The 57671-nt window shown below is 65.0% G+C and carries 49 protein-coding genes and 1 pseudogene (2 of these 50 cut by a window edge); 21 read left to right on the top strand and 29 right to left on the bottom strand.

Going from position 1 to position 57671, the window contains the following annotated elements; all coding sequences use genetic code 11:
* The 3 genes from ACVIIV_RS31750 to ACVIIV_RS31740 form a co-directional block, all read right to left on the bottom strand.
* Window positions 1–185: the 5' end (the start) of a GAF domain-containing protein gene (locus ACVIIV_RS31750; protein WP_456747700.1), read on the bottom strand. The gene continues 2314 nt to the left of window position 1, outside the view; only the first 185 of its 2499 coding nucleotides appear in the window; it begins with the start codon at window positions 183–185; its stop codon lies beyond the left edge, outside the window.
* A gap of 310 nt (window positions 186–495) precedes the next feature.
* On the bottom strand, window positions 496–2190 hold the full coding sequence (locus tag ACVIIV_RS31745) for a thiamine pyrophosphate-requiring protein (protein WP_456748875.1): 1695 nt from the start codon (window positions 2188–2190) through the stop codon (window positions 496–498).
* 45 nt (window positions 2191–2235) lie between these two features.
* Window positions 2236–4086 (bottom strand): ATP-binding protein, encoded by a 1851-nt coding sequence (locus tag ACVIIV_RS31740; RefSeq protein ID WP_456748938.1) that lies wholly within the window; start codon window positions 4084–4086, stop codon window positions 2236–2238.
* Between the two features lie 72 nt (window positions 4087–4158).
* On the opposite strand from ACVIIV_RS31740, the gene ACVIIV_RS31735 reads away from it, so the two are divergent.
* On the top strand, window positions 4159–4299 hold the full coding sequence (locus ACVIIV_RS31735) for a hypothetical protein (RefSeq protein WP_456748937.1): 141 nt from the start codon (window positions 4159–4161) through the stop codon (window positions 4297–4299).
* Window positions 4300–4890: 591 nt separating this feature from the next.
* Here ACVIIV_RS31735 and ACVIIV_RS31730 read toward each other — a convergent pair.
* The 5 genes and pseudogenes from ACVIIV_RS31730 to ACVIIV_RS31710 form a co-directional block, all read right to left on the bottom strand.
* Window positions 4891–5166 (bottom strand): annotated as a pseudogene (locus tag ACVIIV_RS31730) (winged helix-turn-helix domain-containing protein); the annotation flags it as partial.
* Between the two features lie 146 nt (window positions 5167–5312).
* Window positions 5313–5750, bottom strand: a complete 438-nt coding sequence (locus ACVIIV_RS31725; RefSeq protein WP_456747699.1) for a putative quinol monooxygenase — start codon at window positions 5748–5750, stop codon at window positions 5313–5315.
* A gap of 61 nt (window positions 5751–5811) precedes the next feature.
* Complete coding sequence (locus tag ACVIIV_RS31720) at window positions 5812–6660, bottom strand: VOC family protein (protein ID WP_456747698.1); 849 nt, start codon at window positions 6658–6660, stop codon at window positions 5812–5814.
* Between the two features lie 93 nt (window positions 6661–6753).
* Complete coding sequence (locus tag ACVIIV_RS31715; RefSeq protein ID WP_456747697.1) at window positions 6754–7767, bottom strand: aldo/keto reductase; 1014 nt, start codon at window positions 7765–7767, stop codon at window positions 6754–6756.
* A 52-nt stretch (window positions 7768–7819) separates the two neighbouring features.
* A complete protein-coding gene (locus ACVIIV_RS31710) occupies window positions 7820–8575 on the bottom strand; it encodes an alpha/beta fold hydrolase (RefSeq protein ID WP_456747696.1) in 756 nt (251 codons plus the stop codon).
* 338 nt (window positions 8576–8913) lie between these two features.
* Here ACVIIV_RS31710 and ACVIIV_RS31705 point away from each other — a divergent pair, with 338 nt between their 5' ends.
* The 4 genes from ACVIIV_RS31705 to ACVIIV_RS31690 all read left to right on the top strand — a co-directional run bounded on the left by ACVIIV_RS31705 (window position 8914) and on the right by ACVIIV_RS31690 (window position 13306).
* Window positions 8914–9849: a helix-turn-helix domain-containing protein gene (locus ACVIIV_RS31705; protein ID WP_456747695.1), complete on the top strand. Its 936-nt coding sequence runs from the start codon at window positions 8914–8916 to the stop codon at window positions 9847–9849.
* 82 nt (window positions 9850–9931) lie between these two features.
* Window positions 9932–10396 (top strand): (2Fe-2S)-binding protein, encoded by a 465-nt coding sequence (locus ACVIIV_RS31700; protein WP_456747694.1) that lies wholly within the window; start codon window positions 9932–9934, stop codon window positions 10394–10396.
* A 1-nt stretch (window position 10397) separates the two neighbouring features.
* Entirely contained in the window at window positions 10398–12653 is a 2256-nt protein-coding gene (locus ACVIIV_RS31695) for a molybdopterin cofactor-binding domain-containing protein (protein WP_456747693.1), read from the top strand.
* Between the two features lie 8 nt (window positions 12654–12661).
* Window positions 12662–13306, top strand: coding sequence for a hypothetical protein (locus ACVIIV_RS31690; RefSeq protein ID WP_456747692.1), 645 nt, complete (start codon window positions 12662–12664; stop codon window positions 13304–13306).
* 35 nt (window positions 13307–13341) lie between these two features.
* Here ACVIIV_RS31690 and ACVIIV_RS31685 read toward each other — a convergent pair whose 3' ends face one another.
* The 4 genes from ACVIIV_RS31685 to ku form a co-directional block, all read right to left on the bottom strand.
* On the bottom strand, window positions 13342–13713 hold the full coding sequence (locus ACVIIV_RS31685) for a hypothetical protein (RefSeq protein ID WP_456747691.1): 372 nt from the start codon (window positions 13711–13713) through the stop codon (window positions 13342–13344).
* 965 nt (window positions 13714–14678) lie between these two features.
* A complete protein-coding gene (locus tag ACVIIV_RS31680) occupies window positions 14679–14843 on the bottom strand; it encodes a Flp family type IVb pilin (RefSeq protein WP_456747690.1) in 165 nt (54 codons plus the stop codon).
* 291 nt (window positions 14844–15134) lie between these two features.
* A complete protein-coding gene (locus ACVIIV_RS31675) occupies window positions 15135–15371 on the bottom strand; it encodes a hypothetical protein (protein WP_456748874.1) in 237 nt (78 codons plus the stop codon).
* Window positions 15372–15430: 59 nt separating this feature from the next.
* Complete coding sequence (gene ku / locus ACVIIV_RS31670) at window positions 15431–16414, bottom strand: non-homologous end joining protein Ku (RefSeq protein ID WP_456747689.1); 984 nt, start codon at window positions 16412–16414, stop codon at window positions 15431–15433.
* Between the two features lie 231 nt (window positions 16415–16645).
* On the opposite strand from ku, the gene ACVIIV_RS31665 reads away from it, so the two are divergent.
* From ACVIIV_RS31665 to ACVIIV_RS31595, 15 genes are all read left to right on the top strand, one after another.
* Window positions 16646–16801, top strand: coding sequence for a hypothetical protein (locus ACVIIV_RS31665; RefSeq protein ID WP_162832009.1), 156 nt, complete (start codon window positions 16646–16648; stop codon window positions 16799–16801).
* Window positions 16802–17014: 213 nt separating this feature from the next.
* Entirely contained in the window at window positions 17015–17689 is a 675-nt protein-coding gene (locus ACVIIV_RS31660; RefSeq protein ID WP_456747688.1) for a response regulator transcription factor, read from the top strand.
* A 94-nt stretch (window positions 17690–17783) separates the two neighbouring features.
* Complete coding sequence (locus tag ACVIIV_RS31655) at window positions 17784–19160, top strand: ATP-binding protein (protein WP_456747687.1); 1377 nt, start codon at window positions 17784–17786, stop codon at window positions 19158–19160.
* 156 nt (window positions 19161–19316) lie between these two features.
* Window positions 19317–20717: a hypothetical protein gene (locus ACVIIV_RS31650; RefSeq protein ID WP_456747686.1), complete on the top strand. Its 1401-nt coding sequence runs from the start codon at window positions 19317–19319 to the stop codon at window positions 20715–20717.
* Window positions 20718–20816: 99 nt separating this feature from the next.
* Complete coding sequence (locus ACVIIV_RS31645; RefSeq protein ID WP_456747685.1) at window positions 20817–21086, top strand: hypothetical protein; 270 nt, start codon at window positions 20817–20819, stop codon at window positions 21084–21086.
* A gap of 131 nt (window positions 21087–21217) precedes the next feature.
* Window positions 21218–22324, top strand: coding sequence for a c-type cytochrome biogenesis protein CcmI (ccmI, locus tag ACVIIV_RS31640; protein ID WP_456747684.1), 1107 nt, complete (start codon window positions 21218–21220; stop codon window positions 22322–22324).
* A gap of 37 nt (window positions 22325–22361) precedes the next feature.
* A complete protein-coding gene (gene ccmE / locus ACVIIV_RS31635) occupies window positions 22362–22868 on the top strand; it encodes a cytochrome c maturation protein CcmE (RefSeq protein ID WP_456747683.1) in 507 nt (168 codons plus the stop codon).
* Window positions 22865–24847 (top strand): heme lyase CcmF/NrfE family subunit, encoded by a 1983-nt coding sequence (locus ACVIIV_RS31630; protein ID WP_456747682.1) that lies wholly within the window; start codon window positions 22865–22867, stop codon window positions 24845–24847. The genes ccmE and ACVIIV_RS31630 overlap by 4 nt, the downstream gene beginning before the upstream one ends.
* A 4-nt stretch (window positions 24848–24851) precedes the next feature.
* A complete protein-coding gene (locus ACVIIV_RS31625) occupies window positions 24852–25334 on the top strand; it encodes a cytochrome c-type biogenesis protein (RefSeq protein ID WP_456747681.1) in 483 nt (160 codons plus the stop codon).
* Window positions 25335–25467: 133 nt separating this feature from the next.
* Window positions 25468–26811 carry a methyl-accepting chemotaxis protein gene (locus ACVIIV_RS31620; protein ID WP_456747680.1) on the top strand — a complete coding sequence of 448 codons (1344 nt, stop codon included), beginning with the start codon at window positions 25468–25470 and terminating at the stop codon, window positions 26809–26811.
* A gap of 219 nt (window positions 26812–27030) precedes the next feature.
* A complete protein-coding gene (locus tag ACVIIV_RS31615) occupies window positions 27031–28614 on the top strand; it encodes a Do family serine endopeptidase (RefSeq protein ID WP_456747679.1) in 1584 nt (527 codons plus the stop codon).
* A gap of 273 nt (window positions 28615–28887) precedes the next feature.
* Window positions 28888–29568: a response regulator transcription factor gene (locus ACVIIV_RS31610; protein WP_061020281.1), complete on the top strand. Its 681-nt coding sequence runs from the start codon at window positions 28888–28890 to the stop codon at window positions 29566–29568.
* Window positions 29552–31012, top strand: a complete 1461-nt coding sequence (locus ACVIIV_RS31605) for an ATP-binding protein (protein ID WP_456747678.1) — start codon at window positions 29552–29554, stop codon at window positions 31010–31012. Before ACVIIV_RS31610 ends, ACVIIV_RS31605 begins: the two co-directional genes overlap by 17 nt.
* Entirely contained in the window at window positions 31009–33987 is a 2979-nt protein-coding gene (locus ACVIIV_RS31600) for a bifunctional [glutamine synthetase] adenylyltransferase/[glutamine synthetase]-adenylyl-L-tyrosine phosphorylase (protein ID WP_456747677.1), read from the top strand. Before ACVIIV_RS31605 ends, ACVIIV_RS31600 begins: the two co-directional genes overlap by 4 nt.
* 249 nt (window positions 33988–34236) lie before the next feature.
* Complete coding sequence (locus tag ACVIIV_RS31595) at window positions 34237–35358, top strand: Fic family protein (RefSeq protein ID WP_456747676.1); 1122 nt, start codon at window positions 34237–34239, stop codon at window positions 35356–35358.
* Window positions 35359–35449: 91 nt separating this feature from the next.
* On the opposite strand, the gene ACVIIV_RS31590 is transcribed toward ACVIIV_RS31595, so the two are convergent.
* The 5 genes from ACVIIV_RS31590 to ACVIIV_RS31570 are packed head-to-tail and all read right to left on the bottom strand — an operon-like array spanning window position 35450 to window position 41403.
* On the bottom strand, window positions 35450–35671 hold the full coding sequence (locus tag ACVIIV_RS31590) for a formate dehydrogenase subunit delta (protein ID WP_456747675.1): 222 nt from the start codon (window positions 35669–35671) through the stop codon (window positions 35450–35452).
* Window positions 35661–36488, bottom strand: coding sequence for a formate dehydrogenase accessory sulfurtransferase FdhD (gene fdhD, locus ACVIIV_RS31585; RefSeq protein ID WP_456747674.1), 828 nt, complete (start codon window positions 36486–36488; stop codon window positions 35661–35663). The genes ACVIIV_RS31590 and fdhD overlap by 11 nt, the downstream gene beginning before the upstream one ends.
* A 4-nt stretch (window positions 36489–36492) precedes the next feature.
* Entirely contained in the window at window positions 36493–39366 is a 2874-nt protein-coding gene (gene fdhF, locus ACVIIV_RS31580) for a formate dehydrogenase subunit alpha (RefSeq protein WP_456747673.1), read from the bottom strand.
* Window positions 39367–39376: 10 nt separating this feature from the next.
* Window positions 39377–40933 carry a formate dehydrogenase beta subunit gene (locus tag ACVIIV_RS31575; RefSeq protein ID WP_456747672.1) on the bottom strand — a complete coding sequence of 519 codons (1557 nt, stop codon included), beginning with the start codon at window positions 40931–40933 and terminating at the stop codon, window positions 39377–39379.
* Window positions 40930–41403, bottom strand: a complete 474-nt coding sequence (locus ACVIIV_RS31570) for a formate dehydrogenase subunit gamma (RefSeq protein WP_456747671.1) — start codon at window positions 41401–41403, stop codon at window positions 40930–40932. The genes ACVIIV_RS31575 and ACVIIV_RS31570 overlap by 4 nt, the downstream gene beginning before the upstream one ends.
* A gap of 224 nt (window positions 41404–41627) precedes the next feature.
* Here ACVIIV_RS31570 and ACVIIV_RS31565 point away from each other — a divergent pair, with 224 nt between their 5' ends.
* Entirely contained in the window at window positions 41628–42521 is an 894-nt protein-coding gene (locus ACVIIV_RS31565) for a LysR family transcriptional regulator (protein ID WP_456747670.1), read from the top strand.
* 172 nt (window positions 42522–42693) lie between these two features.
* On the opposite strand, the gene ACVIIV_RS31560 is transcribed toward ACVIIV_RS31565, so the two are convergent.
* From ACVIIV_RS31560 to ACVIIV_RS31505, 12 genes are all read right to left on the bottom strand, one after another.
* Window positions 42694–45024 (bottom strand): PAS domain-containing sensor histidine kinase, encoded by a 2331-nt coding sequence (locus ACVIIV_RS31560; RefSeq protein WP_456747669.1) that lies wholly within the window; start codon window positions 45022–45024, stop codon window positions 42694–42696.
* Between the two features lie 225 nt (window positions 45025–45249).
* Window positions 45250–46623, bottom strand: coding sequence for a cation diffusion facilitator family transporter (locus ACVIIV_RS31555; protein WP_456747668.1), 1374 nt, complete (start codon window positions 46621–46623; stop codon window positions 45250–45252).
* Between the two features lie 277 nt (window positions 46624–46900).
* Window positions 46901–47869 (bottom strand): zinc-binding dehydrogenase, encoded by a 969-nt coding sequence (locus ACVIIV_RS31550; protein WP_456747667.1) that lies wholly within the window; start codon window positions 47867–47869, stop codon window positions 46901–46903.
* Window positions 47870–47950: 81 nt separating this feature from the next.
* Window positions 47951–48946 (bottom strand): NAD(P)H-dependent flavin oxidoreductase, encoded by a 996-nt coding sequence (locus tag ACVIIV_RS31545; protein WP_456747666.1) that lies wholly within the window; start codon window positions 48944–48946, stop codon window positions 47951–47953.
* A gap of 362 nt (window positions 48947–49308) precedes the next feature.
* The gene (locus tag ACVIIV_RS31540) at window positions 49309–49959 is read right to left on the bottom strand and encodes a hypothetical protein (RefSeq protein ID WP_456747665.1); all 651 of its coding nucleotides are present in this window, start codon (window positions 49957–49959) and stop codon (window positions 49309–49311) included.
* Window positions 49960–50005: 46 nt separating this feature from the next.
* Window positions 50006–50209, bottom strand: a complete 204-nt coding sequence (locus tag ACVIIV_RS31535) for a hypothetical protein (RefSeq protein WP_036017107.1) — start codon at window positions 50207–50209, stop codon at window positions 50006–50008.
* Window positions 50210–50757: 548 nt separating this feature from the next.
* Entirely contained in the window at window positions 50758–51531 is a 774-nt protein-coding gene (locus ACVIIV_RS31530; protein ID WP_456747664.1) for a fumarylacetoacetate hydrolase family protein, read from the bottom strand.
* An 11-nt stretch (window positions 51532–51542) separates the two neighbouring features.
* A complete protein-coding gene (locus ACVIIV_RS31525) occupies window positions 51543–52562 on the bottom strand; it encodes a 2-dehydropantoate 2-reductase (RefSeq protein ID WP_456747663.1) in 1020 nt (339 codons plus the stop codon).
* A gap of 97 nt (window positions 52563–52659) precedes the next feature.
* Entirely contained in the window at window positions 52660–53088 is a 429-nt protein-coding gene (locus tag ACVIIV_RS31520; protein WP_456747662.1) for a CBS domain-containing protein, read from the bottom strand.
* Between the two features lie 174 nt (window positions 53089–53262).
* Window positions 53263–54597, bottom strand: coding sequence for an oxalate/formate MFS antiporter (gene oxlT / locus ACVIIV_RS31515; RefSeq protein ID WP_456747661.1), 1335 nt, complete (start codon window positions 54595–54597; stop codon window positions 53263–53265).
* A gap of 265 nt (window positions 54598–54862) precedes the next feature.
* Window positions 54863–56152 (bottom strand): oxalate/formate MFS antiporter, encoded by a 1290-nt coding sequence (gene oxlT, locus ACVIIV_RS31510; RefSeq protein ID WP_456747660.1) that lies wholly within the window; start codon window positions 56150–56152, stop codon window positions 54863–54865.
* Between the two features lie 412 nt (window positions 56153–56564).
* Window positions 56565–57671, bottom strand: the 3' portion of a protein-coding gene (locus ACVIIV_RS31505) for a tripartite tricarboxylate transporter permease (RefSeq protein WP_456747659.1). It continues 393 nt past the right edge of the window; the window shows 1107 of its 1500 coding nt (coding positions 394–1500); its start codon lies beyond the right edge, outside the window; it ends in the stop codon at window positions 56565–56567.

The raw sequence follows: 57671 nt of genomic DNA, 5'->3' as shown, positions 1-57671 counted from the left end.
GACGCGATCGCCGCAAAGACCGGCCGCGCGTCGGAGGGCGAGGCCGCGATGGTGCGCAGGATCTCCGCGCTGGCACTCTGGCGATCCCGCGCAATCGCAAGCTCACTGCGCAGCTGCGCATTCTCGGCCGCGGCCGACTGCAATCGGCGCTCGAGTTCCTCGATTTCGTTTGAAGGGGTAGTCATTCCTGATCCGGCTTGATGCCGCGACATGCGCGGCACCGGGCCGGATTATCACATCTTATGCGGCCGGAGCCAGCGCCGACGACAGCGGGACCGGCACCGAACCGGATGAACTTGAATTGAAGCGATGAAGCCCGCGGCGGGGATCACCTCTCCCAAAGGGAGAGGTCGGATCGCATCGAAGATGCGGTCCAGGTGAGGGGTTACGCTCCCACTATCCGCTGCGGCCCCTCACCGGATTGCTCAGGCACGCAATTGTGCGCCAAGACAATCCGACCTTCTCCGCTGGCGAGAGGTGCAACTCCGGCCGGGCTCACGTGCCCGGCCGCGACACCTCGGTCTCCTTGCTGGTGATGAACTCCAGCAGCACCGGCACGCCTTCCCTTGTCTTCTGGATACCGCGCTTGATCGCGGGGACGATGTCCTCAGGCCGCTCCACCCGCTCGCCATGGCCGCCAAAGGCGCGTGCCATCGCGGCGTAGTCGCCGGAGATGTCGGTCGAGCGATATTTTTCAGTCGAAACCGGCATCACCTTCAACTCGATCGCCATCGAGAAATTGTTGAGCAGGATCGACATGATCGGGATGCGCTCGCGCACCGCAGTCTCGAAATCCATGCCGGTGAAACCAATGGCCGCATCGCCCCAGACATTGATGCAGAGCTTGTCGGGTCTTGCGAGCTTGGCGCCCATCGCAAGACCAAGCCCGTAGCCGAGCTGCGTCGTCTTGCCCCAGCCGAGATAGGTGAGGGGTTTTACTGCTTTCCAGAACGGTGAGAGCTGGTCGCGCGGGCTGCCGGCATCATGCGTGATGATGGTGTTCTCGATGTCGACGGTGTGCTGAAGGTCCCACAGCACGCGGTAGGGGCTCAAGGGGGCGTCATTGCTGGTGAGCTTCGGCATCCACTTCGCAAGCCATTCCCTATGCGAGGCCGCGATCTCGACCGCGACCGCCGAAGCATCGCGATCCGCGGTGACGGTCTTGCCGATCTCCTCCAGCAGTGCGTCGAGCACGAGGCCGGCATCGCCGACCAGGCCGATCTTGGCTTCCACATCCTTGTTGAGATGGTTGGGATCGAGCGTGGAATGAATGATGGTCTTGCCTTTCGGCATCGCGATGCCGAAATTGGTCTCGGTGAAGGAGCAGCCGATGCCGAAGATGACGTCGGCCTCGGCGAGAAACTTCGGCACCGCGCGCGGTACCGCGAGCCCGCCCGAGCCGAGCGAGAGCGGATGCGTTTCCGGAAATGACGATTTGCCCCCCAAGCTGGTGGTGACGGGGATCGCCAGCCGCTCCGCGAGCCGTTTTAGCTGCGGCCAGGCCTGCGCGTAATGCACGCCCTGGCCGGCATAGATCACCGGCCGCTTTGCATTCACCAGCAGGCTGGCTGCTTCCTTCACGTGAACAGGATCGGCGCCATAGCGGGTGCGCAGCACCGGCGTGTAGTGCAGCGGCTCCGGCACCTCCTCGTTCCACATGTCCGAGGGGATTTCGACGATCACCGGCCCGCCGCGCCCGTTCTTCAGCTTGGTGAAGGCGCGGCGGAAGATGTTGGCGACCTCAGTCGCGAGGACGATCGGCTCGGACGACTTCGCGAACGGCCTCATCGCCTCGCTGGAATTGAAGTTCGGCTCGATATGCGCCAGCCTGCGCTGATAGCCCATCGGCAGCACCAGCACGGGGACAGATTCGCCGAAGCACTGCGCGACCCCGCCCATCGCGTTCTCGGCGCCCGGCCCATGCTGCATGCAGAACGCGCCGATGCTGCGCCCCGACGTCACCCGCGAGATCGCATCCGCCATGTGGATGCCGACGCGCTCCTGCCGCACCATCACGGGGCGGATCTCGGCCTTGGCCGCGTGCTCGATCAGATGGTTGACCGGATAGCCGCAGAGGATCTCGATCCCCTCGCGCCTCATGATTTCCGCGATGGCGGTGCCGAGCTTCATGGCGTCTCTCTCCTCAGGCGGGGCCGGTTGATCCGGCTTGTTGGCGAGAGGATCAGGAATTTCGGGAAGCGTAAAGCGCGCGCGGCGTGCGCGGCGGTAGGCCAGCTATGCATCGCGAGCGTGCACCGGCTCCAACCGGTGATAGTCGCCGCAGTCGCTCGCGGTCGGCCGAACCCGCTGCAGCAGGCGCTTGGCCGCAAGGAGATCCGGCGTTTCGAAGCCCTCGGTGAACTCGCTATAGATCGGGGAGAGCAGCCGGACAGCCTTGGCCCTGCGGCCGGTCGCGATCCAGTGCGCCGCGAGATCGGTGGCGATCCGCAACTGGAATGTCATCGCGCCTATGGCGCGCGCTTCGGCGAGCGCTTGTTGTAGCCGCTTTTCGGCGCGCAGCGGCTCGCCGGCGTGGAGGAGGATCGCGGCGTCGACGCGCTGAAGTTCCGACCGGCACCAGCGCTCGCCCTGGCGCTCCTGATGGCCGATCGCCCGCGTGATGGCCTCGTGCGCCTCGGCGATCCGCCCTTGCCGTAGATAGGCGCGGGCGAGGACCGCGAGATAGCTGCCGATCCGCATCAGGAAGCGACATTCGATCAATTCCTCGATCGCGGCGCGAATATCCTCCACCGCGCGCGGATCGCCGCGCAAGTCGCGAAGGCAGGCGGAGAAATAGCGCTCGACCGGAACCCAGCGCGAGATGCGCTCGCGTTCCAGGTTGCGACGCAGTCGCATCGTGAAGCCAGCGAGCGCGTCCAGATTGCCAGTTTCGAGCGCCACAGGAAGTGCGGCGAGCCCCAGTGCATTCGACTGCGACACCCAATGGCCGCTGCGATCCGCGGCGTCGACGGCGTCGCGAGCCAGCCTCGCCGCGTAGTCGGCCTGCCCCTGCATCCACGCCACGAATGGCAGGTTGAAGCGGACGGTGATGAACCGGTAGACTTCGTTCGCATCCTTGCGCGAACGGCCCTCGGCCAGCGAATAGGTTGCGGCGAGACGGTCGAGAACCGGGCGGCTCTTGCTCAATTCGCCGGCAAAGGCGCGGGCCCAGGCCAGCGCGCGGTCGGCTTCGGACGTTGCGGTCAAATCGCGGTCACGGTCGGCCAGCTCCGTGGCCTCCTCAAGATAGGCTGTGGCGCGCGGGACCTCGCCGATCTGCAACAGGTAAAAGGCAAAGCCCACCAGCGCGCGCTGCTGATACTCGATGTTGCCGGCCCGTCTTGCAAAGGCGATCGCATCCAGCCAGGCAACCTCATTCTCATTCGACATCTTGCGGGCGTAGAACAGGCTCCATCCAAGAGCACAGGCCAGCTTTGCCTTCGACAGATCGTCGCACGCGACGGTCTTGGCCAAGGCGAGCGTGTCCTGCAACCGCGCTTGCGCTTCCGACAGGATGGAGGTTTCCGACCACAAGGTGATCGCCGCAACCGTGAGCCTGATTCCGAGGACAGGATCGCCCTCCTCGCCCAATGCCCATGAAAGAGCCGCGCGCAAGTCGGCTATGCGACCAAGGTAGCGCTGTGTCCAATCGGCCGGCTCGCGCCAGTTCCACTCCTCCTCGGACTGTTCGAACACCGCAAGCACGCGCTCCGCATGGCGGCGCAGCACCTGGCCGCAGGCAGGATCGGCCAGGCGCCGTTCGGCGGCATAGCGCCGCGTGCTGTCGAGCAATCGATAGCGCAGGGTGGCGCCCCGAGCCTGCGCGCTCAAAAGCGATTTGGCAACGAGCCTGCCGAGGCCGGTGACGACGTCGACCGGCGTGAGTCCTCCCGCCTCGGCGACGAAGACCGCGTCCTCAACATCGAACGCGTCACTGAACACCGACAGCAGGCCGAACAGTCTGGCCTCCCTCTGCGACAGCAGCTTGAAGCTCCAGTCGATCGTCGCCATGAGGGTTTCGTGGCGGGGCGGGGCGCCGTCGGCGGCGGGGGCGCGAAATCCCAGAGCCTGGTCGAGCAGCTCCACCAATTCGCGAGGATTGAACCTGCCGATCTGGGCTGCCGCCAATTCGATCGCCAGCGGAAGGCCGTCGAGTGCGTGGCAGATCGCGGCGACGGCCTCGCAATCATCGTCGACGAACTGGTAGTCGGACCATTCGGCGGCGCGGCCGACGAACAACTGCACCGCCGGAAACCTGACGGCCTGATCGATCGTCAGGGCGTGGTCGGGTTTCGGTGAGACCAGCGAGCCAAGCCGGACGACATGCTCGGTGGCGGTGCCGAGCGGTTCGCGGCTCGTCGCAAGCAGCCTGGATGGCGATGTGTCCGCCATGAACCTGCCGGCGAAGATCGTCGCGGCGGGTAGCACATGCTCGCAATTGTCCAAGACAAGCAACATCTGCCGCGGTCTCAGATAGTCGAGGGCCGCAGCCAGAGCGTTGTCGGTATTGCCCCTGATTCCAAGTGCCGTCACCAGCGCCGCGCCGAACAGCGTCGGATCGGAGATCGTCGCAAGATCGACGAGGCAGAAGCCGTCGCGGCACGCCGGCGCAAATGCCTGGGCTACGGCCACGGCAACTGTCGTCTTGCCGATTCCTCCTGCGCCAGCCAGGGTCACGTGCCTGTTGTCGGCCAACAGACCGGCGATTTCGCCGATTTCCGCTTCGCGACCAATGATGCCGCGCAGCAATGGCGGATTGGACAAGGGGAGCGGTTCGGCGAGCACCAGATCATCCTCGATCTCGCCGATGCTGATTTGCACCTCGGCGATGAACTTGTACCCGCGGCGCGCCACGGTCGCGATGTAGACGGGCTCGATCTGGGTATCCCCCAGCGAGCGCCGCAAGCTCCACATGTTGACCTTGAGATTGCTGTCGTGAAGGAAGGTGCCCGGCCAGGCGGCCGCCATCAGCTCATTCTTGCTGACGAGCTCGCCGCAACGCTGCACCAGCACCTGCAACAGCTCGAATGCGCGTCCGCCCAGTTTGACGGGGCGCCCATCGAGAAGGAGCAGTTGACGGCGGGGAATCAGTCGAAATGGGCCGAAGCAGTAAGTGAGCTCCTGCCGGCGTGCGCCCCGTTGTCGTGTCTCCGTGGCAGCCCGCATTGATCATTGCCAATCGATCGAACAGATCGCCTGGAATTATCATGCACTGCAAACTTATTGAAGAGAGCCCTTCCGAATTCGCACGATTGCCGCGGGCGTCTGCCGCAGGATGGCTGCGACAAAACGCTCGCGCGGGACGGTTTCGGCTATTTTTTGGGCTTGCCAAGAACGGCCATGCGCATGACTTCGACGCCGCCGTCGGCAAGTTCCGGAAGCTTGGCGAACCAATCCTTTACATAAGGCATCGCGTTGTGCGCGTCGAAATCGGCCTGGCTGGCGAACACTTCGTAGAAGATGAAATGGCCGGGCTTGGCGCGGTCTTCCTGAAGGAAATAGACCAGGTTCTTGGGATCGCCGCGGACCAGGTCAATCAGCGGCAAAGTGGCGGCGCGCAGCATGTCTTCTTTTCCAGGCTTGGCGCGCACCTGCGCCACCACGGAATATGCACCTTCCGGGATCTCCTGATAGTGCACGCGCGGCGCTTCCTGAGCCATGGCCGGAAGCGTCGCCGGCGCCGTCGAGGCGGCGAACAGCAGGGCGGCAAGCGAGTTGCGGACGAGAGTTTGCATGGTGAAGTCCTTCACATGTGATCGTATGCGCCGGGCGACCAGTCAAGGCACTGACAGCCGCCCGCCGATCGAGGGTCTAGCGCACGATTTTCTGTTGCCGTTTTGCCAGGGCCTCGCTGAAGCGCTTCTTCACGGGACCGAGCGCCTTGACGAACTCGAGCTGCTCGCCCTCGGGTCCCTTGCAATAGATCAGCTCCCAACCGTTCGAGGGTTCAGTGGTCACCCGGTTCGTGTTGGTGCTGCGGGGCGCGGCCTTGCGATCCGCTTCCGTCATGACGCGGATGGTGCGGTTCGCTCTCACCTGCATCATGCCGCGGCGCGCCGAATCCGCTTCGAGATCGGCAATGAACTTGTTGAAGTCGACATCGTCGCGAACATAGAAGCAGATGTGCATCATGCGCGGAAAGGCAGGGCTCATGTGCTCCACCGGCTCGGCGAAACTCTTCGCGCTGCCCATGGGCTGATCAGCCTCGCGATATTGCAGCAGTTCCAGCACCATGTTGTCGAACTGGATGAAGCGGACATCGAGCCGCTGCGCTCCGCTTCGCAAGTCGGGCACGCCAATGGTTCGCGGATTGACCCCGCGTGCGTTCGCCTCGATCTCCTGGTCGGCCAGCAGCGTGTTCTGCACCCCGTCGCCCTGGAAGTCGCCGTGCCGGAACGCCTCGGTGCCGCCAAGCACCTCCGTGTAGAACTGATAGGCACGCTCCATGTTCTGGACTGTCAGCCCGAAATGTTGGACGCCCTGGAGCCGCGCGCCGAGCGGCGCCTCGTCGCGCTCCGCTGACGACACGCCGTCGGCATCCTGTGCCGCGGCCCGTGCTTCGGTCGCCGCGCCGGCGAGGCCGGTGACGACGGCTGCGCCGGCTGTCTGGAGCAGGGCGCGGCGGCCCATATCGGTGGCGTTGTCGGCTTCGTCTGTCATGTCACTCTCCTTGGTCGTTCGGTGGATTGGTCTGCGTTGTCCTGCCGGCCGGAGCAGTGCTTGGCCGCGGTGAACCTGCTGCGCCCTCGGGTCTCAATCGGCAGCGGGAAGCGGAGCTGCGGGGCTGACGAGCCCCTCGGAGCGGAGCTCGCGCCAGAAATCCGCGGGGATGGCTTCCTCGAGCGCAGCGCGATCCTCGGCAATGCGGCCCGGGCGGCTCGCACCGGGAATGACGGCCGCTACCACCGGATTGGCGAGCGCGAACTGCAGGCCAGCTGCTTTCATGCTGATGCCATAGCGGTCTGCGATCGCTTTGATCCGCGCCACCTTGTTGACGATTTCCGGAGGCGCCGGCGCATATTCGAAGTTCGGACCGCCGACGAGCGCGCCCGAACTGTAGGGGCCGCCGACGACGATCGCGAGCTCATGCTCCGCAACCATCGGCATCACCCGCTGCAGCGCCCTTGCATGGTCGAGCAGCGTGTAGCGGCCCGCGAGCAGGAAGCCGTCGGGGCGCGGCTCTTCGAGCGCGAGCAGCAGCTCGATCGGCTCCACCCGGTTGACGCCGAGTCCCCACGCCTTGATCACGCCCTCGTCGCGCAGCCGGTCGAGCGTCTTGAACGCGCCCTTGCGCGCGCTTTCGAACACGGCCAGCCACTCGTCGCCGTAGAAATCCTGCGCAACGTCGTGCACGAAAGCGACGTCGATGTGGGAGGTAGCGAGCCGCTTCAGGCTGTCCTCGATCGAGCGCAACGTTCCGTCCCGGGAATAGTCGTTCACGATCCTGTTCGGGCGGCCGTATTTGAAGACGCCACCTTTCTCGCCGAGATCGCGGGCACCGACATCCTCGACCTCGTCCAGGATCACGCGCCCGACCTTGGTGCTGACGACATAGTCGCTCCGCTTCCGGCCGGCGAGCGCTGCGCCCATGCGGATCTCGGCAAGACCCGCGCCATAGAAGGGAGCCGTGTCGAAATAACGGATGCCGTCGTCCCAGGCCGCAGTTACCGTCGCGAGGGCTTCCTGCTCCGGGATGTCGCGGAACATGTTGCCAAGCGGCGCCGCACCGAAGCCCAGCGTTCCGGGCAGTATATCCTTGAGGGCCATGTTGCGAGTCCTTGTGTGACGGCCAGAACCATCCGTGCGCGGCACGGCGGATCTAGTCGGCTGCGGATATGTCTGCGCTTCTGATGAACGCAGCGACCTCGCGCGGATGCGATAGCATCACCGCGTGGCTGCTTTTCAGCTCCGCCACCTTCGCCCCCGAGCGTTTGGCCATGGTGCGCTGTGCCGTCGGCGGGATCATGCGATCCTCGCTGGTCACCATGTAGTAGGTCGGCTTCGCCTTCCAGGCCACGCGATCGACCTTGGTCTGCACCGCCTGCAGTCCCCAGGGCAGTTGCGCAGCGCCCATGAAGCGGGTCGTGGCCGCGTCGACATCGGCCGCGAAAGAGGTGGGGAATTTTTCGCGGTCAACGAGGAGATAATTGCCCTCAGTGACCAGCGGAGCCTTGTGCTCGCCGGCCGGCACTGGGGCTTCCGCCAGCGTGCTGACAGACTCTCCGGCGTCGGGAGCAAATGCCGCGAGATAGACGAGGCTGCGAACCTTCGGATTGTCGCCGGCTTCGGTGATGATCATTCCACCGTAGGAATGCCCGACGAGAATGACCGGATGCCGCGCCTTGGCGATCACGCGCTCGGTCTCCGCGACATCGTCGCGAAGCGTGATCGTCGGCTGCTGGATGACGAGCACTTCATAGCCCGCGTCCGCGAGGATGTTGTAGGTGTCCTTCCAGCCTGAGCCATCGACGAAGGCGCCGTGGACAAGAACAATCGAAACGGTCCTCTCGGCCGCGACCGCGGGGACGGCCGTTGCGATCGACAATGCAGCAAGCGCGGAGATGAGCGGCTTCATACCAGGCCCCGATCCTCGATACGGCGACATTGCCGTTGATGCGCCCTTCACTAGCGTTCGTGAGCACTGCGGTATTTCCGATTCCTGCGCGATGATGGACGCATCTTGCTCAAGTGCGACGTGATCAGCTTTCGAAGCCGAATGCGCCTGGCTCCAAGCCTTTGCTTTGCCTGGCTTTTACCTCTTTTAACCGCGCCGCCTCTGGACTTCGCTAACGCGGCTTGTGAGTAATTCGCAATCGGCGTGGCAGTGAACGAGGCTGCAACTCACCACCGGATGGAATGATCGCTCGCGCGCGATACGGGGCCGGGATTCGCCGCAACGAAGCGGAGGTCGTGATGGCGCTCGTGACGCATGGAGATCAGAAATACAAGAACAGCGAGAAGCTCGCGGCGGCCAGCGACTGGCCGGGGCTGAGCATCGAGCATCGCAGGTTCGAGGCGGGGCGCCAGGCAACGCCCGTTCCCATCTGCACCGAAATCGTCATGGTGCTGTCAGGCGGCGGCATGGTGTGCCGGGTCGGCAACGGCGAAGTCCAGAAGAGCCTCGCACGTCCGGGCATGAGTTATCTCGTGCCCGTGGGGACGCAGGAGAGCCATCTCGAGCTTTCGGACCGGATGGAATGTCTTCATCTCTATCTGCCGCCGGCGCTGCTGGACCACAGCGCACTTGCGGATTTCGACATCGATCCGGCAAAGATCGAGATCGCCTACGCCCACGGTCTGGCGGACCAGGTGCTCTTCCACATCTGCTCGCCGCTTCGCGATTTGCTCCATCGCCCGCGCCAGCCGACCGACGCGCTGTTCGTGGAGGGGATCCAGGTCGCGCTCGCGGCGCATCTTCTGGGCAACTACACGATCGACCGTTGGCGCGCGCCCGACAAGTCGCCGGCGCTCGACCCGCGGCGCCTCCAGCGCGTGCTGGACTATATCGAGGCTTCTCTTCGTCGTGATATCAGGCTCGAGGATCTGGCGGCTCAGGCCTGCCTCAGCCCCTATCATTTTTCCCGGCTGTTTCGCGAAGCGACCGGACTGTCACCGCACCGTTACGTCACCGATCGCCGCGTCCAGGCCGCGCGACACGAGCTCGCGCGTCACCACTTGTCCCTGGTCGAAGTTGCCCTGGAGTTCGGTTTCGGCTCGCAGGCCAATTTCACGCGCGTGTTCCGAAAGGCCGCAAATCTTACGCCGGGGCAGTATCGCGAATTGTGCTGCGGCCAGGCCGAGATGAAATCCGATCGCGATGATACGGCATTCCGCAGGGATTGCGCATGATCCCGCAGGATTCGGAAATACTGTTCAGCGTGCATCGGGCAGTGCTGTTGCGGCGACCACAAACGCTAGAGGATCTACTGACATGATCGAGCTCACGGTGAACGGGATCAAGCGCCAGGTCGACGTCGTTCCCGAGATGCCTCTGTTGTGGGTGCTGCGTGACGAGCTCGGCATCACCAGTGCCAAATACGGCTGCGGTGTCGCGCAATGTGGCGCCTGCACCGTTCACATCGACGGCAAGGCGGTTCGGTCCTGCCAATCTCATATCGGCGAGGTTGCGGGCAAATCGGTCGTCACGCTCGAAGGACTGCACAACAAGGACCAGCATCCGGTCTTACAGGCCTGGATCGCGCATCAGGTGCCGCAATGCGGCTACTGCCAGACCGGCCAGATCATGCAGGCCATCTCGCTTCTCGCATCGATCCCCAAACCGACGGACGAGCAGATCAATCAGGTGATGTCCGGCAATCTCTGCCGCTGCGGCACCTATCCGCGCATCCGTGCGGCGATCCATGCGGCTGCTGCGAACAAGATGGCGGAGAAGTGAGATGGGCCACATGCAGACTCTTTCCCGTCGCGCCTTCGTCTTCGGCTCTGCTGCCGTCGCCGGTGGCATCGCTTTCGGTGCCTATAGTCACGCCGAAGCGGCCGCGCCGAGCGCCGATGGCAATCCGCTGACCGCTCGCCTCGGCCCGAATTCGGTGACCTTCAATCCCTGGGTCGAGATCAGCCCGGACAAGATCACGCTGATCGCGCAACACGCCGACATCGGCCAGGGCGTCGGCTCGGTGCAGCCGATCATGATCGCCGAAGAGATGGACCTCGATCCCGGCCAGTTCGAAGTCCGGTTCGCTGATCCCAGCCCGGCCTATTTCAACACGGGCTTCGCCGACGAGTTCGCGCCGTTCGTGGCCGCGGACCAAAGCCCGGCCGCAGAGGAAGCGCGCGCGGCCACGCTCGAATGGTTGCGAAAGTCCGGCCTGCAAATGACGGGTGGATCGAGCACGATTCCGGACACGTACCAAAAGCTGCGGGTGGCCGGTGCGGTCGCGCGCGAGACGCTCAAGGCCGCTGCGGCCAAGCGTTCGGGCGTCGCAGTAGCCGACCTTCGCACGCAATCAGGCCATGTGATCCTCCCCAACGGTACCAACATCGCCTACGTCGAGCTCGCGGCGGAAGCGTCGAAAATTCCGCCGGTGCTCGATGCGCAGCCGCGCGACCCGTCCAAATGGCGCATGCTGGGCAAGCCGATGATGCGGCTCGACGTCCGATCGAAAGTGATGGGCGAGTTGAAGTTCGGCATCGACCTGAAAATGGACGGCATGCTGTATGCGTCCGTCAAGCTGAACCCCGCCAAGGGGCAGCCGCTGAAATCATATGACGCAAGCAAGGCGCGCGCGATGCCGGGGGTCAAGAAGGTCCTTGAGATCAAAAATGGCGTCGCGGTGATCGCGGCCAACAGCTGGTACGCGATGAAGGCGGTCGACGTCATCACTTGCGAGTGGGCGCCTTCGGTGTATCCCGCCGAGCAGGCCGATCACTGGAAGGTGCTGGAATCCTCGTTCAAGCCTGAGTTCCTGGGCAAGGAGTGGAAGAAGATCGGCGACATCGAAGGCGGGCTGAAGACGGGCAAGCTCGTCGAAGCCGAATATCGCGCGCCATATGTGGCGCATCAGCCGCTCGAGCCGCTGAACGGAATCGGCCTCGTCACCGACAAGGGCATGGAGATCTGGGTTGGCCATCAGAGCCCCCGCTTCGTGCAATATGTCGCGGCGACGGCGATCGGCCTCAAGCCGGAACAGGTCACTTTCCACAATCAGTGGACCGGCGGAAGTTTTGGCCATCGCCTCGAGTATGAGAACGTCCGCGTTCTCGCCGAGATCGCCAATCAGATGAAGGGCACGCCGATCAAGCTGGTGTTCTCGCGGGAGGAGGATTTCCTCCAGGACATCCCGCGGCAGATTGCGATCGCCCGGCACCGCGGCAGCATCGACAAGGGCAAGATCGTCGCCGCCGATCTGCAACTTGCCTCGACGACGCCGCTCAAGGGGCTGCTCGAGCGTTCGGGCACGCCCTCGAAGGATCCCGACGGGCAATTGGCTGCAGGGCTGTGGAACGTCTATTACGACATCCCCAATTTCCGGGCCACGAGCTACGAGGCGCAAGGCTTGTCGCCGAGCACCACGTGGCGTTCGGTCGGCGCTTCGACATCCGGTTTCTTCACCGAGAGCTTCATCGACGAATTGATCCATGCGGCCGGCCTCGATCCGATGAAGGCGCGCATCGCAATGTGCACCGTGCCGCATTATCGCAAGGTGCTGGAGACCGTCGCTGAGATGTCGGACTGGAAGGGGCCGCTCGGCAACGGCCGGGGCCGCGGCGTCGCCTTCGTGGAGTCGTTCGGGACGCCGACCGCCGAAGTCGTCGAGGTGACGGCGACGGACCGCGGTATCAGGATCGACAAGGTCTGGGTCGCGGTCGATGTCGGCAAGGTCGTCGATCCCGTGAACTTCGAGAACCAGGTCCAGGGCGGCGTCGTCTGGGGACTCGGCCACGCCATCAATTGCGAGCTCACTTACGCAAACGGCGCGGTGCAGCAGACCAATTACAATCACCACGAAGCCATGAGGATCTACCAATGCCCGGTCATCGAGGTTCGCGGGCTGGAGAACGATCCGAAGGTGAGGGGTGTCGGCGAGCCGCCGGTTCCGCCGGCCGCGCCTGCACTCGCCAATGCGATCTTCGCGGCGACCGGAAAACGTATCCGCGAAATGCCCTTCAACAAGTTCATCGATTTCGTGTGAGGCAGGCCGTGAAGAGATCTCTGATTGCGCTCGTCCTCGCAGGCTCGGCAATGGCCGCTCTCACGGGGATCGTCGCGGCCAAGGACGAGGCCGCCAAGGATGCCTTGAAGGACGTGCTGCCGCCCGGCAGTGTCAGCCGCGCCAAGGGACTGGAGGCGTGGAAGCGGATTGAGGCCGTGGTGACACATCCACGGTGTGCCAACTGCCACGTCGATGCCAAGGCCATACCGATCTGGACGCCGGCCGGCGAAACCAAGCCCCGTCCGCATGGCATGAACATCCACGGCGGCGAGAGCCGCATCGGCGCGGAAGCGATCCCTTGCTCGACCTGCCACATGACCTCGGCCCAGGCAAACGAGCCGGCACCGTCGCCGCCGCGCGCCGGCATCGACTGGCAACTCGCGCCGGTGGCTTTCATCTGGTTCGGCAAGAGCGGCGCCGAGATCTGCGCGCAGCTGAAGGATCCCAAGCGCAACGGCGGCCGCGACGCCGCTGGCCTCGTCGAGCATTTGCGGCACGATGCATCCTTGAACGGCTTCATCCCGCGGGGCTGGGCGCCCGGAGCAGGCCGCTCCACGCCGCCGGGCACCTTCGAGGATCACGTCAAGGACATGGCGATGTGGGGAGCGGCCGGGCAGCCCTGTCCGAATTGACAGCGTTTGCTGTCTCACTCGGGCTGACCAATCTCCTATTTGCAGTTCCTGCAGATCATCAGCTTTCGCCTCAGCGCCTCATCTTCGTGATCGAGCGCTTCCTGGCCTGCGGAATTGTTCTTCGCTGCACGTGAGTTCGCGGGCGGCGGGACCAGACTCGAGGCGTCGGGGCCTTCGCTGCCGACGCTGAAGCCGTCGTAATCGGCGGCGGGACTCGACGAGAGCGGTAGGACGCCGATCACAGGTCTATCTGTGCCGGGCGTCGTCAAGGCCGGGTCGCGCTTCGGCCGCGAATTCTTGGCGCTCGAAGGTGGTTGCGATGCCATCGGCGCCTGTCCCTTCGCGCTATCCTGCGCCCAGGGGGCGAAAAACACCAGGCTGAGAGCCAGGAACGTCGTGCGTCTCATCCGCATCCTCAAACAGCTCTGTTCATCATCGATCGCATGGCCGTTCGAGCCGCGCGGTGTGTGGAAGAATATCAGTGCTCAAATGGCCGTCAAAGTTGACGGAACTGGGGAGCTGGCTCCGTCCGGGCTACGATCCGTTGTGTTGCCCGACGGGCAAAACACGCCAGTGCTGGGTCGATAGGCCTCCGCAAAAACATTTCGAATTTACAGAAGTTCGGTTTTTACCGTACAACCCGAAACATCCCGGCCCGCCACAAGGGGCGTTTCGCGACCGTCACGAGACGCGGGTTGGGATGCGGTGGCCGCGACGGCGTCGGCGCGCAAGACTGGCTGCAGGGCGGTGATCCCGTGAGCAGCAGCGGGCGCGGTACGACACGGCGCTGACAGCGTCCTTGTTTGGTCTCGATGGCGAGCGCACGCCAGCCGTCGGGAATGCGGATGAGGATGTGCGCGGACGGAGAAGTCGTGTGGTCCTGACGCCCGGGGTCTGTGCGTCAAGGCTTGCGGTGATGTGGCGACCCAACCGGGTCCGCGCATCAGCCATCCGCAAGGCGACGGGGGCAATAGTGCATCGCTCCCCGAGGAGAGCGCGAAGGACACCGTTAAAACCATCCGCGCAGGGAAGGCCGGGCGTTGCGGCACACCTGTCGTCCATCCCGTGCGCGCTTCGTTAGCACACGCGGGACTTCGGGTGCCAGCCGGCGCCCGGCCTTCCCTGCGCCCTTTCGATAAGGGCGGATGAGGATAGCAAAGCTCGGGCGAAACAAGCCGCGAGGATGAGCAGCCATGCCTATCTCTGAACAGCGCTCTCGTGCCCCGGACGCAGCGAAGCGCTCCCCCGGCGATGCGAAGCATCGTCCGGTCAGCGGTGCGCTGCAGAGCCGGGGCCACGCATCGGTGGAATGCGCAACTTCTGGGCCCGGCGGGCGGGCGCGGCGCGTCCTTACGCAGGCCAGGGCCACCCGCTACTTCATCGCCGAGCTGATCGAGTTGAACTTGTTGTTGAGCAGCGCGCTGCCCGTGTTGTTCACGATGGTCACGATTGCCAGGGCGATCCCGGCGGCGATCAGGCCATACTCGATTGCGGTTGCGCCATTCTCATCGGCAAGGAAGGACCTAAGCAGATGCATTGCCAACTCCCGTTCATCCGATCCGATGGATGGCGTCGTTATCGGACTTGCAAATCGATCGAATAAGTCTTCGTGCGCGCCAAAAGAATTAAGCCCGGGCGATCGCGCCTTCGCTCATACGACGGCATTCATTAAATTAAGGTTCCGTCGGTTCGTCCAAATGGAGGCAAATCCGCAGCCCCCCGGGGCGGGCAGCCGGGGCACAGTGCCCGCCAGGCGCGATTGTGCGGCCGCTTAACCGATTGTTGAGCCTGTTCGTCAATGGGCTCGGCAAGGACATCCCCATCGCGGTCATCCGCGCCGGCCGTCCGCATTCAGCGCCCGCAATATGGCGATGCGGGCGAACATCACCCAGCCGCCGCCGGTCTCGGCCGCATTGATCAAAGTCTCGATGGCGGTCTGCCAGTGCGCCTCGTGCTGGGTGTCGTCGGGCAGCTGCATGATGTAGTCCGCAGCATCTTGAAGCGTGAGCAGCTTGCGCTTGTTGCTCAACTGAACGGGGTCGTCGAACGCCGTCGACCAGGGCATGTCAGGCCGGCCGATCGGCAAGGAGAGACATCACGGCGCGATCGCGGGGTGTGATGCTGCTAGCCGGCCTTCTTCGCCCGCGCTGGTGCCCGCACCGGCTTGTCGGCCTTCTTCGTGGCCTCCTTGGGCGCGGTCTTTGCCGCGGCGTCCTTGCCGCCCTTGCCCGATATCGGCAGCAGCATCTCGCGCTGGCCCTCGACGCGCTTCTTCGGCTTCTTGGCCTTGGCGGTCTCCCTGGCGACCTTCGCCGCAGGTGCCGCTTCCTTCTCGCTGGCGAGGCTCTTCTTCAGCGCATCCATCAGGTTGATGACGTTGCCGCCGGTCTTCGGCGCCGCCTTGGCGGTGATCGGCATGCCGCTGCGCTTCTTGTTGATGAGATCGATCAGGGCGGTCTCGTAATGATCCTCGAACAGCTCGGGCTCGAACGCGCCGGATTTCTTCTCGACGATGTGCTTTGCAAGGTCGAGCATGTCCTTGGTCAGCTTCACGTCCTGGATGTCGTCGAAATATTCCTGCTCGCTGCGCACCTCGTAGGGGTAGCGCAGCAGCGTGCCCATCAGGCCGCTCTCGAGCGGCTCCAGCGCGATGATGTGCTCGCGGTTGGTCAGCACCACTCGGCCGATCGCGACTTTGTCCATGCTGCGGATGGTCTCGCGGATCACGGCATAGGCGTCGTGGCCGACCTTGCCATCGGGCACGAGATAGTAGGGGCGGATCAGATAACGGTTGTCGATGTCGGCCTTGGGCACGAACTCGTCGATCTCGATCGTGTGGGTGGAGTCGAGCGCGATCTCATCCAGCTCGTCCTTGGTGACCTCGATATAGGTGTCGGTGTCGACCTTGTAGCCCTTGACGATGTCCTCGGAGGTCACCTCGTCGCCGGTCTCGGCGTCGACCTTGAGGTACTTGATGCGGTGGCCGGTCTTGCGATTGATCTGGTTGAACGAGACCTTCTCCGTATCCGAAGTGGCCGGATAGAGCGCGACCGGGCAGGTCACGAGGGACAGACGCAGAAAACCCTTCCAATTGGCGCGGGGGGCCATGGGCTACTCCAGACGCAACAGAGGACAAGCCCTGAGGATAACATCGCCCAGGTGCGAATCATAGCAACTGCCGGCGCGGAATCTTGCAACGGCGTTAATCGTCGCCTGCGCCATGTAGCGGGGCGGGGCCTTGGTCCGGAACATCGTCCGAGATCACGCGTTGCCCCCAGCAATTCGACGCCGCGAGGAGGTCGCGGCAATCCGACGCGACAGCCGCAGATTGAGGTCACCATGGCAACCACGCGAGAGCAGAACCGGATCGTGGAAACTCCGACCGAGGCGCGCCAGGGCGAGCCCGGGCCCTCGGTGGCGGCGCTGCTCGCCATCTCGACCGGGCTTGCAATCCTGATCCTCGCCGTCGTCTGGTTCGTGTTCTTCCGGACCTGACGGCCCGAGCCGGCCAACTCGCCGCAACGCGGCCCCATTGCGCCCGCCATGCCGCCGGCTCGTCCGGCTGCGCGGCGGGCGCACTCGCACCAGTGCATGAGAAATCGTATATGACCAAAAAGTAACGCGTCCGGTTCCCGGCGTTCATATTCAGTTCACGCCGGAATTGCTCATCTGGAGCGGTGTTCATGCGGTCTATTTCTGGAGAGAAGCGTGCGCCTGCTCGTTGTTGAGGACGACCCCGATCTCAATCGCCAGCTCACCAAGGCGCTGACCGACGCCGGCTATGTCGTCGATCGCGCCTTCGACGGGGAGGAGGGGCACTATCTCGGCGACAACGAGCCGTATGACGCCGTGGTGCTCGACATCGGCCTGCCGAAGAAGGACGGCATCTCGGTGCTGGAGGCCTGGCGCCGCAACGGCCGCTCCATGCCGGTCCTGATCCTCACCGCGCGCGACCGCTGGAGCGACAAGGTGCAGGGCTTCGATGCCGGGGCCGACGACTATGTCGCAAAGCCGTTCCACCTGGAGGAGGTGCTGGCGCGGATCCGCGCGCTGCTGCGCCGCTCCACCGGCCATGCCCAGAGCGAGCTGAGCTGCGGTCCCGTCACGCTCGACACCAGGACCGGCCGGGTCAGCGTGTCGGGCAATCCCGTCAAGATGACCTCGCACGAATATCGGCTTCTGGCCTACCTGATGCACCATTCCGGGCGGGTGGTCTCGCGCACCGAGCTGGTCGAGCATCTCTACGACCAGGATTTCGACCGCGACTCCAACACCATCGAGGTCTTTGTCGGCCGCATCCGCAAGAAGCTCGACGTCGATATCATCCAGACCGTCCGCGGCCTCGGCTATCTCCTGACCCCGCCGCCTGCGCCGGGCGCTTGAGGCGTTCTCGGGCTTGACGGGAGGCCGAACAGGGCCCTTGGTCCGGTCATGACGTCCGACGACCTGACTTCCAGCCCCTGCCGGGACCGTTTCGATGGCCGCTAGCTCGCTTGCGAACCGACTGTTCTTGTCGGCGACCGCCTGGCTCGTGGTGATCCTGGCCATCACCGGTGTGGTGCTGTCGTCGGTCTACAAGAACGCCACCGAGCGCGCCTTCGACCGCCGGCTCAATCTCTATCTGCGCACGCTCATCGCCGAGGTTGCGACCCCCGACGAGCCGCCTGACCGCCAGTTCCAGTCGCTTGGCGAGCCCCTGTTCGAGCTGCCGCTGTCCGGCTGGTACTGGCAGATCACGCGGACCGACACCGAGAAGCCGGAGGTGCGCTCCTCGCGCTCGCTCTGGGACAAGAAGCTGCCGAAGCTGGAGGAGCAGGGCGCCGAGCTCACCGCCGCCGGCATCCGCCTCGCTTATGTCGACGGGCCGGAAGGGCAGAATCTGCGCATGGTGGAACGGCCGGTCGATCTCGGCGCCGACGGCAAATTTCTCGTCAGCGTCGCCGGGGACGACACCGAGATATTCGATGAGACGCGCAGCTTCGACTACTATCTCGGCGGCACCTTCACCGCGCTCGGCATCGTGCTGCTGCTGACGACCGTGTTCCAGGTCCGCTTCGGCCTTGCGCCGCTCAAGCGCATCTCGGAATCCATCGCCGACATCCGCTCCGGGCGGGCGGAACGGCTCGAGGGCGAATTCCCGGTCGAGATCGCGCCGCTGGCGCGTGAGACCAACGCGCTGATCGACGCCAATCGTGAGATCGTCGAGCGCGCGCGCACCCATGTCGGCAATCTCGCCCACGCGATCAAGACGCCGCTTTCGGTCATCGTCAACGAGGCCAGCGCGCATGCGGCCGATCCGTTCGCGGAGAAGGTGATGGAGCAGGCGGACGTGATGCGCGATCAGGTTGCCCATCATCTGGAGCGCGCGCGGATTGCGGCGCGGGTCTCGGTGGTCGCGACCGTGACGGAGGTGGCGCCTGCCATCGAGGCGCTGCGGCGGACCATGGAGAAGATCTATCGCGACCGCGGCATCGTGGTCGAAGCCAAGGCCGATCCATCCGCAAAGTTTCGTGGCGAGCGGCAGGATCTGGAGGAGATGGTCGGCAACCTCGTCGACAATGCCTGCAAATGGGCGGCCTCGCGCGTCTTCATCGAGGTTCTGGTGGAGCCGCCGCACCAGGCGGGCGCCGGACCACGTTTGCGGATCATCGTCGATGACGATGGTCGCGGCCTGTCGAAAGCGGAGCGCGCCCAGGTCGCCCGGCGCGGCCAGCGGCTCGATGAGTCCAAGCCCGGATCCGGACTGGGCCTGTCGATCGTGACCGATCTCGCCGCGCTCTATGGCGGCAGCCTTTCGCTTGGTGCTGCGCCGACCGGCGGCCTGCGGGCCGAATTGGTCCTTCCGGGACTGTAGGCATTTGTTTCGACGTGGCTTTTCGTCCTCGTCGGTCCCTCTCCAGAGGACGCCGGGCGGATTCGGACCCAGTTCCTAAACGGCTTCTTAAGTGGCGACCTCCTATGATCGCCCCGGACCCATTGTCCGCCATTTTACCGTGCATTACCCGGGCGTATGAGCCAGACATCGATCGAGCGGCTGAGGGAATATCTCGCGCAGCTCCCGCCGCAGTCGCAGGCGCTGCTGATGCGGGAGTTCGAGCGCGCGCTCGAGCGCGGGCAGGACACGGCTGTGGCAACCCTCGTGCTCGAGCAGCTGCGCAAGATCGTTCGCAAGACCGAGGCCGACGAGGCTCCGCCGCCGCGTACGGACGATCTGTCGCGGCTGTTGTTCCAGGCGTTGGAACCGTTCCTGGTCGAGGCAGGCACTCCGATCCGGGTCGGCCAGATTCGCCGCTCTTCGCTGCAGCCGATCTGGCAGTGGCTCGGCCGTGACGGCGCGCCGGACAAGGTGAACGAATTCGAGGCGGCGCTGTCGCGCATGCCGGCGGACAGTGCAGGGCAGGTGGAAGCCCTGGCGCAGAAGCTCCAGGCGGTGGCCGCGGATGCCATCTTCGAGTTGACGGGCCCGGGCGGGGGCGACAAATCGCGCGCGCTGGCCCGTGTCGGCCCGCCGAACGTGGTCGAGGACCTCTATTCGATCGGTGCGGTGCTCCAGGTCCGGGACGCCATCGCGACGCTGAACGAGAAGCTGCCGCGCACCTTGCGGGCCTTCGGGGATCCCCAGATCGTCTCGGTGACTTCGGCGCTCAACATTCCGGTGCTTCAGACGCCGCAGATGCTGCCTTTCGCCTTGTCGGTCGTCGTGCAGCGTATGACCGCGCCGTGGCAGATCATCCGCCTCGCCATCAAGATCGCGGCGTCGGACGACGAGATCCGCGTCGCGGCGACGCCTTACGGTGTCGCCGTCACGATCGCCCTGCACGATTTATCCTGCGTTGCCGCGATCCTGCGCATGGACATCAAGCGCGGCCATTTCGACAACGTCGCCGGCAATCTCAAGACGCTGCACGACGGCGTGCGCGGCCTGCGTACCGAGCTCGACCTGCGCAACGACTCCGCCTGGGGCAAGCAGTTGACCTCGATCCGAGCCGACATTTCCAATGCGCTGCAATCCGAGATCGACAGCGTTCCCGGCCGCGTTCGCCGCATCCTGCGCCAGCGCCCCGAGAAAGACATTCCGCCAGGCGCGCGGATCGACAGCACCGAGGTCGAGGAAACCCTGGCGCTGATCGACTTCGTCGCGACTTGCCGCAACTATGCGAGCGAGCTTGCGATCAACGAGGTGACGCTGCGCACCTATTCCGACCTCCAGCAATATGTGGAACGGTCGACCGAGCAGCTGGTGCAGTCGCTGCGCGCCGCCGATCACAAGGTCCGCGCCTATCGGCAGCAGCAGGTGCAGGCCGCGATCCGCTTCTGCCAGGTGCTGTTCGGCGACGATTACGCCTCGCTGATGAGGCGGGCCGCGGAAAACGCAGTCACAGGCGAGCGCAAATCGTCGCGCGCAGGCTGACCAAGCGCAGATTTTCGTGATCACAATTTATAGTTGACGGTGTCAAACGCGCGCCGTACGGTCCCCGTGCAAGTCCGGGGAATTTCTATTTGTGGGCGCATGAAACCCGTCATCAGCTCCATCGAAATTGAGAACCGCGTTATCGTGGCCAAGTATCAAAGGCTGATGGTTGGGGCCAAGGTGGTGCTGGTCGAGAAGGCTAGCGATCGGCAGCTGCCCGAGACAATCACGAGGATTGCATCTCGGGTTCCCGTCGGAGCGTTGCGCATCAGATTGCCGGAAGCAATCAAGCCGGGAACATACTTCCTGAAGGCCTTCAACGGGCACGGCGAGGACGCCGCGCAAAGTGTCGACTTCGAGATCGGCTAAGCCGTTGGATTCTCACCTTTTCGGCACTACATGCGGTTGCGCTGACTTGACAATTGTCAATTGCCGCATCGTCCGGCCGTGGTGTAAAGGCACCTATAGGCGCGGTTCGTGCGCCGCCGGAAGCTTGCCAGATGACGCTATGGTTCGTGTTCGCGCTGATGACGGTCGCGGCGATTTTCGCCGTGCTCTGGCCGCTTGGCCGCACCAGCCGCGCGCAGGATCAGGGCAGCGAGGTCGCGGTCTACAAGGACCAATTGGCCGAGATCGAGCGTGATCTCACCGCAGGGTTGATATTGGCGCCGGAGGCCGAGGCCGCGCGCGTCGAGATCAGCCGTAGGCTGCTCGCGGCGGCGGCCAGCGAGCCTGCAACAGCACCGAAGTCGAGCCTCAAATGGCGCCGTGCGGCGGCCGTGCTGGCGCTCGCCGGCTTGCCGCTCGTTGCGGTCGGCGTCTACATGCCGCTCGGCTCACCCCGGCTGCAGGATTTTCCCCTCGCGCAGCGGGAGCGCGGGTCCGGCATGGCGCAGTCGCTCGAGAACCTCGTCGTGCAGGTCGAGCAGCATCTGGAAAAGAATCCGACCGACGGGCGCGGCTGGAACGTGCTCGCGCCTGTTCTGGAGCGGCTCGGCCGCTTCGACGACGCGGTGCGCGCCTATCGCAACTCGCTCACCTACAATGGCGAGAGCGCGGAGCGCCGGTCCGATCTCGGCGAAGCGATCTCGGCTGCCGCCGGCGGCGTGGTGACCGCGGAGGCCAAGGCCGAATTCGAGCGAGCACACGCCTTGAACGCCGACGATCCCAAGGCGAACTACTTCCTGGGGCTTGCCGCCGAGCAGGACGGCCGCAAGGACGATGCGGCCAATATCTGGCGCGCGCTGCTTGCGAAAGCGCCTGCGGATGCGCCGTGGCGTGCGCTGGTGCAGTCCTCGCTCGCGCGAGTAGGTCGGGGCGGCACGATGCCGGCGTTGTCCGATGATACGATTGCTGCCTCCAAAGATATGGCCGAGGGCGACCGCAACGCGATGGTGCGCGGCATGGTCGATCGTCTGGCCACGCGGCTGAAGCAGAACGGCGACGATGTCGAGGGGTGGCTGCGATTGGTGCGCGCCTATCTCGTGATGGGCGAGCGAGACAAGGCCGTGGGGGCCTCGGCCGATGCCCGGCAGGCGGTTGCCAGCGACGCCGAGCGTCTGCGCCAGCTCAACGAAGGCCTGAGGACTCTCGGGCTCGGCGGATGACGATTTCGGGACGAGAGATGCGGAGAACGGATACGCCATGACGCGCAAGCAGCGACGTATGACCATCATCGGCGGCTCGCTCGCCGTGCTCGCGCTCGCGGCTGCGCTGGTGCTCAACGCATTGCGCGACTCCATCGTGTTCTTCTCGACGCCGACCATGGTCGCCGAGAAGCACGTCGAGCCCGGCAAGCGGTTTCGCCTCGGCGGCCTGGTGCAGCCCGGCTCGCTGCAGCGCGGCGACAATCTCGTGGTGACGTTCGAGGTCGCCGACGGCAACGCCAAGCTGCCGGTCGCCTACAAGGGCATCCTGCCCGATCTGTTCCGCGAAGGGCAGGGCGTGGTCGCCGAAGGCGCGCTCGACGCCGATGGCGTGTTCAAGGCCGATACCGTCCTTGCCAAGCATGATGAGACCTACATGCCCAAGGACGTCGCCGATGTCCTGAAGAAGCAGGGGCACTGGAAGGACGATTACGGCGGCAAGCCTTCTGATGGTGCCAAACCTGCGGCGACCGCGCAGGGCAATCCGCAAGGAGCGGTGCGGTGATCGCAGAATCCGGACATTACGCGCTGGTGCTGGCGCTGGGGCTCGCACTGATCCAGTCCATCGTGCCGCTGATCGGCGCGCGGCTGCGCGATGCTGCCCTGATGAATGTGGCGCGCTCCACCGCGCTGGCACAGCTCCTGTTCGTCGGCGTGTCGTTCGTTGCGCTCGTGATGCTGCACGTGAACTCGGATTTCTCCGTCGCCAACGTCTACGAGAACTCACACTCGATGAAGCCGCTGCTCTACAAGATCACCGGCGTGTGGGGGAACCATGAAGGCTCGATGCTGCTGTGGGTGTCGATCCTCGCGCTGTTCGGTGGATTGGTCGCGAGCTTCGGCAACAATCTGCCGCTGTCGCTGCGCGCGCATGTGCTGGCCGTGCAGGCCTGGGTCGCCAGCGCGTTCTATCTCTTCATCCTGGTGACATCGAACCCGTTCCTGCGCATCGTCAATCCGCCGATCGAGGGGCGCGATCTCAATCCCGTGCTCCAGGACATCGGTCTCGCCGTGCATCCGCCGATGCTCTATCTCGGCTATGTCGGCTTCTCGATCTCGTTCTCCTTCGCCATTGCGGCGCTGATGGAGGGCCGGATCGATGCGGCCTGGGCGCGCTGGGTCCGGCCGTGGACGCTGGTCGCCTGGATCTTCCTGACGCTCGGCATCGCGATGGGCTCGTACTGGGCCTATTACGAGCTCGGCTGGGGCGGCTGGTGGTTCTGGGATCCGGTCGAGAACGCCTCGCTGATGCCGTGGCTGGCCGGCACCGCGCTATTGCATTCGGCACTGGTGATGGAGAAGCGCAATGCGCTGAAGGTCTGGACCATCCTGCTCTCGATCCTGACCTTCTCGCTGTCGCTGCTCGGCACCTTCCTGGTGCGCTCCGGCGTCATCACCTCGGTGCATGCCTTCGCCACCGATCCGACCCGCGGCGTGTTCATCCTGCTGATCCTGTGCCTGTTCATCGGCGGCAGCCTGTCGCTGTTCGCCGGCCGCGCCACCGCGTTGAAGCAGGGCGGCCTGTTCGCGCCGATCTCGCGCGAGGGCGCGCTGGTGCTGAACAACCTGCTGCTCACAGTGGCCTGCGCGGTGGTGCTGTTCGGCACGCTCTATCCGCTGGCGATGGAGATGCTCGCCGATTTCAAGATGTCGGTCGGCGCCCCCTTCTACAATCTCACCTTCGCGCCGCTGTTCGCCCTGTTGCTGCTTGCGGTGCCGTTCGGGCCGATGCTGGCTTGGAAGCGCGGCGATCTGCTCGGCGTAATGCAGCGCCTGCTTGCAGCTGGTGTTGCCGGGCTCGTTGCAGTCGCCATTGCCTGGGGCTGGGCGAGCGGCGGCGCTGCGCTGGCGCCGCTCGCGATCGGGCTTGGTGTCTTCGTCATTGCCGGCGCCGTCACTGACATTGCTGAGCGGACGGGCTTGCTTCGTCTGCCGTTCGCAACGGTGCTGCACCGGGCGCGCGGCCTGCCACGATCGGCCTGGGGCACGGCGTTTGCGCATGCCGGCCTCGGAGTCGCGCTGATCGGGATCGTCTGCGAGACCACCTGGAACAGCGAATACATCGCGACGATGAAGCAGAACGAGGTCGCCCACATCGCCGGCTACGACGTGAAGCTCGACGGGCTGTTTCAGCGCCAGGGCCCGAACTACCGCGAGATGATCGCCGAGTTCAACGTCAGCCGCGACGGTGAGGCCATCAGAGTCATGACGCCGTCGAAGCGCAGCTTCACCACCCGCGGCTCCTCGACCACCGAGGCCGCACTGCTGACGCGCGGCGCGAGCCAGCTCTACATTTCGCTCGGCGATGCCACGGCCGAGGGCGCCATCGCCGTGCGCATCTATTACAAGCCGATGGTGCTCATGATCTGGTGGGGGCCGGTGCTGATGGCGTTCGGCGGTGTGCTCTCGCTCTCCGACCGCCGCCTGCGGGTCGGCGCGCCGAAGCCGGCGCGGGCCAAGCAGCGCCTCCAGCCCGCGGAATGAGCCGATGCGCCGGATGATCGCCGCGTTCGTCGCGTTGATGCTGCTGGCGTTGCCGGCGGTCCACGCTGTCCAGCCCGACGAGATCATGTCGGACCCCGCCAAGGAATCGCGCGCGCGCGAATTGTCGCGCGAGCTGCGCTGCATGGTCTGCCAGAACCAGTCGATCGACGATTCCGATGCGCCGCTTGCACGCGATTTGCGGCTTCTGGTGCGCGAGCGCATCGCGGCCGGCGACAGCAATGCGCAGGTGCTCGATTTCCTGGTGGCGCGCTACGGCGAGTTCGTGCTGCTGAAACCGCGCTTCGAGCGGCAGACCCTGCCGCTGTGGCTGCTCGGGCCGGTGCTGCTGATCGGCGGTGGCCTGGCGCTGTGGCTGCAAATCCGCCGCCGCTCGCGAAGTGGTGCCGATGTACCGGCACCGCCGCTCACGCCCGACGAGAAGGTGCGACTCGCGGCTTTGATGTCGGACGACTCCAAATCTTCCTGAAGCCAAATCTTCCTGTAGCGTTCCAGCTACGCAGTGCCACGTCACGCGCGGTAACGGTCGCGTGGTTCATGCTATGTTGACCTTTGTCTGGAAGCTTGTCGCGAGATTTGATTCCAGACTCTGAGTCGACCCGATGTTCGCAAACAGCAATCTGACGATCCGCTTCCTGGTCGGCGCCGTTGTCGCTGCGCTATTGTTCCTGCTGGGCATCGGCGGCGGCACCGGCTTCGTCGCGGTGCTCTATCTCAACAACGAGATCACCAGCCTGTCCTCGGACTTCGCCGCGCTGAGCGGCCCGGCGCGCGACCATGCCATGCAGATCTACCAGCAGGCGCAGGCCGCGTTCTCCTATTTCCTGATCGCCTGCGGCGTGATCGCCGTCGTCGCCGCTGCGATCTGCCTCACCACCTGGTTCGCGGTACGCAACGGCATCCTCAATCCCCTGGCGGCGATCGTGCATGCCATGCGCGAGGTCGCCGACCAGAAGTTCGCGACGTTTGTGCCGGGGCTCGGCCGTACCAACGAGATCGGCCTGCTCGCCGGGGCGCTGGAGGTGTTCAAGACCAGCGGCCTCGAGCGGCGCCGTCTCTCCGAGCAGCAGCTGCATGAAGCACAGCACCAGGCCGAGCGGTCGAAATTCCTGGACGACCGGATCAAGCGTTTCAACGATCTGGTCGCCAGCGTCGTCGCCAGCGTGGCGTCATCGGCCGTGCATCTGAAGACCAATGCCGAGACGCTGTCGCGGACAGCCAACGACACCAGCACCAAGGCCAATGCGGTCGCGAGCGCCGCCAGCCAGGCCAGCAGCAGCGTGCAGACGGTCGCAGGGTCTGCCGAGGAGATGACGAATTCGATCGGCACGATCAGCCGCCGCGTCACGGACGCGACCCAGCGCGCCGAGGGCGCGGCGTCCCAGGCGGAGAAGAGCCGCGATACCATCCACACGCTGTCGGATGCCGCCGACAAGATCGGCGAGGTCGTCCAGCTCGTGCAGGCGATCGCATCGCAGACCAATCTCCTGGCGCTCAACGCCACCATCGAGGCGGCACGGGCAGGGGAGGCGGGCAAGGGGTTTGCGGTGGTCGCCTCCGAGGTGAAGAATCTGGCGCATCAGACCAGCAAGGCGACGGAGGAGATCACCTCCCATGTCGCCAGCATTCAGGGCATCACCGCGGAGACCCGCGGCGCCATCGACGGTATTTCCAAGACGCTGTCGGAGATTTCGTCCATCATGTCCGGCATCGAGATCGACACCGCCCAGCAGCGCAACGCCACGCAGGAGATTACGCGCAGCGCCCAGGACGCCGCACGCGGCACCCTCGACGTCTCCAACCATATCGTCCAGATCACCTCGACCTCCGCGGAGACCGGCCGCATGGCCGCCGAGGCGCGGGATTCGGCGGTCGATCTGTCGCAGCAGGCCGAGACCTTGAAGCGCGAAGTCGACGAGTTCATCGTCAGCGTCAGGGCGAGCTGAGCGTCAGAAATCGCGCCTCCGCTCCGTCACGGGAACTCGATTAAGTTCCTGCAGGACCACAATTTTCGGCCTGTGCTAAACTGCCGCATCCGCCTCGTCCCTTCATTACAAAAGTTTAACCCCGCCGCCAGCGCGCGGTAAGGCGGGAGTCCCCATCTTCAGGTCCGCAAGGTGCTGGGATCCGGCACCAAAGGATTTCAAGGCCCTGGAGATTTCTGCATGACCGATCGTATCGACCTCTCGAACCTCCCGTCGTACCGGCAGCCGCGCCGGTCGGTGTTTTCCGCGCGCAAGCTCGCGCTGATGGCCTCGGTCGTCGCCGGTCTCGGCGCGGCCGTCTATGGCTTCGGCCCGTCGACCTCGCCGGCAGACCTGTTCTCCAGCCCGGCGCATGCGCAGGTCAACAACGAGGTCCGCAAGGTCGAACGTCCCATCGGTTTCGCCGACATCGTCGAGCGCGTGAAGCCGTCGGTGATTTCGGTCAAGGTCAACATGAAGGAGAAGACCGCGAGCAACGATGACGGCGACGATTCCTCCTCGCCGTTCCAGCCGGGCTCGCCGATGGAGCGCTTCTTCCGCCGCTTCGGCGGGCCGGAAGGCTTTCCGGGCCCGGGCCTGAAGGGAGGCCGCGGCCGCGTCGTGCAGGGCCAGGGCTCCGGCTTCTTCATCTCGGCCGACGGCTATGCCGTGACCAACAATCACGTGGTCGACGGCGCCGACAAGGTCGAGGTCACCACCGACGACGGCAAGACCTATACCGCCAAGGTGATCGGAACCGACCAGCGCACTGACCTTGCCCTGATCAAGGTCGAGGGCAGCTCCAACTTCCCGTTCGCCAAGCTCGCCGACAGCAAGCCGCGGATCGGCGACTGGGTGCTTGCGGTAGGCAATCCCTTCGGCCTCGGCGGCACCGTGACCGCGGGCATCGTCTCGGCGAGCGGCCGCGACATCGGCAACGGTCCCTATGACGATTTTATCCAGATCGACGCGCCCGTGAACAAGGGCAATTCCGGCGGTCCGGCCTTCGATACCAACGGCGAGGTGATGGGCGTCAACACCGCGATCTACTCGCCCTCCGGTGGCAGCGTCGGCATCGCGTTCTCGATTCCGGCCAACACCGTCAAGAGCGTGGTCGCCCAGCTCAAGGACAAGGGCTCGGTCAGCCGCGGCTGGATCGGCGTGCAGATTCAGCCGGTGACCTCCGACATCGCCGACAGCCTCGGCATGAAGAAGGCCGAAGGCGCGCTGGTGGCGGAGCCGCAGGCCAACGGTCCGGCGGCGAAGGCCGGCATCGAGTCCGGCGACGTGATCACCGCGGTCAACGGTGAACCCGTCAAGGATGCCCGCGAGCTCGCCCGCACCATCGGCGGCATGGCGCCCGGCGCGTCCGTGAAGCTCAACGTGCTGCACAAGGGCCAAGACAAGGTCATCAACCTTACCCTCGGCCAGCTGCCGAACACGGTCGAGGCCAAGGCCGATACGGATCAGGACAGCGGCAAGGGTGCCAGCAAGGGCACCGATGTGCCCAAGCTCGGCATGACCGTTGCGCCCGCCAATTCCGTGGCCGGTGCCGGCAAGGAAGGCGTCGTCGTCACCGAGGTCGATCCGAAGAGCGCTGCGGCCGAACGCGGCTTCAAGGAAGGCGACGTGATCCTCGAAGTCGGCGGCAAGAGCGTTGCCACCGCCGGCGAAGTCCGCGACGCCATCAACGCGGCACGGACCGACAACAAGAACAGCGTCCTGATGCGCGTGAAGAGCGGCGGCCAGTCGCGCTTCGTCGCGATCCCCCTCGCCAAGGGGTAAGGCTCAGGAGGCCTACGAGATGAAGGGCATCGCCGGCATCAGTCGCCCCCGCCGCCGGTGTCCTTCGGGGAAGCCGCGCAACGCTGGCTTCCCTCTTCTACCTTCCGGTGGAATTACGCCCCCCTCCGTCGGAAGGCCTAGGGCGGTGAGGTCCCCCCAGCTTCACCGCCCGCCTTTTTCCCGCTTCGAGACCCTCCCGCTCGGCTTGCATGCGATTGCCGCTCGCGCCATGTTTAGAGAAGGTTGACCTCCTTGACCGCCGCCGAACGCACGATGCGCCTTCTCATCATCGAAGACGACCGCGAATCCGCCGACTACCTCGCCAAGGCGTTTCGCGAAGTCGGGCACATTGCCGACCACGCCGCTGACGGCGAGGAAGGCCTCGCCATGGCCGAGAACGGCGATTACGACGTGCTGGTGGTCGACCGCATGCTGCCCAAGCGCGACGGCCTGTCGCTGATCGGCGCACTGCGCGACAAGGGCAACACGACGCCGGTGCTGATTCTCTCCGCACTCGGGCAGGTCGATGACCGCATCAAGGGCCTGCGTGCCGGCGGCGACGACTATCTGCCAAAGCCCTATTCTTTCGCCGAGCTGCTGGCCCGCGTCGAAGTGCTGTCGCGCCGCCGCGGCGGTCCCGCCGAGGACACGCTTTATCGCGTCGGCGATCTCGAGCTCGACCGGCTGTCGCATCGCGTCGCCCGCGGCAAGGACGAGCTGACGCTGCAGCCGCGCGAATTTCGCCTGCTCGAATACCTCATGAAGCACGCCGGCCAGGTGGTGACGCGCACCATGCTGCTCGAGAACGTCTGGGACTATCATTTCGATCCGCAGACCAACGTGATCGACGTGCACATTTCGCGGCTCCGCTCCAAGATCGACAAGGGTTTCGAGCGCCCGCTGCTGCACACGATCCGCGGCGCCGGATACATGATCCGTGACGGCATTCGGTAAACTCGTCCGCACCACGGCATTCCGGCTGACGCTGGTCTATCTGCTGCTGTTCGCGATGTTCGCGGCCTCGCTGCTCGGCTATTTCGCCTGGAATACACGGCGGCTGATCACCGAGGAGATCACGCAGACGGTTAATTCCGAGACTTCGGAAATCAACGAGATCTACGACCGCGGCGGCATGTTTCGCCTGGTGCGCACGATCGAATACCGCGCGCTGCGGCCGGGCGCCAACCTCTATCTCGTGACCACGCCCACGGGTCAGGCGATCGCCGGCAATGTCGGCTCGCTGGCGCCGGGCGTGATGGCGACGCGCGGCTGGTCCGAGACCGCCTACCGGCGGCTCGAGGACGCCGATGACCGCGATCATCGTGCACTGGTGCGCGTCACCGAACTCGAGAACGGCTTCCGGCTGCTGATCGGCCGCGACCTCGCCGAGCGGCGGCGCCTGTTCGGCATCGTCGCCAAGGCGGCGCAATGGTCGGTCCTGATCGTCGTCGTGCTTGGCCTCGGCGGCGGCATCTTCGTCGCGCGCAGGGTGCTGAGGCGCATCGACGCGATGACCGGCACCGCGCAGCGGATCATGACCGGAGATCTCAGCGAGCGCCTGCCCGTGGGGCGCAGCGGCGACGAGATCGATCGCCTCGCCGAGAACCTCAATGCCATGCTCGAGCGGATCGAGGCGCTGATGGCGGGTCTGAAGGAGGTTTCCGACAACATCGCCCACGACCTCAAGACGCCGTTGACGCGGCTGCGCAACCGCGCCGAGGAGGCGCTGGCGAGATCAGGCTGCGAGGCCGATTATCGCGCCGCGCTGGAGCGGACCATCGAGGAATCCGACGGGCTGATCCGGACCTTCAACGCGCTTCTGATGATCGCGCGTGCGGAATCCGGACAGGCGCGCGGCAACATGGACGACTTCGATGCCGCGGAGGTTGCGGAGGGCATCCACGAGCTCTACGAGCCGCTCGCCGAGGACGATGGCATGACACTGAAGGTCAAGTGCGAGCCGACGCCGGTTCATGCCAATCGCGAGCTGATCAGCCAGGCGCTCGCCAATCTCGTCGAGAACGCGATCAAATACGGCAAGCCGGCGGCACAGGCGGCCGGAACCGTTGTCAGCATGGACACGAGGCAGATCACGATCGAAGCGAGGCGCGAGGGCGGCCAGGTGCTGCTCAGTGTCACCGATCGTGGTCCGGGGATCCCTGAAGCGGATCGCAAGCACGTCGTCGAGCGATTCGTGCGGCTGGAGGCCAGCCGCACGCTGCCAGGCTCCGGCCTCGGTCTCAGCCTCGCCTCGGCGGTTGCGACGTTGCACGGTGGCGAATTGCGCTTGGGCGATGCCCATCCCGGCCTCGTCGCCACGCTCGTGCTGCCGGCGCGGTTGGGCGCCGGCGACAGGGTTGCTCCGCCGATGCAGGATGTGCCACAGAAGGTGGCATGAACCACTCCGCGCCGGGAAACGCGGACAAGCATGGTGAGAGTCTGGCCGCACGCTTCGCGGAGGCTCCCCATATTGCCGCTTCCGCAACCGACGAACGACGTTTCGAAAGCTGGCTGGCCGAGCTCGAGCCGGCCCAATCGGCCCGTCTCAAGGCACTGCTGGGCCATCCCTTCGCCCGCAACATCCTGGCCGGCATCGCGGAATTCTCGCCCTATCTGTTCGACCTGGTGCGCGCCGATGCGGTGCGCCTGATCCGGCTGCTCGAATGCGATCCGGATGCGCATCTGGCGGCGCTGATCGCGGAGGCGCGCAGCGCGGTGCTCGCGGCCCGTGACGAGGCTGAGGTGATGCGGTTGCTCCGCCGCATGAAAGCGGAGGCGGCGCTGCTGATTGCGTTGTGTGACATCGGCGGCATCTGGCCGGTGATGCGGGTGACGGCGGCGCTCACCGACATTGCGGTGTCCTCGGTGCAGGCGGCGCTGCAATACCTGCTGCGGCAGGAAGCCGCACGCGGCAAGCTTTCGCCGCCCAATCCCGAGGCACCCGAAGAGGGCTGCGGACTGATCGTGCTCGCGATGGGCAAGATGGGCGCGAGCGAGCTGAACTATTCCAGCGATATCGATCTCATCGTGTTCTTCGATCCCGATGCGACGACCCTGGCGGCGGACATCGAGCCGCAGCCGTTCTTCGTCCGCGTCACCCAGGGCATGGCGCGCATCCTTCAGCAGCGCACCTACGACGGTTACGTCTTCCGCGTCGATCTGCGCCTGCGGCCCGATCCATCCTCGACGCAGGTGGCGATCTCGCGGGATGCCGCGCTGAACTATTACGAGCGGGAAGGGCGCACCTGGGAGCGTGCCGCGATGATCAAGGCGCGGGCCTGTGCCGGCGATCCCAGGGCGGGTGAAGCGCTTCTGGCAGAGATCGCGCCCTTCGTCTGGCGCAAGCATCTCGACTTCGCTGCACTTGCCGACGTCCATGACATGAAGCGGCAGATGCAAACCTTTCGCGGGCAGAGCGAGATCGCGGTCGAGGGCCACAACGTCAAGGTCGGCCGCGGCGGCATCCGCGAGATCGAGTTCTTCGCGCAGACCCAGCAGCTGATTGCGGGCGGCCGCCATCCGGAATTGCGGGTGCGGCCGACGCTTAGGGCGCTCGACGTGCTCGCCTCCAGCAACTGGATAACCGCCGCGGCGCGTGACGAGCTGACGACGGCCTATGAATTTCTGCGCCGGGTCGAGCATCGCCTCCAGATGATTGCCGACGAGCAGACCCACACGCTGCCTGAGGACAAGCAAGCGGTCGAGCGCTTCGCGTGGTTCTTCGGCTGTCAGGATCGCGAGGCCTTTGCGCGCGACCTCCTGTATCAGCTCCAGATCGTCCAGGGCCACTACGAAAAACTGTTCGAGGGCGACGATCCGACCGGGACGGCCAAGCTGCCGGCGCTCGACTACAGTGCGGGTCCCGAAGATCCGCGCCTGCTCCAGCACCTCGCGACGCTCGGCTTCAAGAAGCCCGCCGCCGTCGCGCAGACCGTGCGCGACTGGATCACCGGCGACTACCGCGTCTTCCGCAACGAGGCGACGCGAAGCGCCTTTGTCGAATTCGTGCCGGCCCTGATCGACGGTCTTGCCCATGCCGAGGAGCCGGATCGCGCCGTCGTGGCGTTCGATCATTTCCTTGGGGCGCTCCAGCGCGGCGGCCGGCTGATCACGCTGCTCGGCCAGAACCGCGATCTCGTCGCGCTGGTGGCGCTGGTGCTGGGCGCGGCGCCGCGGCTCGGCGAGATGCTGGCGCGGCAGCCGCAGCTCATGGACGGCTTGATCGATCCCCGCTTCTTCGGCGCCATGCCCGACAGGCAAGAATTGTCGGGGCGGCTCGCGACCACGGTGCGAGACGCGGACTCCTATGAAGAGTTCCTCGATCGCCTGCGCCTGTTCGGGCAGGAGAGCCTGTTCCTGATCGGCACGCGGATCCTGTCCGGCACGGTCTCGGCGCAGCAGGCGAGCACGGCCTTTGCCGATGTGGCCGAAGGCATCGTCCACACCGTGCATGGCCTCGTCGCCGAGCGCTTTGCAGCCCAGCATGGCCGCATCAAGGGGCAGGAGACCGCGATCATCGCGATGGGCCGGCTCGGCAGCCGCGAGATGACGGCCTCGTCCGATCTCGACCTGATCCTGCTCTACGATTTCGACAGCGACAATCCGGACTCGGACGGCCCGAGATCGCTTCAGGGCGCGCACTACTTCGCCCGCTTCACCCAGCGCCTGATCAGCGCCTTCACCACGCGCACCAACTACGGCGTGCTCTACGAGATCGACATGCGGCTGCGGCCCTCGGGACGCGCCGGCCCCGTGGCCTCGAGTCTCGTTTCATTCGCGGACTACCAGGCCGACGAGGCCTGGACCTGGGAGCACATGGCGTTGACGCGCGCCCGCGTGGTGTCGGCCTCGCCTGAATTCCGGCAACGGATCGAGCGCGTCATCCGCGATGTCCTGACCCGTCGCCGCGATCCGGCAATCACCGCCAACGACGTTGCCGACATGCGGCGCGCGATCGCCCAGGAGAAGGGCGAGACCGATTGCTGGGATCTCAAACATGCCGCCGGCGGCATGGTCGACATCGACTTCATCGCGCAATACCTCCAGCTCGTGCACGCTCACGACAAGCCGGAGATTCTCGACGTCAGCACCATGCAGGTGCTGGAGAATGCCTGCAGGCTCGGCGTGCTCGCACAATCTGAGACCGAGATATTGCGTGCCGCGGTCCGGCTCTATCACGACCTGACGCAGATCCTGCGGCTCTGCGTCAGCGAGCGATTCAAGCCGGAAACGGCTGGCACGGATCTGCAGCGCGTCATGGCGCGCGCCGGCGACGCGCCGGATTTTTCGTCGCTGGAGGCCCGTGTGAAGGAAACGCAGAGCGAGGTGCGGCGCGTGTTCAGGGCGCTGCTGGAAAGCGACTCGCGGGGCTAGCCCCGAGCACGCCTGCGCTGCGTGCTGCGCGATTCTGCAAAGGGCTCAAATGCCGCGATGTCGTGGCCGACCGTGGCTAACGACGCCGACGCTCCTCTTGCAGTGATCGAGGCGGGGTCTCAACTTCAATTAAGCCATTGATTTTACGTGGAATGTAGAGATTGCAGGTCTATTCAGCGCACAACATGCGTTGAATATTATGGCTTTTGCGGCGATTAGACGTCATATTCTCCGCAAAGGATGCGGAGAATGACAACCTACATCCACCAACGTAAAGATTGGCCCCAATTCCGATGGGAGCCCGGCAAAGTCGCTCAGAAGCTGGCGGCCGTGCGCAACCGACAAGGTCGTCTTTGCGGTCGCATGGAAGAACTCGGCTTCCGATCGAGGAGCGAAGCCAATCTTGAAGCACTCACCGAGGAAATCACTACGTCGAGCGAGATCGAGGGTGAGCATCTTAGCCGCGACCAGGTTCGCTCGTCGTTGGCCCGCCGCCTCGGTGTCGATATCGGCGCTCCAACGACGGCCGAGCGCAACGTCGAAGGTTTCGTCGAAATGATGCTCGACGCCACCGGAAAGTATAGCGCGTCCCTCACTTCCGATCGATTGTTCGGCTGGCACGCGGCCCTCTTTCCGACGGGACGCAGCGGCATGAGAAAAATCACGGTCGGCGCCTGGCGTCCGGAAGAATCTGGCCCCATGCAGGTCGTCTCTGGCCCGGTGGGGCGCGAGCGTGTCCACTATGAGGCGCCGAAAGCGGCACTGCTGCCAGATGAGATGAAGGCCTTCATCGACTGGTTCAATGGCACGCAAGATATTGATCCGGTGCTGAAGGCTGCCATTGCGCATCTGTGGTTTGTTACCATCCATCCCTTCGAAGATGGAAACGGCCGTATCGCGCGCGCGATTGCGGATATGGCACTGGCCCGTTCCGAAAACAGCTCGCAACGCTTCTACAGCATGTCGGCCCAGATCCGACAGGAGCGCAATGCTTACTATGCCATCCTGGAGACGACGCAGAAGGGCGAGCTTGAGATTACCGGGTGGCTCACTTGGTTTCTGGATTGCCTCGACCGTGCCTTCGATCGTGCTGATACGATCCTCGCGTCGGTTCTTCGCAAGGCTCGCTTCTGGAAGAAGCACGCCAACCTGAAGTTCAATGATCGTCAAAGAGCAATGATCGAGCGCCTATTTGACGGATTTGATGGCAAACTTACCTCGTCGAAATGGGCAAAGCTCACCAGGACTTCCCAAGACACGGCGTTGCGCGATATCGAAGATCTTGTTGCCAAAGGCATCCTGGTTAAAGATGCGGCGGGCGGCCGCAGCACGAGTTATTCACTCGTCGACGGGGATCGCGCGGCTGACTAGAGTGTGATCCGCTGGTGGGCCGCGTTAGCGCACAGCATGTAGCGGCTTTCCCTCGCGACAAACGTGGAACGCGTTTGCGCGGAGATCATCCTCAAATGGGCGTAGCGGCCTTCAGCGCGGTGATGGCCTCGCGCACATCGGGCGAGAGGCCCGCGCCGCCCGCATCGAGATGGTCGAAGATCGCGCGCTTCATGCGGGGATCCCAGAACTTCCTGATGTGCTCGGCAATGCCAGGCACGGCCTTGTCATGGCCCTGGCTCTGGAAGAACTTGCCGATCTGGTTGGCCATGTAGATCAAGCGGTCAGGCGACATCGGCAACCTCCGTGGCATGGCGCGCGACGATCCGGCTGCCATGCGAGAATACTTCGAACCCGTCCTGCCGGGCGACGGCGATCAGCGTGATGCCGGCGGCTTCCGCGGTGCGCACCGCGAGCGCGGTCGGCGCTGATACGGCGACCATCACAGGGACGCCGATTGCGGCGGTCTTCTGCACCATCTCGACCGAGACCCGGCTCGTCAGCAGCACCATGCCGTTGCACGCATCCGTGCGGCTGCGCGCCAGCGCCCCGGCGAGCTTGTCGAGCGCATTATGGCGGCCGACATCCTCGCGCAGCGCGACGATGCTGCCTGTGGGAGACCAGAACGCGGCGGCGTGAACGGCCCGGGTTTGCATGTTGATCGATTGCAAAGGCGCGATGGCCTGCATCGCCGCCATGACCTGTTCCGGCGTGAAGGTCCGCCCCTGCGGCACCACGGCCGCCGGTCGCACCGCCTCGGCAATGGACTCGATGCCGCAGATGCCGCAGCCGGTCGGACCTGCGACGTGGCGACGGCGTTCGCTGATACGTGCAGCATGCTCCGGCGTCAGCCACATCCGCAGCTCGATGCCGTCGTCGAGACGGACCACTTCGAGCGAGCGAATGTCGTCGACCGATCCGACGATGCCTTCGCTCACGCTAAATCCGACCGCAAAATCTTCCAGGTTCTGCGGCGTCCCCATCATCACGGCATAGGTGCCGCCATTGTAGGTCAGCGCCAGCGGCGTCTCCTCGGGGATCAGGCGCGTCCCCTCGGACGCGACGCCGTCGCGCCAGATCTCGCGGTCGATGGCCTGAACGGACACGTGCATGCCGTTACTCCGCAGCTTCGGCCGGCACGATGCGGCGGGACTGCCGCGCCTGCGCGTCATAGGCCTTCTGCCAGTCCGAGGGGCCGTTCGAGGGCGAGACCTGCACCGCTGTGACCTTGTATTCGGGACAATTGGTCGCCCAGTCCGAATACTCCGTGGTGATGACGTTGGCCTGCGTGTCCGGGTGGTGGAAGGTGGTGTAGACGACGCCGGGCGCGACGCGATCGGTGATCTCCGCGCGCAGCGCGGTCTCGCCGGCGCGGCTCTTCAGCCGCACCCAGTCGCCGTCACGCACGCCGCGCTGCTCGGCATCGTGCGGGTGGATCTCGAGGCGATCCTCGGCGTGCCAGACCACGTTGTCGGTGCGCCGCGTCTGCGCGCCGACATTGTACTGGCTGAGGATGCGGCCCGTGGTGAGCAGCAGCGGATAGCGCGGGCCGGTGCGCTCGTCGGTCGCGACATATTCGGTGACGACGAACTTGCCCTTGCCGCGGACGAAGCCGTCGATATGCATCACCGGCGTGCCCTCTGGCGCCTTGTCGTTGCAGGGCCACTGCACCGAGCCGAGCTCATCTAACTTGGCATAGGAGACGCCGGCGAAGGTCGGCGTCAGTGCCGCGATCTCGTCCATGATCTCGGACGGGTGGCTGTAGTTCATCTCGAAGCCCATCGCCTTGGCAAGGCCAATGGTGACCTCCCAGTCGGCCATGCCGTTCTTCGGCGTCATCACCTTGCGTACGCGCTGGATGCGACGCTCGGCGTTGGTGAAGGTGCCGTCCTTCTCCAGGAAGCTGGAGCCGGGCAGGAAGACGTGAGCGTAGTTCGCGGTCTCGTTTAGGAAGAGGTCGTGCACGATGACGCATTCCATCGCCGACAGCGCCGCCACGACGTGTGAGGTGTTGGGATCGGACTGCAGGATGTCCTCGCCCTGCACGTAGATCCCCATGAAGGTGCCTTCAACCGCAGCATCGAACATGTTGGGGATGCGCAGGCCCGGCTCCGGGTTGAGCTTGACGTTCCAGAGCGCCTCGAACTGGTCGCGCACGGCATCGCCCGAGATGTGGCGGTAGCCTGGCAGCTCGTGCGGGAACGAGCCCATGTCGCAGGAGCCCTGCACGTTGTTCTGGCCGCGCAGCGGGTTCACGCCGACGCCGGGGCGGCCGATATTGCCTGTTACCATCGCAAGGTTGGCGATCGCGATCACGGTGGTCGAGCCCTGGCTGTGCTCGGTGACGCCGAGGCCGTAGTAGATCGCGCCGTTGCCGCCGGTGGCGTAGATGCGCGCCGCTTCACGCAGCGCCTTGGGGTCGACGCCGGTGAGGATGGCGGTGGCTTCCGGACTGTTGTTCGGCTGGGCGACGAAGGCGGCCCATTCCTCGAACTCGCTCCAGTCGCAGCGCTCGCGCACGAAAGCTTCGTTGACCAGCCCTTCGGTGACGATGACATGCGCCAGCGCAGTCATCACCGCGACATTGGTGCCGGGCATCAGGGGCAGGTGCAGCGCCTTCACATGCGGCGATTCCACCATCTCGGTGCGGCGCGGATCGATCACGATCAGCTTCGCGCCCTGGCGCAGCCGCTTCTTCAGGCGCGAGGCGAAGACGGGGTGAGCCGAGGCAGGGTTGGCGCCGATGATGAGCACGACGTCGGTGTCTTCCACCGAGTCGAAGTCTTGCGTCCCTGCCGAAGTGCCGAAGGTGGTGGCGAGGCCGTAGCCGGTCGGCGAATGGCAGACGCGGGCGCAGGTGTCGACATTGTTGTTGCCGAAGCCGGCCCGGATCAGCTTCTGCACCAGATAGGTTTCCTCGTTGGTGCAGCGGGACGAGGTGATGCCGCCGATGGCGTCGCGGCCGTATTTCTTCTGGATGCCGCGCATCTTGGCGGCGGCGAACGAGAACGCCTCGTCCCAGGACACTTCGCGCCAGGGATCCTCGATCCTTTCGCGGATCATGGGTTTAAGGATGCGTTCCCTGTGGTTGGTGTAGCCCCAGGCGAAGCGGCCCTTGACGCAGGAATGGCCGCGGTTGGCCTTGCCGTCCTTGTAGGGCACCATGCGCACCACTTCCTCGCCGCGCATCTCGGCCTTGAAGGCGCAGCCGACGCCGCAATAGGCGCAGGTGGTGACGACCGAATGCTCGGGCTGGCCGATCTCGATCACGGACTTTTCGGTCAGCGTCGCGGTCGGGCAGGCCTGCACGCAGGCGCCGCAGGAGACGCATTCGGAGCCGAGGAAGCTCTCGCTCATGCCCGGCGAGACGCGGCTGTCGAAGCCGCGGCCGGAGATGGTCAGCGCGAAAGTGCCCTGCACCTCCTCGCAGGCACGGACGCAGCGCGAGCAGACGATGCACTTGGAGGGATCATAAGTGAAGTAGGGGTTGGACTCGTCCTTCGGCATCCAATGATCGTTGTCGCAGCCGTCCGTCTTGGCGAAGGCGTGGTTCTCGCCCTCATAGCCGTAGCGCACGTCGCGCAGGCCGACGGCGCCGGCCATGTCCTGCAACTCGCAATCGCCGTTGGCGCCGCAGGTGAGGCAGTCGAGCGGATGGTCGGAGATGTAGAGCTCCATCACGCCCTTGCGCAGCTTCTTGAGCCGCTCGGTCTGGGTGTGGACGACGAGGCCGGGCATGACCGGCGTGGTGCAGGAGGCCGGCGTGCCGGCGCGGCCTTCGATCTCGACCAGGCAGAGACGGCAGGAGCCGAACGCGTCGACCATGTCGGTCGCACAGAGTTTCGGGATCTGATGACCCGCGTCCATCGCGGCGCGCATGATCGAGGTGCCCTCGGGGACCGAGATCTCCTTGCCGTCGATCGTCAACGTCACCATCGTTTCCGATTTGGAAGCCGGCGTGCCGAAGTCGATTTCTTCGATCAGAGACATTGTCGTTCTCCTATTCCGCGGCCTGAAGCGTGGTCGGGATGGGTACGAAATCCTCCCGGAAGTGCTTCAATGCGCTGAGGACGGGGTAGGGGGTGAAGCCGCCGAGCGCGCAGAGCGAGCCGAATTTCATGGTGTTGCAGAGGTCCTCGACCAGCGCGAGGTTTTCGTGCACGCGCTCGCCGTTGATGATCTTCTCGATGGTCTCGACGCCGCGGGTCGAGCCGATCCGGCAGGGCGTGCACTTGCCGCAGGATTCGACGGCGCAGAACTCCATCGCGAAGCGTGCCTGCCTGCGCATGTCGACGCTGTCGTCGAACACGACGATGCCGCCATGGCCGATCAGGCCGTCGCGCGCGGCGAAGGCTTCATAGTCGAACGGGGTGTCGAACAGCGCGCGGGGGAAGTAGGCGCCGAGCGGCCCGCCGACCTGCACCGCACGCACCGGGCGGCCGGTGAACGTGCCGCCGCCGATATCGTCGACGAGCTCGCCGAGCGTCACGCCGAAGGCGGTCTCGAACAGGCCGCCATAGCGGATGTTGCCGGCGAGCTGGATCGGCATCGTGCCGCGGGAGCGGCCCATGCCGAAATCGGCATAGGCCTTGGCGCCCTCGGCGAGGATGAAGGGGATGGCGGCGAAGGACAGCACGTTGTTGATCACGGTCGGCTTGCCGAACAGGCCGTGATGCGCCGGCAGCGGCGGCTTGGCGCGCACGATGCCGCGGCGGCCTTCGAGGCTCTCCAGCAGAGAGGTCTCCTCGCCGCAGACATAGGCGCCAGCGCCGACGCGGACTTCGAGATCGAACGTTTGCTTCGAGCCGCCGATGTTGGTGCCGAGATAGCCGCCGCGTTTCGCGGCCTGGATGGCGGCGTTCATGGCCTCGACCGCGTGCGGATATTCGCTGCGGATGTAGATGTAGCCCTTGGTGGCGCCGACGGTGATGCCGGCGATGGTCATGCCCTCGATGACGAGGAAGGGATCGCCTTCCATGATCATGCGGTCGGCAAAAGTGCCGCTGTCGCCTTCGTCGGCGTTGCAGACGATGAATTTGCGGTCGGCCTTGGCCTGCGCGACCGTCTTCCACTTCATCCCGGTCGGGAAGCCAGCGCCGCCGCGGCCGCGCAAGCCGGACGCCGTGACTTCATTCAGGATCGCATCAGGTCCGAGCGAGAGTGCGCGCTCAAGACCCTTGTAGCCGCCATGGGCGCGGTAGTCGTCGAGCGAGCGCGGGTCGATCACGCCGCAGCGGGCGAAGGTGAGCCGGGTCTGGCGCTTCAGCCAGGGAATCTCGTCGGTCGCCCCTAACCGCAAGAGATGCGGCGTGTTGCCGGCGAGCGCGTCGAGCAGGGAGGGTACGTCGGCCTCGGTGACAGGCCCGAACGCGATCCGGCCCTGCGGGGTGGCGACCTCGACCAGCGGCTCCAGCCAGTACAGGCCGCGCGAGCCGGTCCTGACGATCTCGACCGCCACGCCGCGCTTGGCGGCGGCCTGCTCCAGCGCCAGCGCGACCTCATCGGCGCCGACGGCCACCGCACCGGCATCGCGTGAGACGTAGAGACGCATGCTCATCGCTGCGCCTCCGCAACCAGCGCATCGAGGCGCTTCTGGTCGAGCCGGCCGATGAGGCGGCCGTCGAGCATCGCGGACGGCGCAGTCGCGCACAGACCGAGGCAGTAGATCGGCTCCAGCGTCACGCGATCGTCGGGCGTGGTGTTACCGAGCGAGACGCCAAGCTTCGCCTCGGCCCGCGCGGCGAGCGCATCGCCGCCGGCGGCCTGGCAGGCTTCCGCGCGGCACAGTTTCAGCACATGGCGGCCGGCCGGCTTGTGGCGGAAATCATGGTAGAACGTGAACACGCCATGCACTTCGGCGCGTGACAGATTGAGCGCCTGCGCCACCAGGGGAATGGCGGCTTCCGGCACGTAGCCGAATGCCTCTTGAAGCGCATGCAGGATGACGAGCGTCGCGCCTTCCTGCCCGGCATGTTCGGCGATGATCTCGGCGCCGCGCCTCTCGTCCCAATCATAAACCGCTGTCATTCTTCATTCTCAACCTGAGCGTTTCCTTGGTCGCAAAGTATTTGGAATCATTCGAAGATCAATAAAGCTGTCCCGTGCTGCGATTGCGAATTCAGATCGATTGGTAGGCGTGATCATTCGATTTCAAATTGCAATTAAGCCGCTCCGGCAGGCGGTTTTTGCGTGTTGGGAAAGGGTGGGCATGCTAGCTTGCATGCCACCACAGAATCCGAGGGGACAACCGGTTGATCGACAAGCTTGAACTGTTGCTGGCGCTGGCGAAGGAGCGGCATTTCGGACGCGCGGCGGAGGCTTGCGGCGTGACGCAGCCGACGATGTCGACCGGGCTCAAGCAGCTCGAGGAGATCCTCGGCGTGATGCTGGTCCAACGCGGCTCACGCTTTCAGGGATTCACCCCCGAAGGCGAGCGGGCGCTCGACTGGGCGCGGCGGATCGTGGGCGATGCCCGCGCGATGCGCGATGAGATCAACGGGCTGAAGCATCAGCTCTCCGGCGAGATCCGCATCGCGGCGATCCCGACCGTGCTCGGCATGGTCGCCGCGCTGACGACGCCGTTTCGCGCCAAACATCCCGAGGTGCGCTTCCGCATCCAGTCTACCACCTCATCCGAGGTGCTGGGGCTGCTCGAAAATCTCGAGGTGGATGCGGGGCTGACCTACATCGAGAACGAGCCGATCGGCAAGGTGCGCACCATCCCGCTCTACAACGAGAGCTACCGCCTGCTGACCGCGCCCGACGCGATGTTCGGCGACCGCGAGACGGTGACCTGGAAGGAGGTCGGGCAGGTGCCGCTGTGCCTGCTGACGCCCGACATGCAGAACCGCCGCATCATCGACCGCGCGTTGCGCTCGGTCGGCGCGGAGGCGACGCCGACGCTGACCTCGAACTCACTGCTGGTGCTGTTCACGCATGTGAAGACGGGACGCTGGGCCAGCGTGATGCCGGCCAAGCTCGCCGAGACGCTCGGCCTGTCCGATACCGTCCGCTCGATTCCAATCGTCGATCCCGACGTCAATTACAGCATCGGCCTGGTGATTCCGCAGCGCGATCCGATGACGCCGCTGATCGCCGCGCTGGTCAATGTGGCGCGGGAAGTGGCGCCGAAGCTGCAATTGTAGATTCGAGCAAGCGCCTCGTCCTTCGAGACGACCGCTTCGCGGTCTCCTCAGGAGGAGGCTCAGCGCCACCGAACTCCTTTGAAACTGTTGCCGCGCACGCCACCCTCATCCTGAGGGCCCGCCGCAAGCGGGCGTCTCGAAGGATGGCCGCAGGCACGTAGCCCACGCCGCCTCAAGCCGCGGCCGGTATGCCGCCCGCCGCCTTCACCGCATCGCGCGGCAGCGTCACGCGGACGACGGTGCCGATATCGATCTTCGAGCGCAGCCGCATCGAGCCGCCGTGGAGCTGCGCCAGCGAGCGGGCGATGGCGAGGCCGAGGCCCGAGCCGTGATAGGTCTTGGTGAGCTGGCTCTCGACCTGCTCGAACGGGCGCCCGAGCCGCGCCAGCGAATGCGGCGCGATGCCGATGCCGGTGTCGGCGATCATCAGCACGATCCTGTCGTCGAGCTGTCGGCTGCGCACCACGACGCGTCCGCCGTCGGGCGTGAACTTCACGGCGTTGGAGAGCAGGTTGACGATGATCTGCTTGGTGGCGCGGCGGTCGGCGACGACCGAGATGGATTTTGCGATGTCGGCGTCGAGCGTCAGCTGCTTGTCCTGCGCCCGGCCGGTGACGACCCGCAAGGATTCCGCGAGCGTCTTCGAGAGGTCGAGCTCTTCCATGTCGAGCTTCATGCGGCCGGCTTCGATCTTGGACATGTCGAGGATGTCGTTGATGACCTCGAGCAGATAGTGGCCGCTGGTCAGGATGTCCTGGCAGTATTCCTGGTACTTCTCGCTTCCGAGCTCGCCGAACATGCCCGAGCCCATGATCTCGGAGAAGCCGATGATGGCGTTGAGCGGCGTGCGCAGCTCGTGGCTCATATTGGCGAGGAATTTCGACTTGGTCTGGTTGGCTTCCTCGGCGCGGGTCTTCTCGCGCTGGTACTTCTCGGCGAGGTCGGCGAGCTCGACCGCCTGGCGCTCCAGCGCGGCCTGCGAGCGCTTGAGGTCGATGACGGTGGCACGCAGGCGCAGATCGTTGTCGACCAGCTTCTGCTCGTGCTCCTTGATGCGGGTGATGTCGGTTCCGACCGAGACGTAGCCGCCGTCCTTGGTGCGGCGCTCGCTGATGTGCAGCCAGCTGCCGTCGTCCAGCTGCGCCTCGAAGGTGCGCGCGCCCGGGCCTTGGGCCGCGGTCTCGTTGTGGCGGGTGCGCACCTCCGGCATGCGGCCGACCTCGAGCACGGTCTCGTAGGAGGTGCCGGGGATGACCGCGCTGTCGGGCAGCTTGTGCAGTCGCTGGAAGTGCGAGTTGCAGAGCACCAGGCGGTCGCTCGCGTCCCACAGCACGAAGGCTTCCGGAATGGTCTCGATCGCGTCGCGCAGGCGGAGGTCGGCTTCCACGGTCTTTTCGGCGAGGCTCTTCTGCTCGGTGATGTCGACGGCGATCCCGATCAGGTGCACGCTGGAATCGGTCGCCCCGCGCGTCTTCTCGCAGCGGACGCGGAGCCAGATCCAGTGGCCGTCGACATGCTGCATGCGGAAGGTCTGGTCGATGTGGTCGATCTTCTCGGAGATGAGCTGGTCGGCGATCGCGAACAGATCGATATCGTCGGACTTCACCAGCGCGTTGACCTCGCCGAAGGTGAGGAGTTCGTGACGGCCGTCGAGACCGAGCATCGAGAACATCGACTGCGACCAGAAGATCCGGCCGCGCGACAGGTCCCAGTCCCACAGCCCGCAGCGGCCGCGGTTGAGCGCGGTGTCGATCCGGCCGCGCACGGCGTCGTTGATGAGATCGCCTTCGCGAGCGCGGGTCGACTGCCAGTGGAAGGCGAAGCCGAGGATCAGGACGACGAAACCGGTGGTCGCCGACAGCGTCACCGAGAGCGCGGCGTCCGAGCCCCAGATCGGCTCGTTGCGCTCCTGGATCACGGTGACGAAGCCAGGCAGTGACTTGATCTGCCGTGAGGTCGCCATCGCGGCGTTGCCGCTCGGCAGCGTCATGTCGGAGACGGTGCCGTCGCGCGTCGGCGCCGCGAGCAATTGTGCCGTCGTGATCGCATCGAGCAGCCGGTCGTTGCCGACAGGGTCGCTGTCGATCGGGATGCGGGCGAGGACGCGGCGGTCAATGCCGGCCGAGGTGACGATGACGTGGCGTCCCGGGGCCGTGGCCCAGGACGGAATGAGATCCGGCAACAGCGCGGGCAGGCTCTCGATGTTCTTGAGCCGCTCCTGCCGCACCGAGGTGAGGCGGTCGATGCGCTCGGCGAGCAGGTCGGCGAGTGCCGAAATGTCGTGGCGGATCACCAACCGCTTCTGGCGCGTCTGATCGACCACCTGCACGAACGCACCGAGGCAGATCGTGATCAGGAAGGCGATGATGAGCGTCGGCACGGCGCGGCGCAGCGCCGGCTCGGCGATCAGGAGCCGGTGATAGGCAGGTTTCGCGATCGATTGCGCCAATCCCTTGATCGAATCGGATTGGACGCACGCGCTCGCGGCGTCTGCGCGCGACATGCCTTCGGCCCCCTGAAAACCTGCTTGCAACTGAAGTCCGGAAGCAGCCCCACGTCGCTTCCGAATCACACTGATTTGAATCCAGTTTTCTCGGGCTGTCGAGAGTCAACGAATCGTTAACGCGAAATTATTCTTATCCAACGCGCAGTTTGTGCATCGGGTGTCCGCAAACCCACGGGCGCAACGAGTCCGAAACGAGAACGTGCGACTCTCCCCACATTCTCATCACACACGCGGCGGTTCGGCGTGACTGATGACGCGCTTCACGCTCGGGAACGCACGCCGCAATGCGCGCTCGATCGCGTCCACACGCTCGTGCACCTTGATCACGCTCATCGACGGCGCCGCGCGGCAGTGGAAATTGACGATCTCGCCGGCGTCGGTGTTGCGGACGCGCACATTATGGATGTCGTGGATCTCGCCTTCGCCGGCGAATTCGGCCAGCGCGGCAGCGATGGTCTGCACCCTCTCAGGCGTGGCATCGACGCCGAACGGCAGTTCCGGTTCCAACGGCTCGATGTGAACGTCGACCTCGACGTCCTCGCCGAACTCCTCCTGGATGTTGCGCTCCAGCGTGTTGGCGATGTCGTGGGCGGACTCGAGCCGCATGTCGGCGTCGACCTCGAGGTCGATGCTGACGATCAGCTTGGCGCCGAGATCGTGCACCGTGACGTGATGGACGGCGAGCGCGGAATTGCGCGCGATCACCATGATGCGGTCGCGCACGGTCTCGTTGTCGCGCGCGACAGGCACCGCAGCGAAAGTGAGGTCGGCATCGCCGAAGGCCTTGGCGACCGCGGCCTGCGCGTTGCGCTTGATGTCCTCGACGCGGTCGATCGGATAGGTCCGCGGCACCTTCGCGATGGTGTCGATGAACGTGGTCGCTCCGACCATGCGCACGCGCAGCCGGTCGACGTCGATCACCCCCGGTACGCCGCGGATCGCGGCGGTGGCCTTCTCTTGCGCGCCTTCGGGAGCGCGATCGACCAGCGTCTGCACGGTCGAGCCGGCCATGCGCAGGCCGAGAGCCGCGATCATCACGGCAACCGCGGCGGCCGCGGCCGCGTCGCCCCACCAGAATCCGAGCCCAGCGAGGATCAGGCCCACGATCACGGCGAACGAGCCCATCACGTCGGAGGCGAAATGCAGCGCATCCGCCGCCAGCGCCTGGCTCCTGGTCTCCCGCGCGGCGCGGTGCAGCGCGCGGGCACGCCAGAGATTGACGGCGATGTCGATCACCAGCACCACGAAAGGCACGGCCGAAATGGTCGGCGGCGGGGTTCCCTCGCTCAGCCGGCTATAGGCCTCGACCAGGATGCCGCCGGCGAGCACGTAGAGCAGGGCGGTGACGCCGAGCGCGGAGATGCTTTCCAGCTTGCCGTGGCCGTAATGGTGCTCCTCGTCCGCCGGCTTGTCGGACACCCGCACCACCGCCCAGGTGATGATGGTCGCGACCAGGTCGATCGAGGAATGCAGGGCCTCGGAGATCAGCGCCAGCGAGCCGATCGCGATCCCGACCACGAACTTGGCCGCCGCCATGCCGCCGCTGGCGAAGATCGAGATGGCCGCGACCGAGGTCTTGTCGTGCTGGGAGGTCATGGCGGGGATTTAGCAGGGCGGGGGTGAACATCAAGCGGCGATCCACAGCTCTAGTCGCAAGTGAGTTGCAGGAGCGTTCTACGCCTTGCTCCGGCCCGGTAGGGTGGGCAAGGCGCGTTAGCGCCGTGCCCACCATTCGTCCGCGATGGATACACATCGTGGGCACGCTTCGCTTTGCCCACCCTACGGGACCGTCATTCCGGGGCGCCGAAGGCGAACCCGGAATCTCGAGATTCCGGGTTCGGTCCTGCGGACCGCCCCGGAATGACGGTGGCCCCTATAGCGTCACCACGATCTTCCCCAGATGCTTGTTCGCCTCCATGTGCTCGAACGCCTGATCGATGTCGTCGAACGCGAACACCTTGTCGACCGGCAGCTGCAGCTTGCGCGCTTCCACCGCGCCCCAGATGTCCTTGCGGACTTCGGCAAAGATATCGCGGACCTCCTCGATGGTGCGGGTACGGAAGGTGACGCCGACATAATCGATGCGGCGGGCCGCATGCAGGTCGAAGTTGAAATCGGCATGGGTGCCGCCGAGCCGGCCGACATTGACGATGCGGCCCTTGATCTTCGTCGCGGCGAGGTTCTGGCTCGCGACCTTGCCGGAGACCTGGTCGACGATGAGATCGACGCCTTCGCCGCTCGTCGCCTTCAGCACCTCGTCGACCCGTTTCGGGTCGGAGCTGTCGACGGCGAGGTCGGCGCCATATTCCTTCAGCCGGCCGCGGCGATAGGTGTCGGTCGAAGAGCCGATCACGAGCCTAGCGCCCTTGAGCCTGGCGATCTGCATCGCCATCAGGCCGACGCCGGAGCTGGCGCCCTGGATCAGCACGCTCTGGCCCGCCTGCACCCCACCGACGGTGACGACGGCGTTGTGCATGGTCGCGAGCGCGACGGGGAGGGTGGCGGCCTCCTCGAAATTCATGTTCGAGGGTGCGTGGAACAGCCGGCCGTGATCGGCCAGCGTATATTCGGCAAACGCCGCGCCGCCCGAGCCCATGATGCGGTCGCCGACCTTGACGTCTTTGGCATCCGGCCCGAGCTCGGCGACTTCGCCGGCCCATTCCATGCCGAGCACGGTGCCGACCCCGCCGGCCGCGCCATGCGCGTGGCCCTTGCGCATGCCGGTGTCGGCGCGGTTCAGACCGCAGGCGCGCACGCGAACCAGCACCTGCGTGCCTTTCGGTTTTGGTCGAGCGACGTCAGAAATCCTCGCGCCTTCAGGGCTGTAGACGTAGGCCTTCATGCGTTACCTCGGGCTCAATTGAGTTTGTAGATGAAGAGCGGTGCCCTTCTTCGCTGCCTTGTGTTCAAATCACATCGGTGATCATTCAGCCGCCTGCGCCGCAGGGCCTGCGATCATTCCCTCCAGCCGGCCGCGGATGATCGCCTCCGCCTCGCGCACGATGCGGGAGACGAGCTCGGCGCAGCTCGGGATGTCCTGGATGAGGCCCTGCACCTGGCCGGCCGACCAGATGCCCTCGTCGGAATTGCCGGTGGCATAGACCATCTTGCCGCGGGCGCCGGCAACCAGCTCGCGGATGTCCTCGAACTTGGCGCCTTCCTTTTCCATCGCGACGACCTTGGTCGAGATCGCGTTCTTCGCGACGCGCGAAGTGTTGCGCATGGTGCGGAAGATCAGCTCGGTCTCGCGCTCGTCATTGGCGACGATCTTCTCCTTGATGGACTGGTGGATCGGGCTTTCTTTGGTGGCCATGAAGCGGGTGCCCATGTTGATGCCGTCGGCCCCCAGCGCTAGCGCCGCGACGAGGCCGCGGGCATCGGCAAAGCCGCCCGAGGCGATCATCGGGATCTTGATCTTGTTGGCGGCGGCCGGGATCAGGATCAGGCCGGGCGTATCGTCTTCGCCGGGGTGACCGGCGCATTCGAACCCGTCAATTGAGATGGCGTCGACGCCCATGCGCTCGGCCGAGAGCGCGTGACGGACGCTGGTGCATTTGTGCACGACCTTGACGCCGTGCTTCCTGAACTCGTCGACATGCTCCTGCGGCTTGTTGCCGGCGGTCTCGACCACCTTGATGCCGCTCTCGATGATGGCGGCACGGTATTCGGCGTAAGGCGGCGGCTTGATCGCAGGCAGGATGGTGAGGTTGACGCCGAACGGCTTGTCGGTGAGGTCGCGGCAGCGCGCGATCTCCTTGGTGAGGTCCTCCGGCGTCGGCTGGGTCAGCGCGGTGATGAAGCCGAGTGCGCCGGCATTGGCGACTGCCGCGACCAGCTCGGCCCGTCCGACCCATTGCATGCCGCCCTGAACGATCGGGTGCTGGACGCCGACGAGCTTGGTGAACCGTGTCTGCAACATGATCTGTTTCCCCCGGCCGGTGCGGCGCTCTGTTGTCGGTCGAGGCGGCAGGATGCCGCCGGGGTCGAGAAATGTCTATTGCGCGAGCTGGCAGAGCGATCATGCGAGGGGTGCGGGGATTCCGCGGGGCGGATAATTGGGTGGGTCCGCATGTGACGGCGCCACTCGGCCTCGTGTCCCGGACGCGCTGCAACGTTCTTCACGTTGCGGCGCTGAGCCGGGATCCATGCATCCGCGGATGCTCCTGAAAGATGGGCCCCGGCTCTGCAGCGCACCGTCGAAGAGACGCTGCGCTGCGTCCGGGGCACGGACAATCAATCCGCAATGATGGGGGAGGCAGGGGCGAGGCTGCCGGGCTTCGGCTAGTCGGCCGACAGCCGCACCATTTGCCGGCCGCCATTCATTTCCTTGAGGCGGTTGACGAAGTTTTCCGGGCGCTGCCAGCGGTTGGGGACCTGCAATCCCATGAACTCGGCGATGTCGCCGATGAAGCCGGTGCAGTTGATGGTCTCGGCGTTCCACACCGGCGAGTTTGTCTGCAATTTCTTGATATAGGCGAACACGCGCTTGGCGTCGGCCTCGTTGAGATAGACGCGGTAGCTCGCGGTCAGATATTCCGGATCGAGATCGCCGTAGCTGGCGCCGGTCTCGGATGGCACAAAGGTGATGTGACCGAGCACATAAGCGAGCGTGTCGCCCGCCGGCGTGAGGCCCGCGACCTCGACCGCCTTCTCGCTGGTCTTGCCGTACCACACGAAGGCATGGCCCCAGCTCGCGGCCGTGCGGGCGCGGAAGTCGACGTAGTAGGGACCCTTCTCCGCACGCGCGAGCGGACGCCGCGTTGCTTGCGGCGCCGGTCGTGATGCGGTGTCGGTCGTGGCAAGCGCGTTGCCGTCGGCAACGCGCTTGTTCGCCTCGTGGGCCGAGGCCGAGGGCATCGTGCATGCGATCATGGCCGCGAGCGCGAAGCCTGCGAGGATGCAGGATCCCGATCGATCAGGTTTGTACGTCACGCTGTGCCCTCGACTCTCGGCCGCTTATGCAGATTCGTATTGCGCGTCAGTAGCGCGCTGCGACCGGGCCGGGCGCCTTGCCGATCGGGGCCTTTCCAACCGGGCTCTTGCCAATCGGCATCTTGCCGATCGGCGCCTGCTCGCCCGGATAAACCGGCACGGGCTGGCGGCGCGGCAAATCCGCAGCGTTCGCGGCCGTCACCAGAGCAAGCGTGGCACCCAGAGCAATTACAATCTTCTTCACAGTCATACCCCTAGAAGGTTTGGTCCAAACACGGCAGTGCCGTGCCCCCAGACACGCCTCACAGAAGGGCGGCCGAATGCGTCCAAGTTGCGGCGCGCCCGGGACATGTTGGCGGCATATGTCTGGCGCGCGCAGATGTGATGTGTCTGGATGTTTCGGGGCGCGTGACGTCTGCGATTTCGTAGGGGCTTTGCGGATCGTCCGTTCGCGCGGCACCGGGATTCCATCAGCGCAAGGCGCTGCGGACAAGCGCGAGGTGACGTGCGCGTATCTGCGGCGGCCCGCTTGGACCAGGGCCAACCGCCAGCGTCACGGACCAGTGCGCCTCGGACTATCGTTTCCCGAGCAAGTTCGAACGCATCTTGTCGGCGAACCACACTACGAAAATCGCCGCGAACGACAGAGCGAAGTACAGGGCCGTCCACAAAAGTGCATTACCGGCATTCGTCATGGCGTCCTCCCTATGCATCAGAAACCGATGTCTTGCAGGGAAGGATAGCGGTGGCCGCGGCGCTCGATTTGCGCGGGATCAATTTTGCTGCGCTGCGGGACGGCTACAGCCGAAACTCATTGGTCAATTCGCCGACGCCGTCGATCGCCACCGTCACGGTGTTGACGGGCTCCTTCATCACGCCGACACCGACGGAGGTGCCGACGGCGATGAGGTCGCCGGGGAGCAGGGTCATGTCGTGGGAGATCCTGCTGACCAGCTCCTGCGCGCTGAAGATCATGTCGGAGATCGGATACTTCTGCCGCTCGGCGCCATTGAGGATGGTGCGGACCGTGAGCTTGGCCGGATCGAGGCCGGTCGCGATCACGGGACCGAACGGGCCGTAATCGTCGATGCCCTTGGCGCGGGCCCATTGCGGGAAGGTGGGGTCGCTGGTCAGGATGTCGTTGGCGGTGATGTCGTTGACGCAGGTATAGCCGAAGATGAAGCTGTCGGCTTCGCCAGGCGAGACACGCGCGCAGGTCTTGCCGATGACGATGCCGAGCTCGCCCTCATAGGTGGTCTTGCCGTCGTAATAAGAGGGACGGCGGATCACGGCGCCGGGCGTCGTGATGGTGGTGGTGGCCTTCAGCAGATACAGCGGCTCCGGCGGCTCGGGCTGGTTCAGCTTGGCTGCGAGCGCGTGAAAATTGTTCCAGAGCGCGACGATCTTGCTGGGCGCGCAGGGCGCGAGCAGCTCGACCTCCGACAGTGCGAGCGTCTTGCCGGTAGCGGCGTTGCGGCCAAACATCTCGCCCTCGTGCACGCTGATGCCTGATGCCGTCAGCATGCCGAAGCCGGTCGTGCCGGCGTGCCGGAAGCGAAGCCACTTCTTCATCTCGCTCCCCATCACGCCACCGCCAGTGCGCGCGGATCTGATGGCGTCGAGATCCCGTCATAGAGGCCGGCCATGCGGGCGCGCTGGGTCACCATCGCCAACACTGAATCGAGTGCGGGCGTGGCGATCCCCGTAAGGCGGCCCATCTCCTGCACCACGGTGACGAGCGGGTCGATCTCCATCGGGCGGCCGCGCTCGAGATCCTGCAGCATCGAGGTCTTGTGGGCGCCGACCTTTCTGGCGCCCTCGATGCGGCGCTCGACGTCGACGCGGAACTTGACGCCGAAGGTCTCGGCGATCGCTTGCGTCTCCACCATGATCGCACGCGACAGCGCGCGCGTGGCCGGATCGGTGCAGATCACGTCGAGCGTGGCGTGGGTCAGGGCGCTGATCGGGTTGAAGCAGACATTGCCCCAGAGTTTCAGCCAGATCTCGTCGCGGATGCGGTCGAGCACGGGAGCTTTCAGGCCGGCCGCGACGAAGAGGTCGGCGAGGCGCTGTACGTCCGAGGAGCTCTCGCCGGAGGGCTCGCCGAGCGGAAAATTGTTGCCGTAGACGTGGCGGATCACGCCGGGCGCCTCGATCTCGGTGGCGGGATAGACGATGCAGCCGATGGCGCGCTCGGCGCCCATCTCGCGCCACTGCCGCCCGCCGGGGTCGATGCTCTCCAGCGTCGAATTCTCGTATTGGCCGCCGTGCTTGTAGAAGTACCAATAGGGGATGCCGTTGACGGCGGTGATGATGCGGGTGTGAGGCCCGAGCAGCGGCTGCATCTTCTCGATCACGCCGGTGATCGAATGCGCCTTCAGCGTGATGATGATGTAGTCCTGCACGCCGAGCTCGGCGGGATCGTCGGTGCAGCGCGGATGCACGGTGTGCTTCTCCTCGCCCGCAAGCAGCGTCAGGCCGCGCTCGCGCATGGCCGCGAGGTGCGCGCCACGCGCGACCAGGCTGACATCGGCGCCTGCGCGCGCAAGCTGAACCCCGAGATATCCGCCGATCGCGCCGGCGCCGTAGATGCAGATCTTCATGAAATCCTCGCGGGAGACCGGAATTTTGGACGAAAGATCCGGTCCGGCTCGAACGTATCCGAGCCGGCCGGTAGTCACAGGGGAAGTGTGCGTCGCTTTAGGCTGCGGCTTGCGGCTTGCCGTTGATGGCCTCGTCCATGGCAGCTGCGATGTCGCGCATGCTGATGACGGAGACGAGGCTGTAATCGTCGATGACAGGCAAATGGCGGATGTGATGCCGGTTCATCAAATGCCGGACCTGCTCGATCGTATCGCTGGAGCTGCAGGACACCAGCTGCTGCACCGAGATGAGCTGCGAGACCTTGACGTTGACGGCATTCGCGCCGTGCTCGGCGACGGCGCGCACCACGTCGCGCTCGGTGAACATGCCGACGGCGGTATTGCCCTCGGAGCGGACCACGTCCTTGACCACGAGAGCGCTGATGTTGTTGGCGCGCATCAGCTTGGCGGCGATACCCACCGTTTCGTTCATCCGCACCGTGACAACGCGCGGCGTCTTCTTGCGCAGAATGTCTCCGACCAGCATTGCAACCTCCCTGGGTGAATGTTGCGAGAAGTGTGGTATACATAATGCCAATCGTCAAGCGCTGGTTTTGGGCGATCCGAAAGATCTTGCGACAGGGATACTGACGTTTGCCGCGTTCGGAAAAAAAGGGCGCATCGCTGCGCCCCCTGTCGATCCCTGCAATGTAAGCGGCGGCTACGCCGTCTCGGTCTTTGCAGTGGTCTTGGCATTGCCGGTCGCGGTGTTCGCGCTCTCGGCTTCCTTGCCGAGGATGAAGGAGCGGCGCATCGGCTTGATCACGAACAGCGCCGTCAGCGCCGCCGTTGCGTTCAGTGCCACCGCCACCACGAACACGGCCTTCCAGCCATAGGCGGTCGAGATCACGCTCGCGAGCGGGACGAGCAGGGAGGCCGTGCCCTTCGCGGTGTAGAGCATGCCGTTGTTGGTGGTTGCGAACTTCGCACCGAAGGTGTCGCCGCAGGTCGCGGGGAACAGCGAGTAGATCTCGCCGAACACGCCGAAATAGATGGCGGTCGCCAGCACGAAGACAACAGGCACGTGGCCATAGGCCGACAGCGTCAGCAGCATCAAGGCGGCGGTGCCGAAGGCGATGAACATGGTGGGCTCCCGGCCGATCGTGTCGGAGACCCAGCCGAAGAGGGGACGTCCGAATCCATCGAGGATGCGGTCGAGCGAGATCGCAAAGGTCAGCGCCGCCATCTGGAAGCCGGCGAGCGTGACCGGGGTGTCGGCGATCTTGAAGTCGTGCGCGATCGGGCCGATCTGCGCCGCGGTCATCAGGCCGCCGGACGCGACCATGACGAAGACGAGATACATCACCCAGAAAATAGGGCTGCGCAGCACCTGCGGCGGGGTGAAGTCGATCTTGGTCTGCGGCAGGTTGAGCTGCTTCTTCTTCGGCGGGATCGAGAGCCGCGGCGGCTGGATGAAGAAGGCGAGCACGAACACGATCAGGCCCTGGCCGATGCCGAAGGTGAAGAAGGCGTGCTGATAGCCAGTCGATGCGATCATGGTCGCGATCGGCACGATGGTGAGCGCGGCGCCCGCGCCAAAGCCGGCCGCGGTCGCGCCGGCGGCAAGGCCCCGGCGGTCGGGAAACCATTTCAGCGCGTTGCCGACGCAGGTGCCGTACACCGCGCCCGCGCCCATGCCGCCGATTATCGCGGCCGCGTAGAGCAAAGTGAGACTGTCGGCATAGGAGTTGAGAATCCAGGACAGCGCGATCATCACGCCGCCGAACATGACGACGATGCGCGGGCCGTATTTGTCGACGAACCAGGCCTCGATCGGCACCAGCCAGGTCTCGGTGACAACGAAGACGGTGAAGGCAAGCTGGATCGCGGCGCGCCCCCAATGGTGGGCGGCGTCGATCGGATCGACGAACAGCGTCCAGCCATATTGCAAATTGGCGATCATCGCCATGCAGACGATGCCCATGCCGAGCTGGAGCCAGCGGAAACCGGTGCGAAGCGGCGCGGCGGTGACGGCGCCATCCGGGCTGGAAATCATCAAGAACCTCCCAACGCGCCTGTTTGGTCGTACATCAGATTGCCAAGATGACCTGATGTCGCAAATATTGTGGCTTATCGTCGCAGGCGCGAGGCGGAGGTTGGTATACCATATCCCAGATTGCAAGCCCTATCTTGGCTCCGCATTCAACAAAATGCGCGCGGTTCTGCCCTGAGCTCGCAGGAACGCAGGACCTTCGCACCAAACGAAAACGCCCGGCCGTGAGGCCGGGCGTCTGCACCATGAAGAGCTGTGATGGAGCGTGTCAGATGGTCGATTTGGCCACCACGACCTTGCGCCAGGGCTTGAGCACCGCGATCGCCAGCAGCGAAGCCAGGATGTTGGCGCCGGCCGCGATGATGAACACGCTGTCCCATGTGCCCGACGATTGCTGCATGTAGTTGCCGATCGGGACCAGCAGCGCGGCGGTGCCCTTTGCAGTGTAGAGCAGGCCGGCATTGGTGGTCGCGAACTTGGCGCCGAACGTGTCGGTGCAGGTCGAGGGGAATAGCGAGTAGATCTCACCCCAGGCGAAGAACACGAAACCCGAGAGCAGCACGAACCAGATCGGGTCGTGGCCCCAGAGGTAGAGCATCCAGATGCCGAGCCCTTCCATGCCGAAGGCGATGAACATCGTGTTCTCGCGGCCGATCATGTCGGAGATCCAGCCGAAGAACGGACGCGTCAGGCCGTTGAGCACGCGGTCGATCGTGGCCGCGAAGGTCACCGCCGTCATCGTCACCGCCATCAGCGTGACCGGCACGTTGTCGACCTTCCAGTCGGCTGCGATCGGCTTCAGGTTCGCCGTCACCATCAAGCCGCCGGCACCGACGATCACGAACATGAAGTACATCAGCCAGAAGATCGGCTGACGCAGCACCTCGGTCGGCTGATAGTTGCGGCGGGTCTGCAGCAGGTTGGCGTTCGCGACGACGTTCGGCACCTGGCCAGCCTTCGGCGACAGCAGGAAGAAGGCGAGGATGCAGATGATGATGCCTTGTCCGAGGCCGAAATAGAGGAAGGTGGTCTGGAAACCACTGTCCTTGATCATGGCCTGGATCGGCGCGACGGTCAGCGCGGAGCCCGCACCGAAGCCCGCCGCCGTGATGCCCGCGGCAAGACCGCGCTTGTCCGGAAACCACTTCAGCGCGTTGCCGACGCAGGTGCCGTAGACGCCGCCGGCGCCGATGCCGGCGATGATCATGCCGAGATAGTACCCGTTGAGCGAGGTGGCCTGCGCGTTGATCGCCCAGCCGATGGCGCAGAGCACGCCGCCGACCAGCACCACGATGCGCGGGCCGTATTTGTCGACGAACCATCCTTCGACCGGCACCAGCCAGGTCTCGAACAGCACGAACAGAGTGAAGGCCCATTGGATCGACGCGCGATCCCAGCCGAACGTCTTCTGGATGTCAGGGACGAAGAACGTCCAGCCATATTGGTAGTTGGCGATCATCACCATCGCGCCTACGCCGATGGCCAATTGCGCCCAGCGATAAGCATCGCTCACACGTGCGACACTAGGGGCCGCGGCCGACTGCACCATGTCCGTCATTAAAAACCCTCCCGAACGCGCCGATCATTGTTATGCATGCGCTGGTGCGCATCCTGGTATGCATTATGCCAACATTCAAGCGAGGGACTGGAGGGTGCGGCGAAATAGCGCGGCTATTCCACATGCGCCACGAGCGGGAGCTTGTAAAGCCCAAATCGCCGCCAGTGTGCCGGCGACACGTGAGGCTCGTTCATTCAAGCTTTTGATTTTAAATTACTTTTCCTGTGCTGCGGCGAGGCCGCTCGCACCCTGAAGAAAGTCCCGCGCTTGAGGATTTTTCGCGCGCGCACTGTTCACGCGGACCGGCGCGCGGTCGGCGGGCGACCACGTGATTTCTGGAATTCTATATTCCAGAAGTCCGGCCTGCGGCAATTTGGCGTCGAAGGCGGTGCGAATTGCGCCGCCTCGCGCCTCACGCCACCGACGTGCGCAACCGGCTGTAGCCTTCCTGGATCGCGGACCAGAACAGGGCGACCAGACCGAGCGCCATGATCGTGCTGACGAGGCCGTTGGAGAAGAACACGCCGAGCGAGCCCTGCGATCCCAGCAGCGATTGGCGGAAGGCTTCCTCGGCCTTGTCGCCGAGCACGATGGCGAGCACCAGCGGGGCGAGCGGATAGTTGCACTTCTTCAGGAGATAGCCGAGCACGCCGAACACCAGCATCAGCATCACGTCGAAGGTGCTGTTGTGCACCGAATAGGCGCCGATCGCGCACAGCACCAGGATGAGCGGCGCGATGATGCCGAAGGGCACGCGCAGGATCGCGGCGAATATCGGCACGCAGGTGAGCACGACGATGAGGCCGGCGAGGTTGCCGAGATACATCGAGGCAATCAGGCCCCAGACGAATTCCTTCTGCTCGACGAACAGCATGGGACCGGGCTGCAGGCCCCAGATCAACAATCCGCCGAGCAGGACGGCGGCGGTCGGAGAGCCCGGAACGCCGAGCGAGAGCATCGGCAGCAGCGCGGAGGTGCCCGCGGCATGCGCGGCCGTCTCCGGCGCGATCACGCCCTCGATCTCGCCCTTGCCGAAATTGTTGCCGCGTCGCGCCAGGCGCTTGGCGATGCCGTAGCTCATGAACGAGGCCGGCGTTGCGCCGGCGGGCGTGACGCCCATCCAGCATCCGATCAGGCAGGAGCGCAGCGAGGTCATCCAATAGGCCGGCAACTCCCGCCAGGTCTGAAGGACCACGCGAAGGTTGATGGTGGCGTTGCCGCCGCGGAACGCCAGCCCTTCCTCCATGGTCAGCAGGATCTCGCCGATGCCGAACAGGCCGATCACGGCGATCAGGAAGTCGAATCCGTTGAGCAGCTCGGTGACACCGAAGGTCAGCCGCAACTGTCCCGTGATCGAATCGAGGCCGACCGCCGCGAGCGCGAAGCCCATCATCATCGCCGCGATGGTCTTGAACGGCGGCTCCTTGCTGAGGCCGACGAAGGAGCAGAAGGCGAGGAAGTACACCGCGAACTTCTCCGCGGGGCCAAATCGCAGCGCGAAGCCCGCGACGAGGGGCGC

Source organism: Bradyrhizobium sp. USDA 4354, from assembly GCF_054060315.1.
The sequence above is the reverse complement of the archived record's forward strand: the minus strand, read 5'-3'. Positions and strand labels throughout refer to the sequence as shown.

Bases quoted from the DNA above. Each gene is read 5' to 3' on its own strand.
- ACVIIV_RS31575 (WP_456747672.1), bottom strand. From the start codon at position 40,933: ATGAGCATGCGTCTCTACGTCTCACGCGATGCCGGTGCGGTGGCCGTC.
- ACVIIV_RS31525 (WP_456747663.1), bottom strand. From the start codon at position 52,562: ATGAAGATCTGCATCTACGGCGCCGGCGCGATCGGCGGATATCTCGGG.
- ACVIIV_RS31610 (WP_061020281.1), top strand. From the start codon at position 28,888: ATGCGCCTTCTCATCATCGAAGACGACCGCGAATCCGCCGACTACCTC.
- ACVIIV_RS31555 (WP_456747668.1), bottom strand. From the start codon at position 46,623: ATGACCTCCCAGCACGACAAGACCTCGGTCGCGGCCATCTCGATCTTC.
- ccmI (WP_456747684.1), top strand. From the start codon at position 21,218: ATGACGCTATGGTTCGTGTTCGCGCTGATGACGGTCGCGGCGATTTTC.
- ACVIIV_RS31570 (WP_456747671.1), bottom strand. From the start codon at position 41,403: ATGACAGCGGTTTATGATTGGGACGAGAGGCGCGGCGCCGAGATCATC.
- fdhD (WP_456747674.1), bottom strand. From the start codon at position 36,488: ATGCACGTGTCCGTTCAGGCCATCGACCGCGAGATCTGGCGCGACGGC.
- ACVIIV_RS31560 (WP_456747669.1), bottom strand. From the start codon at position 45,024: ATGTCGCGCGCAGACGCCGCGAGCGCGTGCGTCCAATCCGATTCGATC.
- ACVIIV_RS31530 (WP_456747664.1), bottom strand. From the start codon at position 51,531: ATGAAGAAGTGGCTTCGCTTCCGGCACGCCGGCACGACCGGCTTCGGC.
- fdhF (WP_456747673.1), bottom strand. From the start codon at position 39,366: ATGTCTCTGATCGAAGAAATCGACTTCGGCACGCCGGCTTCCAAATCG.
- ACVIIV_RS31720 (WP_456747698.1), bottom strand. From the start codon at position 6,660: ATGACAGACGAAGCCGACAACGCCACCGATATGGGCCGCCGCGCCCTG.
- ACVIIV_RS31700 (WP_456747694.1), top strand. From the start codon at position 9,932: ATGATCGAGCTCACGGTGAACGGGATCAAGCGCCAGGTCGACGTCGTT.
- ACVIIV_RS31705 (WP_456747695.1), top strand. From the start codon at position 8,914: ATGGCGCTCGTGACGCATGGAGATCAGAAATACAAGAACAGCGAGAAG.
- ACVIIV_RS31645 (WP_456747685.1), top strand. From the start codon at position 20,817: ATGAAACCCGTCATCAGCTCCATCGAAATTGAGAACCGCGTTATCGTG.
- oxlT (WP_456747660.1), bottom strand. From the start codon at position 56,152: ATGACGGACATGGTGCAGTCGGCCGCGGCCCCTAGTGTCGCACGTGTG.
- ACVIIV_RS31665 (WP_162832009.1), top strand. From the start codon at position 16,646: ATGGCAACCACGCGAGAGCAGAACCGGATCGTGGAAACTCCGACCGAG.
- ACVIIV_RS31590 (WP_456747675.1), bottom strand. From the start codon at position 35,671: ATGTCGCCTGACCGCTTGATCTACATGGCCAACCAGATCGGCAAGTTC.
- ACVIIV_RS31545 (WP_456747666.1), bottom strand. From the start codon at position 48,946: ATGTTGCAGACACGGTTCACCAAGCTCGTCGGCGTCCAGCACCCGATC.
- ACVIIV_RS31550 (WP_456747667.1), bottom strand. From the start codon at position 47,869: ATGAAGGCCTACGTCTACAGCCCTGAAGGCGCGAGGATTTCTGACGTC.
- ACVIIV_RS31710 (WP_456747696.1), bottom strand. From the start codon at position 8,575: ATGAAGCCGCTCATCTCCGCGCTTGCTGCATTGTCGATCGCAACGGCC.
- ACVIIV_RS31695 (WP_456747693.1), top strand. From the start codon at position 10,398: ATGGGCCACATGCAGACTCTTTCCCGTCGCGCCTTCGTCTTCGGCTCT.
- ACVIIV_RS31520 (WP_456747662.1), bottom strand. From the start codon at position 53,088: ATGCTGGTCGGAGACATTCTGCGCAAGAAGACGCCGCGCGTTGTCACG.
- ACVIIV_RS31615 (WP_456747679.1), top strand. From the start codon at position 27,031: ATGACCGATCGTATCGACCTCTCGAACCTCCCGTCGTACCGGCAGCCG.
- ACVIIV_RS31625 (WP_456747681.1), top strand. From the start codon at position 24,852: ATGCGCCGGATGATCGCCGCGTTCGTCGCGTTGATGCTGCTGGCGTTG.
- ACVIIV_RS31595 (WP_456747676.1), top strand. From the start codon at position 34,237: ATGACAACCTACATCCACCAACGTAAAGATTGGCCCCAATTCCGATGG.
- ACVIIV_RS31685 (WP_456747691.1), bottom strand. From the start codon at position 13,713: ATGAGACGCACGACGTTCCTGGCTCTCAGCCTGGTGTTTTTCGCCCCC.
- ku (WP_456747689.1), bottom strand. From the start codon at position 16,414: ATGGCCCCCCGCGCCAATTGGAAGGGTTTTCTGCGTCTGTCCCTCGTG.
- ccmE (WP_456747683.1), top strand. From the start codon at position 22,362: ATGACGCGCAAGCAGCGACGTATGACCATCATCGGCGGCTCGCTCGCC.
- ACVIIV_RS31650 (WP_456747686.1), top strand. From the start codon at position 19,317: ATGAGCCAGACATCGATCGAGCGGCTGAGGGAATATCTCGCGCAGCTC.
- ACVIIV_RS31600 (WP_456747677.1), top strand. From the start codon at position 31,009: ATGAACCACTCCGCGCCGGGAAACGCGGACAAGCATGGTGAGAGTCTG.
- ACVIIV_RS31535 (WP_036017107.1), bottom strand. From the start codon at position 50,209: ATGACTGTGAAGAAGATTGTAATTGCTCTGGGTGCCACGCTTGCTCTG.
- ACVIIV_RS31655 (WP_456747687.1), top strand. From the start codon at position 17,784: ATGGCCGCTAGCTCGCTTGCGAACCGACTGTTCTTGTCGGCGACCGCC.
- oxlT (WP_456747661.1), bottom strand. From the start codon at position 54,597: ATGATTTCCAGCCCGGATGGCGCCGTCACCGCCGCGCCGCTTCGCACC.
- ACVIIV_RS31620 (WP_456747680.1), top strand. From the start codon at position 25,468: ATGTTCGCAAACAGCAATCTGACGATCCGCTTCCTGGTCGGCGCCGTT.
- ACVIIV_RS31715 (WP_456747697.1), bottom strand. From the start codon at position 7,767: ATGGCCCTCAAGGATATACTGCCCGGAACGCTGGGCTTCGGTGCGGCG.
- ACVIIV_RS31675 (WP_456748874.1), bottom strand. From the start codon at position 15,371: ATGCCCTGGTCGACGGCGTTCGACGACCCCGTTCAGTTGAGCAACAAG.
- ACVIIV_RS31680 (WP_456747690.1), bottom strand. From the start codon at position 14,843: ATGCATCTGCTTAGGTCCTTCCTTGCCGATGAGAATGGCGCAACCGCA.